The sequence below is a fragment of the Brevibacillus sp. MCWH genome (genome assembly GCF_013096935.1).
GTDB classification, from domain to species: Bacteria; Bacillota; Bacilli; order Brevibacillales; family Brevibacillaceae; genus Brevibacillus; species Brevibacillus aydinogluensis.
Map to the genome: position 1 here is coordinate 56404 of NZ_SDLF01000002.1, position 55652 is coordinate 112055.

The following is a 55652-nucleotide window of genomic DNA, read 5'->3' on the forward strand; positions in this document are numbered from 1 at the left end:
GATCCAGAGTTTTCCGCCACTTTCAACAAACAGTTTGCCGTCCTTTGCCGGGATGAGCTCGGGAACTCTGCCCCCCTGTTGGCGAATGTACGCTTGCGCCCCGACACTAAACAAGCTCCTCGCCGGAGCACGGTGCAGCAGCTTCAGGCTGCGCGGTCCCTTGTTGGTCTGGATTCGCCAAATCGCACCACCCTTGTCAGGTTTCGATGTGATCAACGTGCGCTCGCTGACAGACATGTCGTAGTGAGTCATCACTTGTTCCGCCAGCGCGTCGATCTCCGGTGGCACTTGCAAATCCCAATTAACAGGTTTGTTTCCTGTTGCCTCTGGGTTATCCCACGGCTTGATAACGTATTGGTCCATTGTCTCCCTCCGATGTACGTTTTGTAAATCGGTGTAAATCTTTCGTAAACCTTTTATAAGGTATTCGCAGCGAAAGGATCACGTAACGGACAAATATCTATCCGCACTTGAGAAATCGTGCCAACGGCCCCCTCATCCGCACCGGAACAAGAAAAATCGATGCGCCTGCCCGGCGCATCGTCTCGACGCGTTGCATGTTGATGCTGTTTTTAGTCGTCCTCGTCTTCTTCCTCGTCTTCTTCTTCGTCTTCTTCCTCGTCTTCATCGGACTCATCTGCGTCTACTTCCGCGTCTTCTTCCTCGTCTTCTTCGTCTTCTGTTTCGTCTTCTTCTTCCGTCTCGTCGTCTTCTTCTGTCTCGTCTTCGTCTTCATCTTCATCTTCGTCTTCATCGGACTCGTCTGCGTCTACTTCCGCGTCTTCTTCTTCGTCTTCTTCTTCGTCTTCTTCCTCGTCGTCATCGCCTTTTTCGGATTCTGCCTCGTCTTCGTCGTCCTCTTCATCTGCATCTGCTTGCGCGACGACGCTATCCGTTTCTTCGTCGTCTTCCTCGTTCAGTTCTTCTTCCAGGATCGGGTCTTGGCCGGACGAGTAGATCAGTTTCTTTTTGTTGCCGTCCGCGTATTCGATTTCAACCTCCAATTCCTCGATCCCGTTTTCGTCCCGCAGCGTTTCGCTCAGATGCTCCAACCAGGTTTCTTGTGACATCTGCCTTTGACCTCCCACCATCAAGTGTCATTTTTGCGTATAGTCATCGGATTCCCCTTTGACTTGTATCACTATATGAACCTGTCTGCTGGTCGGTTTGAGCAGATATCCACTTTGCAAAGCGGAATTTTTCTTCCTGTCCGATGGGGGGGACAATCCACTGATTCGGCCAGGGCTGATTGCTGCAATCAATCAGAGAGCGTGGAACGGATGGCGGCGATTTGCCGGGCCAGTCCCTCTTCCAAGGGAACAACAGGCCGGTACCCCAGCAGTCGCTCCGCTTTCGAGATGTCTGCCCACGTGTGTCTCGGCTCCCCGTGGAGATTTCCCGTGAAACGGAGTATCGCTTTCTCTCCTGTCAACCGCTCCAGCATGGCGATGACGTCCAGCACGGAGGCACGTTCCAAACCGCCGATGTTGATCGTCTCGCCGATCACTCCGTTTGCCGTCAGCGCTGCAGCCGTGGCCTCCACACAGTCGGCAACGTACGTAAAATCGCGGGTCTGCCGACCGTCTCCAAACACCGTAATCGGCTCGTGTTTCATCAGGCTGTGGATAAACAAATGGAACGCCATGTCAGAACGCTGGCGCGGGCCATACACGGTAAAATACCGCAATATCACAATCGGCACCCCGTAGCAGAGCCGATAGACATGGCATAAATGCTCGCCGGCCAGCTTGCTGACACCGTATGGGGAAAGCGGTACAGGCGGAGCGTCTTCCGGGACCCGTCCGGTCTTTTCACCGTAGACGGACGAGGTGGAAACATAGATGAACCGATCCAGCTTACTGACGCGGGCCGCCTCCAACAGCCGCTGGGTAGCCAGAATATTGTGCGTAACATACAACTGAAAATCGCTGCCCCAACTGGAGCGAACACCAGGCATGCCAGCCAGATGATACACCACGTCTACTCCTTGCAGCAGAGCGGGGAGATCAGCCTGGAGCAGGTCTTCCTGGATAAACCGAAAGCGCGGATTTTTGACGAGCGCGGCGATATTTCTCTGTTTGACAGGAGCGAGCGACGGATTGACAAACACATCGAGGCCCACCACTTCCGTTCCCTCCATCTGCAGCAGCCGTTCGCACAGATGGGAACCGACGAAGCCGGCGGCGCCTGTCACCAGTATGTTCATGGTCGCGGTACCCCCTTTCTATACATGCACAATCACTTCATGGCTGAAGCCTCTGCCCGTCATGGCTGACAAACAGCATGCTGCTGCAAAACGCTTGCTAAATAGTATGCTGACGGCAGACGGACACTTGGACGCATACCGCTTGCCGCGCAAATTTGGCTCTTGTCTACCCGGCCCCGGACTGTCAGAACAGGCATGACACGGTCAATGTCGAGACGCGGGCAAACGCCTGGGGTCCGCCCACACGCAAAAAAGAGCCGGCGGTTTTTCCGTCGGCTCGCTGAAGGATTGCCTCCCATCCAGAATTCACATTGTGGTATAATTTGGAAAGGATTTTTGTGGCCATAAGAGGTGTAACCGATGAAGATGACACGAATCGCAGTCGCATCGTTAACGGTTCTTGTCTTAAGTGCAGGCACCCTTTCTCATACATGGGCAAAAAAGGATCCCGATGAATTTGAGAGAGGGCAAAAATTTGCGCAGATATACACCGAAACAGTAAAGATGGACAGAGCCTCCCTCCCCTTTAATGCTTTTCTTCAGAAGAATGCGGACATGACCATCACCCAGGAGGAATTAAACGATAAAATCGCCAGATATACCGCCTATTCCCAGGCTTTTGGCGTTACCCTAACACCTGAGCAGGCGATGGATAAGGTAATTGAGAAACATTTGCTCAGGAAATATGCGCTGGAACACCACTTGTATCCTTCTGAAAAAGAGATCATCCAGCACATTGAGGACATCAAAAACAGCTACCTGCAAGACCGATCGCCGCTGATCGAAGGAATGATGGACGAACTGGGATTATCCGTTGATGAATTTTTCTTTGATTTTTTACGCGATGGGTATGAGGAAGAACTCGTGAGACTGAACATCATCAACAAGCTGAAAGCCGAACACAAGAAATGGAACAACGAATCCGACAATGATTATCACAACAGAATGATTGAAGAGCTGCAGCGCTTGATCGAGAACCTGAAAAACAATTCACATCTCTTGGTCAAGTAGCCGCTTACGCGCGTATCACAGTCCTTCAATCGTCCCCGCAAATGCAAAAAGCCATCCGCTTCCTAAACGTGGATGGCTCTTCATTATGCCCAAACGCTATCCTACTTCCGGTACGGATTCTCATACGAATCATACAGCCACCGAAACAGCGTGCCCGCTGCCAGCGCTTCCGGCAGCGAAAACTGGTCCATGTACGGATCGGGCGGATACGGTTTGACCGGAGGCAAATTTACGGGCGGATAGCTGCCCGTCACCTGCGGGAAAAAGCCGACCCGCGGAGGAAAGTGGCCTGCCCGGGTGAGCGGATGCGGCCTGCCTTTGGCGGCGGCTTGGCGGACTTGTTCCTTCTTCATGCGCGCATCCCTCCTTCGTCAAAAATACTTTTTCGTCTTGTACTCTTCTTCCACGATGCACAGCACTTCGCGAAAGCGTTGGGAGTGGACCACTTCCCGCTCGCGCAGGTATTTTAAGACCTGGATCACATCCGGGTCGTCCGTTAAGTTAATCAGCCACTGGTAGGTAGCGCGGGCCTTTTCCTCGGCGGCGATGTCCTCCGCCAGATCGGCGATCGGGTCGCCCTTGGCCTGGATGTACGCCGCCGTCCAGGGATTACCGTTGGCATCCGTATAGAACAGCGCCTTTTCGTGTTCGGCGTACATCGATCCCAACCCGGCTGCCCTCATCTGCTCCGGCGTGGCATCTTTGACCAGCTTGTGGATCAGCGTGGCGATCACTTCCATGTGCCCCAGTTCTTCCGTGCCGATGTCCGTCAGCAGCGCCTTGGCCCGCTCGTTCGGCATCGTGTAGCGCTGGTTCAGGTAGCGGAGCGCCGCAGACAGTTCTCCGTCCGGTCCGCCGTACTGGGTGATCAGAAATTTGGCCATTTGCAGGTCCGGCCTGCTGACGCGGACGGGGATTTCCAGCTTCTTTTCATAAATCCACATCGCTGTTCACCTCAATACTCGATTTCCCACGGCCACGGCGTGGCGTTCCACACCCAGCGGCTGGGGGAAGACGAAAAACCGTACTGCATCAGCGGGCCGCACTTCGTTTCATACTCCGCTTTCAAGGCGATCAGCTCTTTGGACAAGCAGTTGTATTGATGAACGGCGCGCTGGTCTCCGGGGTTCACGTCCAGATACAATTGCAGCTCGACGAGCGCAAACTGCACTTCCTGCATTTTGCGAAGCGCATTGCTGGGCTCCATGAGACTCCTCCTTTTGCTTCCCGCTGCCTCTGCCGGTGACAGGGCGAGCTTGTTTGCTCCGCACGTGCCCGGCGGGCGCTTTTTTTCTCTTACCACCGTATGCATCCGGGCGTTTGTCGGTCCCTCCCACCGCGGCGCAAACAAAAAACCTTTCGTCGTCCCGCTCCCGGGATGAGAAAGGTTTGCGTGTGCGTATTCGTCTCTGTGCAGCGGCGTGCGATCTGTCCGCTAGGTGGTGACGTGCTTGGCCTTGGGTTTGGTGATAATGTGATGGCCGCGCGGCAGGCCCCGCTGCTGCAGTTCTTCTTCCGTCAGGATATGGAGCGTCTCGTCCTTGCACGGCATCGGCATCAATCCGCCAAACGGGCTCATGACCCGCCCGTTCGTGTCCGTTTCGATGACCACGTACAGTCCCTTGTTTTCCAGCTGCTGAATGAACTCCGTCCAGCGTTTGGCGGTCATCTGCTCCGCGTGCCTGGTAAAAATGACACCCATTTCTTTTGCCAACATGTACAATCTCCTTTAACGTACCTCAGGTCTTGATCGGAAAGATATCCTTACGATACTCTGAAACATCCCGTTCTGGCAAAAAGCATTTCGCGCAAAAAACAGCGAAAAAATGCTGATTTTCCCCGCCTGCTGTCGCAGGAACAGCACGTCACCACCGCGCACGGCATTTCACCGTGCCACGCTGTTTTTTGCCGCTTGCCTTTTTCTGGATGTCCGTGCCAACTCGCGCCAAAACGGCCCGTCTGCTTGCCGACCCTGCCCCTTCTGCTCAGGAGATTGCTGTCAGTTCGGCGTCCAGCAGGCGGGCAAACGGAATCCGCAGCGTCTTCTCCCCGCTCTTCAGCTTCAACTGCCGGCTGGCCGGATCGATGTGAACCACCCGGCCGCTCAGGCGGCGGGCCGCTTCGCCGTCGTAGTAGCTCAGGCTCACGACGTCCCCCGTCTGGAACGCTTTCCAGATCTGCTCGCTGACGGCCGCCAGCTGTTCTTCGTCCAATTCCGGGGGGATGTAGCGCCGCTCTTCGGCCTTGATCCGCAGGTACATCTCCCGATGCTCGGGCAGCACAAAGCGGCTGGCCGCAAACAAATTGTCCTTCTTCGACACGCGTTTTTCCTTCATGTTGCCTTCTCTCCTTCTTCTTCGCGGCCGATCTGCCGCGCATGACGCTCCGGCCCCATCGCGCCCGGGTCCTGGCGGAGGACGTGCTGCTGCATGATCCACAGCCGGACCAATTCCTGGCATTCGGCGCGCAGCACCTCAATGAAGTAGACCGCTTCCCGCACGTACCCGCGCAGCCGGTACTGCACCACGTAGACGCCTTGCTCCCGGCGGGCGCTCAGCAGGACGCATCCCCGCTGCCGCAAATGGCGGCGCAGTCTGTGATGCTGCCGCTCCGCCCAGCGGGACAGTTCCTCGAAAAGCCAGTGGTACGACAGCTTCAAGGGAACCTGCCGCATCCGCTCCCAATCCGCCATGACCGCGCGAAACAGCAGCCCGAACAGGATGTACAGGCGCAACAGCTCCTGCTCTCCCTTTGCCGCCTGCCCGTCCCGCTCCATCACTTGTAGTGTCCCCCGATCTTGCGGGCACGCTCCCGCGCCTGCCCCGCTCCCAGCAGGGAAACCGCCCGCAAAATGGCATCCTGTCCGTAGCGGGCGCGGATGTCGTCCATGGCCCGGGCGAGCGAACGCTGCCTGTGTGTGTCGGTAAACAGGTTGAGCTGCACTACATTGTCAGGCACCAATTGATCCAGGCTGACACCGACGCTGCGCACCGGCGTCTGCGTCCAGTGCCGGTCGAACAGGCGGCAGGCCGCTTCGTACAGCGTCATCGCGTCATGGGTCGGCTCCGGCAGCTTCAACTGCCGCCCAAAGCCGGCAGAAGCATCAAAATCGGCCCCGCGGCATCCGACCGAGACGACCGATCCCATCAGCCGCTTGCTCCGCGCCCGGCGGCATACCTCCTCGCACAACTCCAGAAGCACCACCTTGATCTCGGCTGCGGTGTGATAGTCGCGCGGCAGCGTCATGTGATGGCCGATGCCCTTTTGCGTCTCGTGGGTCTGAGGCGACACCGGCGAATTGTCCAGACCGTGAGCCGTGCGCCAGAGCACCTCGCCGTTTACGCCCCAGCGGCGGGCGAGCACTGCCGGAGACATGCGGGCGAGCTGCCCGATCTGGTAGATGCCCATGCGGTGAAAGTGACGCTTCATCCGCGAGCCCACCCCGAACAGCTTTTCGATCGGCAGCTTCCAAAGCGTGTCGGCCAGCTCTTCCCGCTTCAGCCAAAAGATCCCCTCTTCCCGTTTTTTGGCGAAGTTGTCACAGGCCATCTTGGCCAGCACCTTGTTCTCCCCGATGCCGATCCGGGCGTTAATCCCGGTCTCCAGCCGGACGCGGCGGCGGATTTCCTCGGCGATCCGCCAGGGGTCACCGAACAGCCGGACGCTTCCTGTCACGTCCAGAAACTGCTCGTCGATGGAATACGGCTCCACCAGATCGGTAAACGACTCAAAGATGCGGGTAATCTGCACGGAGACGCGCAGGTACGTCTCCATCCGCGGACGAACGACCACCAGATGCCGGCACTTTTGCTGTGCCTGCCACAGCGCCTCTGCCGTGGTGACGCCGTATGACTTGGCAATGGGACAGGCGGCCAAAACCACACCGCTGCGCCGTTCGGGATCGCCGGCCACGACGATCGGTTTGTCCCGCAGCTGTGGCTGGGCCGCCTTTTCAATACTGGCGTAAAAGCTCTGCATGTCAGCCAGGAAGATGATCCGGTCCTTGGTCATGATGTTCATCCCCCAACAAGAACATTTGTTCCTATCTTCTGTTCTTAGTATAACAAACACACGTTCGCTTTTATACTCCCTGCATGCAAAAAAGGCGCTGGTAATTTTTCCCCCACTAACTGCCGAACGGCAGGGAGGACGGCGACGGGCAGAGAATCCCGATAAGCAGGAAGCCAAGAGGACAGCTTCGGTCCACTCGGCTGTAAAAGGGGCGCCAGGAGCAGGCGGCGGGCGGCGCGGGACGGAACCCTTCGCCCCAGGCGACACGATCCGGCATGCGGGTCCGATCTCGAATGCCCCCACGCTGCGGCAAGCCGGTGGAAACCCGACCGATCAGAAAGGAGCATCGCCCATGAGCATTCAGCTTCGGCCAACCCGTCCGGCCGACATACCGTTTGTGTACGAGACCGAACACGCGGCGGAAAATCGCCCGTTTCTCCTCCCATGGACGGAGGAACGGCATCGGCAGGCCCTCGCCCATCCAGACATCCGCCACCTGATCGTGGAGGAAACGGAGACCGGCAGAGCGGTCGGCTACGTTATCATCGCCGGGCTGACCAACCCGCACGGCAGCATCGAGCTGATGCGCATTACGATCTCCGCGAAAGGGAAAGGATACGGCCGCCAGGTCCTGCGGCAGGTCAAGCGCTGGGCGTTTGAGGAACAGCAGGCTCACCGCCTTTGGCTGGACGTGAAAGAGGCAAACCAACGGGCCCTGAACCTGTACCTGTCCGAAGGATTTGTCATCGAAGGCAAACTGCGGGAATGCCTGAAAACCGGCGAACGGTACGAGTCACTGCTCGTCCTGTCGATGCTTTCATCCGAGTACAGGGACTGACGCCGGGAAGCAGCCGTCCGTCATTTCCCCTGCTGACCACGCATTCTAAGCGGCCGTGACCTGTAGACCATCATCCGCCCTTCGCTCCTTGCCGGACAAACGAGACAAACGGGAATTTCACTCGCAAAAGAGACGTGAAAAGCCGTACTGAAAATCGTTTGGAAACATTACAATGTTGTAAACGATCAAGGCTTTGGCCCGTCCTTGGTCGCGCAGTACATCCAGAAAGGAGTTGACATGACGATGCGACACATCAGGTTGACCGCAGGCTTGCCTCCTTTCGCCCGTTTTTTTCTCGTTTCGCTGTTGGCCTTGTTTCCCGTTTTTAGCGCTCCTCCTCCCGCTCATGCCGAAGCCTCAATCACGATCGACTCGCACGAGAACAAAGAACAAATCATGGGAGGAACGATCCGGGTGTCCGGCACATACGTGGACGGTGCGCGACGTTCCTGAACAATCCACTTAGAAATAGGTGGCAAAACCAGGGGGCTCCCCGATTTAGGGAGTCTAACTCTGTACCCGATTCGGCGGGGGAAGTGCCCGCCCGGAATGAAAGTCGGCATTCCTGCCTAATCCTCCGACATGCGCGGCCGATTTGCCGCGGACGCGTATGAAGCTCGGTGAAGTGCGGCGTCTTTGCTTAGGTAAAAGATGCCGGGGGGCCATAAAGCTGCTATGCCCAGGAGAACGCTTCGGCGTTGGCACGAATCCTCGGAAGAACGACCCGTCCGGCGGGGATATCGCGGTCCCCTCCTCCCCGCATTACCGCGGGGCAGTCGCGGAAGGAATTTCGTCCTCGTTCCTTCTGTTCCACTCCGGTAAGGGAATGGAGTTCCCCCGTCCTCCGACTGCGGGCGGGCGAACGGCTGACGGGTCAGAGAGGAGGGCTACGGCAGCAGATGCAAGGCTAGGGTACAGGGAACGTCGGAACTTCGGACGAAGATGCCAAGCGGGGCAAACCGCGATGCTTCGAAACGGCAGGAAATGGCCGTTGAATCCGAAGGACAGCAGCCCGTAGTAGCGAGGAAGCAGGGTAATGCCTGTGGAGCGAAGGGGCATAGCCATGCACTCCGCTGGGGAGAACATGGCGGAACGCCGTGTGCGGTGAAAGCCGCACGCACGGTGTGACGTGGGGGAAAAGGGGTTCCACACGATGCGCCACCCGCGCAGGCGAGGACGCACCCTTACCTATCACGATCGTACGAGCTAAAGCTCGTGATCAATGCCGAGACACTGGAAGACGTTTACATGAACGATCCTGACGGAGACGGTTCCGGCACGTGGTACTACGACCTCGACACCAGCCCGTACGACGGCCCGATCGAGATCGCCGTGAGAGGCTGGGACGCGAGGACCCGCTACGGGGTCTGGTCGCCATTTGTCACATTGTACGTGAATAACCCCGAGGCCAACAAACCGGTCGTCACCATCAACAGCCCTGCAGATGGCACACATGTGAACGGGCCAGTGATGATCCAAATCTCCGTGAAGGCAAAAAACCCGATCTCATCCGTGGAAGTGAGAATCAACGGAGGAAAATGGCTGAAGGCCAAGGCAGACGGCTCAAAAGGCCGTTACAAGTACCTTTGGAATCCGCCGGCCGGGGCTTCCAACACCAGCTGGATCGAAGCACGGGCGCGTGACAGCCGGGGAAATGTCGGCACCAGCCTGACCACATACGTCCGCCTTGGCTGCGCCCAACCCGAACCCGTTACGTTAGAACCGCAGGATAGGGCCATGTGGATCTGGGAAAAGGCGTCGTACAACCTGTTTTACAACGACGGCTCCAAGGAGGTGCTGGACGCCCTGGCACAGGACACGGCCACCTTCGACTCGGACCCCGTCACGACGTTTTACCTCGGCATCGACCAACTGCACGGAAAGCATGTGATGCAGGAAGATCCGGACAAGGTGCGGGCGTTCATCTCCTGGGCCCACTCCAAAGGATACAAGGTGCACGCGACCATCGCAGGCGGAACGATCCCGCCCTACCTGGGCGCTTACAGCCGCTACCACGAGTTCGCCGTCCGCGCGATGGAAGGCGTGATCAACTACAACCTCTCCTCTGCTCCCGACGAACGATTTGACGGTGTCAACGTGGACATTGAGCCATACCTTCTGCCCGATTTCAAAACCGACCAGCCTTCCGTCCAAATCCAGTACCTGGATGGTCTCGCCAAAATGATTCAGCGAAGAGACGCTGCCGGGATCAACCTGCCGTTTGGCACCGTAATCCCCAGATGGTTTGATACGGCCGACCAAGCGCGGGACATCCCCTGGAGGGGAACGACGACATGGCTGTCCGAGCACGTCCAGGACATCAGCGACTACATTGCCATCATGGACTACCGGGACACAGCCGAAGGATCGGCCGGCATCATTCAGTCAGCGCTGGGAGAACTGTCCTACGCCAATGCCATCGGCAAGCCCGGGTCCGTCGTGATCGGTGTAGAGACACTGGACATTGCCGACGGCGGCGATCCCGAGACGATCACTTTCCGTGAAGAAGGCCGCACGTATATGGAAAGGGAACTGGACAAAGTGTACGAGGCTGTCGGGAGCGATCCGGCTTTTGCCGGCATCGCCATGCACCACTACGATTCGCTGCGCCAGCTCCCCTCCGACTGGGGGCCGGACCGGATTACGTGGGAGCCGCCGGACGACGACACCCCTCCTTCTGCCGTAAGCGTCGAACCGACCGCCACCGCGGTAGACCATCAACGGATCGACATCACCTTTGGCCGCGCCTTTGACAATACGGAAGTGGAGGAATACTACGTATACCGCAGCACCGAGAGCGGTTTTGAACCTGACGAGTCCAACCTGGCAGGCAGTACGCGAGGCCTCCTCTTCTCCGATACAGGGCTCCTGCCCAACACCACCTATTTCTACAGGGTGGCCGCTGTCGACGTGAGGGGCAATCGCGGCCCCGTCTCGGACGAAACGTCGGCCGTCACCGGTGACACGCCGCTCGCGCCGATGATCGTGCGCGGCTTGGAGATCACCCATACCGGCACCAGCGCCAAGGTCAGTCTGCGAGTCGTCGACATGGAGACCAACGAGCCGATCCCGTCCGCTAATGTCCACGGCCGGTTCGCATACGGAGCCGGAAGGTTTGTGGACATCGTGACGGATGAGAACGGCATCGGATCGGCCACCTCCGAAGCGGTCCCGGCTGATTGGCTGGTAGACTTTTTCGTGCGGCGGATCATCGCACCCGGATACTACTGGGCAAAAGCGTACGACGTGCAGGAACCGCTGTCTGCATACGACCCGCCGGAGGAGACACCGGCGGTACCGCCGCAAGAGCCTGGAGCTGACACGCCGAGTCAGGGTGACATCCCCGACAACGGGGCACCTCAGGATGACAGCCCTGACAACGGGGCACCTCAGGATGACAGCCCTGACGACGGCGCACCCCAGGATGACATTCCCGATGACGGGGCTCCACAGGATGACATTCCCGATGACGGGGCACCTCAGGATGACAGCCCTGACGACGGGGCACCCCAGGATGACATTCCCGATGACGGGGCACCTCAGGATGACATTCCCGATAACGGGGCACCCCAGGATGACAGCCCTGACGACGGCGCACCTCAGGATGACAGCCCCGGCGACGAGCAGCCTGTGCATGCCGGACTCCTCGGGCTGACGTTCAATGAGGGTAAGTTACGTCCCGGTTTCTCTCCCGACATCACCCACTACACACTAAGCGTTGAACATGATGTAAGCGCTATCAATTTGACGGCTGCCATTTCTCCAGAGACGACCGTTATCGTAAATGACGTGTCGCTTTCCGACGAACAACCGTCCGTGGAAATTCCGCTGGATACCGCCGACACCACGTTCGTAATTGCAGTCACCCCGCCGGGCGGCCAGGCCGTCAGCTACACAGTCACCGTCATGCGCCAAGAGGCAGAGGCAGCTTCCACGGGTCCGTAAATCTGCCGATCAAAAGAGAGAAAAGCCTGCCGAGGGCAGGCTGATGCGAGCGGCGCACTTCCCCAGTGAACGCCGCAGAAACTGGACAGCCACGGGCCAATTGCACAACCCACCTGTCCGTTTGCAGGTGGGTTGTTGCTGCAAGGCTCTGATTTAATCGAACACGATTCCATCCAGCACGCCCTCGCGCTTCAAGTAGCCGCGCAGCCACGCGTACCGGTCGTCCTGCCAGAACTGCTCGTCCTCCACCAGGCGAGCCGTTTCCTGACGGGCCACTTCCAGCGCCTTGTAGTCGCTCAACAGATCGGCCACCTTGAATTCCGGCAAGCCGCTCTGTTTGGTACCGAAAAAGTCGCCGGGGCCGCGCAGTTCCAAGTCGCGCCGGGACAGCTCAAAGCCGTCCGTGGTTTCGCACATGACGCGCATCCGCTCTTTGCCGATCTCCGACTTGGGATCGGCGATCAGGACGCAGTAGGACTGCTCGGAGCCGCGGCCGACACGTCCGCGAAGCTGGTGCAGTTGAGCGAGGCCAAAGCGCTCCGCGTCGTAGACGACCATAAAGGTGGCGTTGGGTACGTTTACCCCTACCTCCACCACTGTCGTGGAGACAAGCACAGCGTACTCACCGGCGAGAAACGCCTGCATCACGGCGTCTTTTTCCTTTGCCGGCAGGCGGCCGTGCATCAGGCCGATGCGGTATTCGGGAAAATACTGCGTGAGTTGGGCGTGAACGTCAATCGCGTTTTGCACGTCCAGCTTTTCCGATTCTTCGATCAGCGGGCAGATCACGTACGCCTGCCGTCCCTTGCGCAGCTCGCCGCGCATCTGTTCCAGCACGAGGTGAAACTGCTCGTGCTTGCGCCAGGTGGTTTCGATCGGCTTGCGGCCGGCCGGCATCTGGTCGATCGTGGAGACGTCCATATCGCCAAAGGCCGTGATCGCCAGGGTCCGCGGGATGGGCGTGGCGGTCATGAAGAGCACATCCGGGGACAAGCCCTTGCTGCGCAGGATACGCCGCTGCTCCACGCCGAAGCGGTGCTGCTCGTCGGTGATGACCAGCCCCAGGTTGCGGAAAAAGACGTCTTCCTGAATCAACGCGTGCGTGCCCACGATTACGTCGATCAAGCCCATCTGCAAGGCGGAAATCACATCACGCCGCCGCCTGGTCCCAAGCGAACCGGACAATAGCGCCACCTGGATGCCGTGCGGAGAAAGCAGGCTCGTGAGCGACTGCAGATGCTGCTCGGCGAGAATCTCCGTCGGCACCATCAGCGCTCCCTGATACCCCGCCTTGACAGCGGCAAACAAGGCGATGGCGGCCACCACCGTTTTCCCCGAGCCGACATCTCCCTGCAACAGCCGATTCATCGCGTAGGGGGAGCGCATGTCAGCAAGAATCTCCCGGACGACCCGCTTCTGTGCATCGGTCAGCGAAAACGGCAGTGAGGCGACAAACTGGCGCACGTCGTCAATCGGCACGTCCAGCGCCCTGCCCTCCGTCTGCTGTCGGGTGATGCGCCGCAGCGCCTGCATTTTCAACTGAAATAAAAAAAGTTCTTCAAACATGATCCGACGACGCGCTTGCCGTCCGTCCTCCGCACTCCTCGGAAAGTGGATCGCGTGAAACGCCTCTGCGCGCGGCATGAGACGGTAGCGGGCGACGATGTCGGCGGGCAGAATCTCGGGAATCTCGGTCCCGTACTGCTTCAGCGCCTGCTGGATCGCCCTGCGCAGGAGCGAATGCGTGACGTCGCCGCCAAGCGGGTAGATCGGTGCCAGCTCGCCCCGCTTTTGCGCCCGGTCGGAATCCGCCTCTGTCATTTCGCTCACCGTGATCTGCAGCTTGTGCCTGTCCCATTTGCCGGTAACAAGAATCTCCTTTCCGGGAGACAGTCGTTTTTTGACAAACGTCTGGTTGAACCAGACCGCAGTCACCACCACTTTGTCGATGACCAGTTTGACAGCGATGCGAGACTTTCGCTTGCCGTAAAAACGAACAGAGGGTTCGCCGTACACCGTCCCCTGCAGCGTCACCCTCTCCCCGTCCTTTGCTTCTGTCACGTCGCGCACGCGGTAATCTTCATAGCGGGAAGGGAAATACTCCAGCAGGTCACCCACGCTGTGTATGCCCAATCCGGCCAGTGCTTTTGCCCGTTCCTCGCCTACCCCGTGCAGAAGCGAGACGGGCGTTTGATACACATCCGTCATTTTGCATCCAACCGCACACCGAAAATCTTGGCTTCGATTTGCCGGCCCGTTTGAGTGGCAGCCAGACCGCCCTGCGCCGTCTCCTTCAGCGCAGTCGGCATGGAACAGCCGATACGGTACATCGCTTCGATCACCTCATCCGTGGGTACGACGCTCTTGATCCCGGCCAATGCCATGTCCGCCGCCACAGTCGCGATGGCTGCTCCCATCGCATTGCGCTTGACACAGGGAACCTCCACCAGTCCGGCCACGGGGTCACACACCAGACCGAGCATGTTTTTGAGCGCGATCGCGACAGCCTGAGCCGACTGCTCCGGTGTGCCGCCCGCCATTTCCACGATTGCTGCCGCCGCCATCGCCGTTGCCGATCCTACCTCCGCCTGGCAGCCGCCGGCGGCGCCGGAAATGAAGGCGTTGTTGGCGATGCAGTAGCCGATCGCGCCTGCCGTAAACAGGAAATTGACCATTTCTTCGCGGCTCGGCTTCAGTCGGTCAGAGACGGCAAACAGCGTTCCCGGCACAATCCCGCACGCCCCAGCGGTCGGCGTCGCCACGATCGTGCCCATCGCCGCGTTTACTTCGTTTACGGCCACCGACATCGACACCGCATTCAAAAGCGTCGGGCCGGAAAGAAACGGCTTGGTTTTCATGTATTCCTGCAGCTTCTTGGCGTCGCCGCCGGTCAACCCGCTGTGGGAGCGGATATCTTCTGTCAAGCCGCGCCGCACTGCCTTTTCCATCACGTCCAGATTGGTGTACATGTCGTGCATGATCTCTTCCCGGCTGCGCTGGGAGACTTCCATTTCCGCCTCGATCATCACCTGGGAGATCTTTTTCCCTTGGGTTTCCGTCAATTCCACTAGTTCGGCCACGTTGCGAAACATGTTGTTGGGTTCACTCCTCTTCATCCTGCTTCAGCCAAGCGAAAGCAGGGAAACGTCTAAGATGTGGGGAATCTGCCTGATCTCGTCCAGCACCTGTGGCGATACCACCGCGTCGGTTTCGATCGCCATCAGGGCGCGCGAGCCGCGGTCGTGCCGGGAGACTTCCATATGGCCCACGTTGATGCGGTGCTGCGTCAGCACCCTGGCCACACCGGCAATCATGCCGAAACGATCCTCATGGAGCACCATCAAGGTCGGGGTGTCAAAGCCAAGCTGAAAAGAAAAGCCATTAATCTCCGAGACTTCGATTTTACCGCCGCCGATGGAAACGCCGACTACTTCGATTTCCTGATCGTCGTCGGCCAACCGGATGCGGGAGGTGTTGGGATGGCCGGTCAGCTCGTCGGACGTCTTCAGCTGTACGTCGACGCCCATGTCTTTGGCGATGCGAAGCGAGTCCTTCAGACGCAGGTCGGACGTCTCGAAGTCGAGAATGCCGGCTACCGTAGCCACGTCTGAGCCGTGTCCCTTGTACGTCTTGGCAAACGAGCCGTAAAAGGTGATCTCTGCCCGCTTCGGCTGCCGGCCGAACAGCCTCCGGGCCACTCGGCCGATGCGCGCCGCGCCGGCTGTATGGGAACTTGATGGCCCGACCATGATCGGACCGATGATGTCAAACACGCTTTTGTATTTCACCCGGTTCTCCTCCTGAATGGCAAGGGGTCACATATGCAAGCTACACTCTCATTGTATCGTACCACTTTTGAAAGCGCTACATAAATGAAAAGTGAAAAACCTCCCTGTATCGTTCAGGGAGGCTGTCACCTTTACGCTTTTATCATCATGACGCCTAACAGACCCGGTCCCGCGTGCGTGCCGACGATCGGGCCGATTTGCTGCAGGTAGGCTTCGGCCACGTTAAACTCCTGCTTGACCCGCGCCAACAGGTCCGCCGCATCGTCGGGAATCGCACTGTGCAGTACGGCCATCTTGACCGGATCGTCGCCGGCGTACTCCTTCAGCGCCTCCAAGACGCGTGCCAGCGCCTTTTTCGTTCCCCTCACCTTGTCAAACGGAGCGACGTATCCCGCCTCGTCCAGCGTGAGGATTGGCTTGATGTTTAACAGCGAGCCGATCAGCGCCGACGCCTTGCCGATCCGGCCGCCTTTTTGCAGGTACTCCAACGTGTCAACGATGAAGTAGACCCGGACTTCATGTAAAAAGTGATCGATCATGTCCAGGATCTGCTGCTTGGTCTTCCCTTCCCGGGCCGCCCGAGCCGCTTCCACACAGATCATGCCGTAGACAAACGACGCCTTGCGGGAATCGATCACCGTGATGTCCACCTGTTCCTCCAGCATCGACCGGGCAATCAGCGCGGACTGGTACGTGCCGGACATTGCGCCGGACAGCATGATGGCGATAATCTGGACGTCTTTGCCGTGCTGGTCGATGATCGCCCTGTACGCCTCCGCGAAATCGAGCGGCGACGGCTGCGATGTGGTCGGCAGCGTCTCGGACTGTTTCAGCTTATCGTAAAAAGCGGAAGCGGTAATGGTGACCCCGTCCGTGTAGGTCTCCTCGCCAAACATCACCTTGAGCGGCACGGACACGATCCCGAGAGACTCGCGCAGCGATTGATCGATGTCCGATGCACTGTCGGTCAAAATCACAATAGACATGTTGCGCAAAACTCCTCTCACAGCACACGGCTGCGCTTATTCCACGGAAAAGATGAACGGATAGAGCGGCTGGCCGCCAGCGAGGATTTCCACTTCCACGTCCGGATGTGCTTCAGCCAGCACCTCCTGAAGTGCTTCAGCCTGCTCCTCCTCAACTCCTTCGCCCAGAAAAATGGTGACGATGCCCGTCTCTTCGTCAACGAGACAGTTCAAAAGCGCCTTGGCGCTCTCCAGCAGATCGGTGCCGGCGGTGACGATTTCCTTTTCGGCGATGCCGATAAAATCGCCTTCCTTGATCTCCACATCGCCCATCCGGGTGTCGCGCACGGCGCGCGTGACCAGCCCGGTCTTGACCTGGCCGATGGCGGCCGTCATCGCCTGGGTGTTGGTTTCCAGGTCTGCTCCCGCGTTGAACGCCACCAGTGCGGCCATCCCTTGGGGAATGCTCTTGCTCGGAATCACGGTCACCGGCTTATCCGCCAGCGCGGCAGCCTGCTGGGCGGCCATGACGATATTGCTGTTGTTTGGCAGGATGATCACCTGCTTGGCGTCCAATCCTTCCACTGCCTTGACGAAGTCTTCCGTGCTGGGGTTCATCGTCTGACCGCCTTCGACCACGACATGAACGCCCATGCTGCGGTATATCTCGGCAATACCGCCTCCGGCGGCGACGGCAATCAGACCGTAAGGAAGCGGTTCCATTGGCTGGGCTTTCCCCTCACTCCCCTTTTTCTCCTCTTCACGGAGGATGTTGGCGTGCTGTTCCCGCATGTTTTCGATCTTGATCCGATGCAGGCTGCCAAACTGCTGGGCGTACTCCAGCACGCTGCCCGGGTGTTCGGCGTGTATATGTACCTTGACCAGTTCGTCGTCAGAGATGACCAGCAAGGAATCGCCCATCTGGTCCAGATGATGGCGAAAAACCGTTTCCGAAAACGGCTTTTTGTTTGGTTCCGTGCTGTTGACCAGCCGGATCATGAACTCCGTGCAATAGCCGTAGGTGATGTCCTCTGTTTTCAGGTGCACCTGCGCGCTGTGCTGCTCGTGCACCAGTTCGTCCAGATCGACCTTGGCTGCGGATTGCTTCGCCTCTGCCGCACGCTCGTCCGACGTCTCGCCGCGCAGGGCGCGAAGGAATCCCTCGTAAACAAACAGCAGCCCTTGTCCCCCCGAGTCGACAACTCCTACTTCCTTTAGTACCGGCAGCATGTCCGGTGTGCGCAGCAGTGCAGCCTGCGCCTGTTCGTAGGTTTTTTCCATGACCACCAATACGTCGTCTGTGGCGCGCGCCGTGTAAACGGCTTTCTCCGCTGCCTCGCGGGCAACGGTCAAAATGGTCCCTTCCACCGGCTTCATGACTGCCTGATAGGCGGAATCAACCCCGGCTTTCAACGCCTCGGCGAATTGTCGGGCGCTGATCACGTCCTTACCGCTGACCGCTTTGCTGAATCCGCGGAACAGCTGGGACAGAATGACCCCGGAGTTCCCCCGAGCGCCCATCAAAAGCCCTCTCGCCAGAGCGGCGGCCGCCTCTCCGATCGACACCGATTCCCGGCGCGACAGTTCCTCCACTCCTGACATGAGTGTCAAATTCATGTTAGTCCCCGTATCGCCGTCCGGCACCGGAAAGACGTTTAATCCATCCACCACTTTGGCGTTGCTTGACAGCAGCCTGGCCCCGAAATGAACCATCCGGCTAAACAGCACGCCATCGAGACGCGTATGTACCAACTGATGTTCCTCCTTACGTATCCCTGTCTGTACGTACTCCCTGTACATAGATATTTATCGCAGCCAAATCGACGCCAACCAACTGTTCCAGCGTGTACCGTACGCGCCGCTGCACGTTCCCGGCCACTTCGGAAATCTTCACGCCGTAGCTGACGATGATATGCATGTCCAATACCACTTCACCGTTCTGGTTGTGGACAACGACGCCCTTGCTCAGATTGTCCCGCCCCAACAGTTCGGCAATACCATCTTTCAGCGCCTTCCGGGAAGCCATGCCGACGAGGCCGAACACTTCCATGGCGGCGCCCCCGGCAATCCGCGCAATCACTTCTTCTGCAACGTTCACTTTCCCCAGAGGTGTGCTCAATTCCACTGTCATGCAAGGACTCCTCCTTTTAACGGCGTCACCGTTCTAGTCAGGCACGTATTACCATGCTCTTCCCAATTCTACACCATGAAAAGCGAGAAATGAAGCGTTTTGACGGACACTCCGGGGAAAAGCGGAAAACGGGCATTTCCATGTCAAGTATTGCAATTGACAGGGGGGTGTGCTACTATAAGCAAGTGTTTGTATTTCTCACACCGGGTATCCCGTTTATATGCAGCTAAGGGAGGTGGATCGCAATGGCACGTCGTTGCTTTGTAACTGGCAAGTCTGGCAAAGCTGGAAACGCTCGCTCCCACTCCATGCGTGCTACTCGCCGCAAATGGGGTGTTAACGTTCAAAAAGTGCGCATTCTCGTAGATGGTAAACCGAAGCGCGTTTACGTCAGCACCCGAGCGCTGAAATCCGGTCTCGTTACCCGCGTGTAACGCGATTCGAGACAACGCGAAAAAAAGCACCCGCGAGGTGCTTTTTTGCATTTTCCCTGCTGTTTTTCCTTCCCCTGAACACGGGGCGCTGCCTGCTCGCGCCTCGATCGCTTTGCGAAACATCCCGGAAACGGCTGACGTACCGCCACGCGCGCCCGCTTCCGGTCTCCCCTGCATGAGAACAGCTTCCCCGGGAAGACCGGCTTCTTCCGAGGGCGGGATCAGATGTTGTGCACAGCGATGCCGCCGTCACTTTTTCCGGTTGAACGCCTCAATGACGGCGCGAATCATGCCACCCAAGAACTTCGGCAACTTGATGGTGTAAAACCGCATGCGTACCCCTCCTTACCGAAATTACTTCACGTGATACAGATACCAGCCAGCTCCCACGAGGCCCAATCCCAACAGGGTATACCAAACCCACGGAGGTGCCGTGTACAGAAAAATGGTGATCCCTCCGACAGCCAACGCAACCCCGAGAACACGTCGCAAGGCGCCCCCCTGTCGCAGGCGAAAGGAGCGCAATCCCATTTACTGCCGCACCTCCTTCAGGTGTATTGTTCAAACGTGCATATTACATTATATTCCACCGCGGGGCAAACATGCGTCTCCCGGTGTCGACTAATAAAAAATTCAGGCAACGTGCTGCTGCCTGAATACCATATGCGGATGGCTCCGCTGATATGACCCCATTTTCCCCGTAGACGAGAAAATGGGTGCGGCACGCCGCCTGCCGAGACGGCAGCCGCCCCCTGTCTGAATCTTTTGCGTCCCGCTACGCGATGCGCTTCCGTCCCCCAGCCGAGAACAGCAGGTGCGGCGCGCTGGTCAGCACCACCGTCAGCACGATGCCGGCAATGATCATTTCCGGCAGCAAGTAGGTGATGTTGTAGACGAACGAGTAGAGCGCGACCGGCATCCCCTCCGGCGCGTATTGACCGAACCAGACGACGCCGGAGATAAAGTGGCAGACAAACCGTCCGATCACGCCGACGAACAGGGCGCTCCACAGCACCGCAATCCGTCGCGACGTCCCCTGCAGACCGGACAGCGGGATCATGCCGGACAGTCCCAGGGCGGCAAACGCCAGCGGGTAGTCGAGCAGCACCTGAATGGGCGCAACAATCGTGCCCCCCAGCAGCAGCTGCAGCAGCCCGACGATCAAACCGGTGACCACGCCCGGCAGAATTCCGCGCCGCACCGCGATGAGGGCGATCGGCACCATCACCAGGGAGACGGACCCTCCCTGCGGCATTTCAAACACCTTGATTTCGCTGAACACAACCGCAAGCGCTGCCATCATTGCCATTTCCAGCATGACGAGCAGTCGTTGTCGAGCCATGCGCATTCACTCCTTTACCCGAAATACCAATGATAAGAACGACAGCCAAAGAGCGGCTGTGCTCATTCTAACGGAAGCTGTCCTGTCTGTCAAAATGAAGAGAAAAAAAGCCGCGGAACTATCCGCGGCTTCATTCCTTGCCTCATGGTGTGCCCTGCTGCGTTGCCCGCAAGCGATGGCAATGTCGTATACACGATTTTGCTCAGGACTGCGTCCTCACAGCATTTTTTCCAAAAACTGTTTGGCCCGCTCGCTGCGCGGACTGGTGAAAAACTCCTCCGGTGGCGCCTCCTCCACCAGCCGTCCCCCGTCGAGGAAACAGATACGGTCGGCTACTTCCCGGGCGAAGTTCATCTCGTGCGTGACGATCGCCATCGTCATGCCGGACTCTGCCAACCCTTTCATAACCTCCAGCACCTCCTTGACCATCTCCGGGTCGAGTGCCGAGGTAGGTTCGTCAAACAGCATGATCTCCGGCTCCATTGCCAGTGACCGGGCGATGGCCACGCGCTGCTTCTGCCCGCCGGACAGCCGCGCCGGAAAGACGTCAGCCTTGTCGGAGAGGCCGACGCGGGCCAGCAGTTCCCGGGCCTTGGCTTCGGCTGCCTCCTTGGTCACGCCCTTCACCTTGACCGGCGCGTACGTCAGGTTGTCCAGCACGGTCATGTGCGGGAAGAGGTAAAAGTGCTGAAACACCATGCCGATTTTTTGCCGAATCTTCATCACGTCCGCTTTGGGGGCGGTAATCTCGTCCCCGTCGATGAAGATGCTGCCCTTTGTCGGGGTCTCCAGCAGATTGATGCAGCGCAGCAGCGTCGATTTCCCCGACCCTGACGGACCGATGATCGCCACCACGTCGCCGCGGCCGATCTCGGTGGAGATGTCGTGCAGGACGTCAAGCGATCCGAACGACTTGCTTACGTTTTGAATCTTAATCACTGCGTCTGAGCCTCCTCTCCAGACCGTGCGCAAGCCAGGTGAGCAGCATGACCATTACGTAGTACAGCGCACCGGCAATCAGGTACGGCTCGAAGTAGCGGAAGATTGTTCCCTTCACAATGTTGGCGTTCTGCATGATATCGGCCAGCCCGATCGTGGAGACCAGCGCCGATTCCTTCAACAACGCGATCGTTTCGTTCACCAGGGCAGGCAGGATGTTTTTCAGCGCCTGCGGCAGAATGATGTCGATCATCATCTGCCGGTACGGCACGCCAAGCGCCTTGGCAGCCTCCCACTGCCCCTTGTCGACAGCCATAATCCCTGCGCGGATCGTCTCTGAAATGTACGCGCCGGAGTTGAGCGTAAAGGTGAGCACGGCTGCCTCGAACTTCGAAATGTTATAGCCGAATATCTGCGGTGTCGCAAAATAGACGAACGTCAACTGCAAAATCAGCGGCGTGCCGCGAAACACCGAGGTGTAGGCGACCGCCAGCCATTTTAGTATGCGAACGTTGGAAATCTTGATCAGCGCCAGAATCGAGCCCCAAATAAACCCCAGCACCACCGCGAGGAGCGTTACCTGTAAGGTGACCTTTACCCCGTTCAAGATAAACGGGATATAGGGCACAATCTGTTGAAAATCAAACATGCCCGTTTTCTACTCCTTGTCAGGGCCCGGTTATTGGCCGAACCACTTCTTGATCAGCTTGTCCATCTCACCGTTTTCCTGCATTTGTTTAAGCACCTTGTTGAAATCCTCCACGTACGGAGAACCTTTCGGGAAGGCCACCGCAGAACCGTTGTTTTCGGCTTCATTTATCGTGGTGAACTGGAGTCCCGGATTGGCGTCGATGTAGCCTTTGGCCACGGTGTCCTCCAGGATCGCAGCATCGACGCGGCCCGTTTTCACCTCTTCGACGATTTCGCCGGTCTTGTTCAGCGAGACAATTTCCATTCCCTGAATTGTCTTGGCCAGTTCCTTTGCCGCTTCTTCCTGGATGGAACCGGTCTGCACGGCCACTTTTTTGCCTGCCAGCTGCTCCGGCTTGGTCAGTTTGCTCTCCTGCTTGGCGACAATCGTGTTCTTGGCGTCGTAGTAGATGATGGAAAAGTCCACGTTTTTCTGCCGTTCCGGCGTCGGCGTCATGCCCGCCATGACGAAGTCGGCGCGGTTGCTTTGCAGTGCGGGAATCAACCCGTCAAAGTTCATGTCGACGATTTGCACCTCGTAGCCCAGCTCTTTGGCGATGTGCTTGGCGATGTCAATGTCAAAGCCGACGATCTCATCCTGGCCGCTGGACAGGTCGTGGAATTCATACGGCTTGTAGTCGGCCGAGGTAGCCATGATCAGCGTTTTTCCTTCACCGGAGGAAGCTTGTCCGGCCGGCTGTTCCCCTGCAGGCTGTGCGCCGGTGCCACATCCAGCCAGTACCGTTACCGCCAGCAGCGTGGAGACGGCGAGCGAAAACAAGGACGTCTTTTTCATTGATATACCCCCTAGATATGATGTGAGTAAAGTACCTTCGCTTGCCATAAATCGTTGGCTGCGGAAGTGCAAGCTGCCGGCTGCTTCTCCGACAACTTATATTTATTCATCATAATGCTTATTTTAATCATTACCGAAACAATTTCAACTAAATTTTATTTATCAGACAACAACAGGCGGCGTGATACCGCATTGCGCCGCGGTCGGACGTCCCGCCGCTTTTCTTGAAAAAGCCGCCCGCTCTGGCACAATTCTCCCCTGCGATGTATCATGCAGGTGGAAACTGTTGCGAGGAGGGCGTGTATGAACAGGAATTGGACTGAATATTTTCGACGGCTGCTGCCGGATGTGCTGGAAGAACTGCGCACCTACGTGGAAATGGAGTCGCCCACGCACGACAAGGCGGCGGTCGACAAGCTCGGGGCATACATCTCGGACCGTTTTCGCAAGCTGGGCTGCCGGGTTGAGGCGATTCCGCAGCGCGAATACGGCAGCCAACTGCGTGTGGAATACGGAAGCGGCCGCGAGCAGGTGCTCGTGCTCGGCCATTATGACACGGTCAAGGAGATCGGCACACTCAGCCGGGAGCCGTGGCGCATCGAGGATGGCAAAGCGTGGGGCCCTGGTACGTACGACATGAAGGCGGGCATCGTGTTCGGCTATTTTGCCCTGCGCGCGATCATTGAAGAACACCTGCCGCTGGAAAGCAAACTGGTCTTTTTCTGGAACACGGATGAAGAGGTCGGCAGCCCGTCATCGGAGGCGCTGATCAAAGAGGAAGCGAAGCGGAGCAAATGCGTGCTGGTGCTGGAGCCTGCGGCGGGAGACGGGTCGTTGAAAACCAGCCGCAAAGGCGGCGGCAATTTCGTATTGAGGGCAAAAGGACGGGCGGCCCACGCCGGCAACGACCACGCCTCAGGCGTCAACGCCATCGCCGAGTTGGCTCATCACGTCCTTACCGTCCAGTCCTGGACCGATTACACCGCGGGCACGACGCTGTCTGTAGGCACGATCAAGGGCGGGATTGCCTCCAATGTCGTACCGGACTGTGCGGAAGCGGTCGTGGACGTACGCGTCAGCACGTCGATGGAAGCGGAACGAATCAGCCGACTGATGCGTTCGCTTTCCCCCGTCTTGCCCGGCGCCGAATTGGACGTAGAGGGGAGCATCAGCAAACTGCCGATGGAACGGACCAGCGAGACGGAACGCCTCTTTCTTCACGCCCGTTCGTTGGCTGCCCTGGAGGGTCTGGACCTGACCGAGACCGGCGTCGGCGGCACCAGCGACGGCAATGTGGCGGCAGCGGTCGGCACGCCCGTGCTGGACGGACTGGGACCTGTCGGCGACGGCGCCCACGCCCCTCACGAACACATCGTAATTGATGCGATTCCGCAGCGGATCGCGCTGCTGCTGCGTTTGTTCACCACCTTGTAATGACCGCCTGACTTACGGGATCTCAGCCAGTCATTGGCAATTTTTCTGCTCGTCAGCGACAGAAGGGGTGTGATCCGGCACGGCAGGGGCGGGACGAAATCATCGCTGCCCCCGCCCTCTTTTGGGCATTGCGATCCGCCATTCCATTCGCTATGATAGTCCGTATGATGTTTTACGGGAGGCAGTTGCTTTGGCTGTGACCGACAAACGACGTCGCTTTAGTTCCGTACAAATTATCGTATCCTTTTACCTGAGTGCCGTGCTGATTTCCACCCTGCTGTTGATGCTGCCGATCTTTCACCAGCCGGGTGCCCGGCTTACGTTTCTCGACTCGCTGTTTACTGCGTCAAGTGCCATCAGCGTGACGGGCCTGACGGTGATCGCGATTCACGAGGTGTTTAATCAGTGGGGGCTTCTCCTGCTCACGCTGCTTTTTCAGATCGGCGGCATTGGCATCATGACGCTGGGAACGTTTTTCTGGCTGGTTCTGCGGCAGCGAATCGGGCTGGAACAGCGCAAATGGATCGCGACCGACCACAACCGCCCTACGCTTGCCGGACTCGTTTCCCTGATGCGCAGCATCCTCCTGCTCGCCATCTTCATCGAGCTGGCTGGAACCATCATGCTGGGCAGCTACTTCCTGGCGGCAGGGTACCACGCCGATTGGTATACGGCCTATTTTCACGGTTTTTTTGTGTCGGTCAGCGCCTTCACCAACGCCGGGTTTGACATCTACGGAAACTCGCTGATCGGCTTTTCCCACGACTACGTATTCCAGCTGATCCACATGGTCTTGATGGTGCTGGGGGCGATCGGCTTTCCCGTGCTGGTCGAGGTAAAGGACTACATCGCGCATCGGCGGCTCAACCGGCGGTTTGCCTTTTCGCTGTTTACCAAGATCACCACGCTGACGTACCTGATCCTGAGCGTGGCGGGCGCCCTGTTTTTCCTGCTGTTTGAATGGGACGGATTCCTGGCGCACAAAAGCTGGGACGAATCGCTCTTTTTTGCGCTGTTTCAATCGCTGTCCACACGCAGCGCCGGTCTGACGACGATGGATGTCAGCGTGCTGTCCACACCCACACTGGTCATGCTGTCTGCCCTGATGTTCATCGGGGCCTCTCCCAACAGTGTGGGGGGCGGGATTCGGACGACCACGTTTTTTGTCATGATCGCCACGGTCATCGCCTACATGCGCGGTCGGAAAGACGTCAAGGTGTTTGGCCGGGAGCTGGAGGAAGACGACATCATGCGCTCCTTCCTCGTCTTCTTTGTGGCCGTCAGCCTGGTCTTTGCCGCAATCGTCCTGCTCGTCTGGATCGAGGGGCAGCCCATCCAGCAGGTCTTCTTTGAAGTGTGCTCGGCGTTCGGAACGACGGGGATGTCCATGGGGATTACATCCGAACTGAGCACGTCCGGCAGGGTGATTCTGATCATCACGATGCTAATCGGCCGGATCGGAATCATCAGCCTGCTGCTCCTGCTGAAAAAGGACGAGCGGCAGATTCGCTACCATTATCCAAAAGAACGGGTAATCATTGGCCAGTAGCCAACAACGTCAAAAGCCATCCTCACAAAGAGGATGGCTTTTTTGCTGTTATGGGTCAGCCGCGAATCGCCGCGATGGCTTGTGCGCGGTCCGCCTGATTGAAGACGGCGCTTCCGGCGACAAGCACCGTGGCCCCCGCTTCCTCGCAGAGGCGGGCAGTCTGCGCGTTGACACCGCCGTCTACTTCAATTTCAACATGATTCAGTCCGCGCTCGTCGAGCATCCGGCGCAGTTCTTTGATTTTCGGCACGACGCTGTGAATGAACTTCTGGCCGCCAAAACCGGGGTTGACGGTCATCAGCAGCACCATATCCAGATCTTCCAGCACCGATTCGATGGTCACCAGCGGGGTGGCCGGGTTGAGCACAACCCCTGCCTTTACCCCCTGTTCCTTGATCAGGTACAGCGTGCGGTGCAGATGGCGACATGCCTCCTGGTGAACAGTGATCCAGTCCGCGCCGCTCTTGGCAAACTGCGGAATATAGCGGTCCGGCTCTTCAATCATCAGATGCACGTCCAGCGGCAGCTTGGTCACGGGGCGAATCGCCTCCACGATCAGCGGTCCGATCGTGATGTTGGGAACAAAGCGGCCGTCCATCACGTCGACGTGAATCCAGTCGGCGCCGCCCCGTTCGACGTCCCGAATCTCTTCGCCCAGGCGGGCAAAGTCAGCGGACAGAATAGAGGGTGCAATTTTTACCATGGCTTGTTCCTCCGTTGGTATTCTTTCAGTTCCTCGCGAAATTGCTTGTAGTGCTGGTAGCGCTCGGTGTCCAGTTCACCCGCATCTAGTGCCGCGAGGACGGCGCAGCCGGGTTCGCTTACGTGCAGACAGCCGCGAAACTTGCACGAGGCACTGAGTTCGCCGAAGTCGCGGAAAGCCTCCGCCAGGTCGAGCTCGTCGATGCCGATAAACTCCAGGGAACTGAAACCTGGGGTGTCCGCCACATACCCCCCGCCAGGCAGCGAGATCAGCTCCACGTGGCGGGTCGTATGCCGGCCGCGCCCCAGTTTCTGGCTGACGTCGCCAGTCTGCAGGCTGATGCCGGGAAACAAGGCGTTGATCAGCGAGGATTTGCCCACGCCCGACTGGCCGGCAAAGACGGAGATGGAGTCGCGCAGCGCTTCGCGGAGCGCCTCGACACCGCGCATGTCCACGGTGGACGTGGGGATGACGCGGTAGCCGATCTTCTCGTATTTGCGCACGACCGCTTCCACGTCGTCGTCCGCCGCGATGTCCGATTTGGACAGCACGATCACCGCATCGATCCCGGCGTGCTCCGTATGCACGAGAAACTTATCCAGCAAAAACGGGCTAAACGCCGGCTCTGCCATGGAAAAGACGAGCACAGCCTGATCGACGTTGGCAATGGGCGGGCGAACCAGCTCGCTCGTCCGTTCGCCCACTTCCATCACGTACCCCTCGCTGTCGCTGATGACGTCGTACACGACCCAGTCGCCGACGAGCGGATGTACTTTCGCCCCTTTTTTCTTGAACAGTCCCCGGGCCCGGCACTGGTAGACGCGATCCCCGTCGGCCACGTAGTAGAATCCGCTTAATGCTTTCACGATCCGTCCTTCTGGCATCCATGTCCCCCCAACTGCTTATGGCACACTGTCGTAGGTGATGGTGATTTTCTGATAATCCGGTATTCCGTTGCGGTACACTCGGATTACGGCGTTTTTCTGCGGCGACAGCACTACCGGCACGTCATAACCCTTGCTCTCGGTGATCTTCTCATCGATGACAATCTGATTGTCGCCGCGCGCGTCGTTCACCGTAATCCTGACCGACACTTCGCCCTCGCCGTCCAGCACTTCCATGTAGATCGGCTGGGAGGCGAACCGGGCTTCCGCCGGATATTGACCGTTGCTGACGATCAGCGGAATCGCCGTACCCTTTGTCACCCGGGTATTCGGCTCGTACGGCGAAGGCATGCCGATGACAATGCCCTGTTTGTCCGTATAGGCCGGTTCATACCTGATGTTTTGCTGGTCGACCAGAAGTCCCTTCTTGAACAGCTCGATCTGGGCCTGTTCCAGGTTATAGCCGCGCACGTCCGGAATGGTTACCTGCGGCGGTCCCGAGCTGATCTCCACCCGCACGTCCGTCTTGTTGGGAACGACCTTCTCGCCCGCCGCCGGGGACTGGTCGATCACATGGCCGGCCGGCACCTTGTCGTCCTCTTTTTCCACAAAGGTATTGTCCGTAATGGCAAACCCTTTATCCCTCAAAGCCTTTTCCGCATCCTCCCGGCTAAGGTTGGCGAGATTGGGCATCTCTACGGCTTCCTGTCCTTTGCTGACGTAAATCGTCACAATGCCGTTTTCCTTTAACCGCATCGGCGGCGCCGGGTCCTGCCGGATCACGATGTCCTTCTCGACGCTGTCGTTCTCCTCGTAGACCACCTTGGGAACCAGTTTGAACTCGCGGATGCGCTCCTCTGCCAGTGTGCGGTGCGTCCCCTCCACGTGCGGCACCTGCACTTCGGGCACAGACGGGAAGAGGTTTACCACCAGGTTGAACCCGAGAAAGGCCAGAACCATGAACAAGCCGATTGCCCCGACCCACATCGCTGGTTTGACCCACCATCGGCGCGGCTGCGGGCTTTCCTCCTCCTGCTGCCCGGCCTGCCCCTGACGTCCCTGGGCTTCCAGCATCTCCGGTGTAATGGCCGGATACACCTTCGTCTGCTCGTCGTCTACCGGGAACTGAATCTTCTCCTCGTTAAGCCGCTCCGGCAGAAGGCAGGTCTTCAGGTCCTCCATCATTTCCCGTGCGGAAGCGTAGCGCATTTGCGGGTCCTTGACCAGCGCTTTGAGAATTACGTTTTCCACGCTTTGCGGAATGTTCGGATTGACCTGACGCGGTTCGGGCAGGGGTTCCTGCAAATGCTTCAAAGCGACGGAAATCGGTGAATCGCCGGAAAACGGCAGTTGGCCGGTAACCATTTCGTAGAGCACAATGCCCAGTGAGTAAATGTCCGACTTTTCCGCCGTCACGCCACCGCGCGCCTGCTCCGGCGAAAAGTAGTGGACCGAACCGAGCACGGCGTTGGTGTGCGTGATGGTGGTGGACGTCACCGCACGGGCGATGCCAAAGTCGGTCACCTTCACCCGTCCGTTTTTCCCGATCAGAATGTTGTGCGGCTTGATATCGCGGTGGATGATCTGGTTTTGGTGGGCGTGGTCCAGCGCGTCGCAAATTTCCGCAGCAATCCGCACGGCCTCTTCCACCGGAAGCGCTCCGTGGCGGTTGATCAGATCTTTCAGCGTCGAGCCTTCCACGTACTCCATCACCATGTAGTGGGTGTCCCCGTCCTGTCCCACGTCGTACACGCCGACCACATTGGGGTGAGACAAGCTGGCTACGGCCTGCGCTTCCCGCCGGAAACGGGTGACGAAATCTTCGTCCGTTCCGAACTGTGACCGCAGCACTTTCACCGCTACCTGACGGTTCAGGACCAGATCCTTCGCCTTGTATACAATAGCCATTCCACCCCCGCCGATGCGGGCTTCCAGTTGGTATCGTCCCCCCAGTCGTTGACCTTCCATCTCGCTCACCCCTCTCTATTGCCGGTGACGGGCTTGGGTTTGTTGCGAACGGCTACCAATGTGATGTTGTCCTCGCCGCCAGCGTCCAGCGCGTGTTCGACCAGACCGTCCACCTGTGCCTGCAGCGATACGGGACGCTTCAACCACTCCACCATCACCGAATGATCTACTTTGTTGCTCAACCCGTCAGAGCACAGCAACACCACGTCGCCCTCCGACCAGTTGAACTGCCCCAGATCGATGCGCACATCCGGCTCGGTGCCGAGGGCGCGCATCAACACGTTGCGCTGAGGATGAACCGAGGCTTCCTCGGCGGTGATTTGGCCGCTTTTCATCAGTTCGTGCACGAGCGAGTGGTCTTCCGTCTTCAACTGCAGACCATCCGCGTTGAAATGATACAGGCGGCTGTCGCCGATGTGCGCCGTCACGCCTCCGGTCTCTCCCAACAGCGCGGCCACGATCGTCGTCCCCATGCCGCTGCACTCCGGATGCTCCTGGGCGTATTGGTACACTTCCTCGTTGGCCATGAGGAGCGCGTCCATCAAGCGCTCGCGAGCGTCTTCATCGCTCAGTTCGCCTTCCAGATGACGCAGTTCTTTTACAATTCGCTCAACGGCGAGACGGCTGGCAATATCTCCAGCCTGGTGGCCGCCCATGCCGTCGGCGACCACGGCCAGCACGCGCCCGTTCAGGTCGGCGATGCAGGCAAAGTAGTCCTCGTTGACCTGACGGACGCGGCCGACATGTGATTTCATCGCAATTTCCATGAGATCACCCCGCGGTTTCCTTTGCGTATTGAGCCCGGAGCTGGCCGCATGCAGCTGCAATGTCGCTGCCGTGCTCGCGGCGGATCGTCACATTGATCCCTCGCTCCTCCAAAATGCGTTTGAAGCGGAAGATTTCGTTGCGCGGGGTACGCACGTAATCGCGTTCCGGCACGTAGTTGACCGGGATCAGGTTGACGTGGCAGAGCATGTCGCCGATCAGGTCGGCCAGTTCTTCCGCGTGCTCGGGCTGGTCGTTTTTCCCTCCGAACAAACCGTACTCAAAACTGATGCGGCGGCCTGTCTTGGCAATGTAGTAGCGGCAGGCCTCCAGCAGTTTCTCCAGCGGAAAGCCCCGGTTGATCGGCATGAGCTTGGAGCGCAGTTCCGTATTCGGGGCATGCAGGGAGATGGCCAGATTCACCTGACCTCCCTTGTCCGCAAATTCGTAGATCTTGGGCACGATGCCGCTGGTTGATACGGTGATGTGACGGGCCCCGATGTTCAGTCCGCGGTTGTCGTTGATAATCCGCAGGAAGGCGATCAGGTTGTCAAAATTCTCGAACGGCTCGCCAATGCCCATGACGACGACGTGGCTGGCGCGCTCTCCTTCTTCGTCCAGCTTCCGCTGGGCCATCAGCACCTGGGCGACGATCTCGCCGGCGTCCAGATTGCGCTTCAGACCGCCCAGAGTGGAGGCGCAAAACGTACAGCCGATGCGGCAGCCCACCTGAGTGGTGACGCAGACGCTGTTGCCGTAGTTGTGCCGCATGATCACCGTCTCGATCGCATGGCCGTCCACCAGTTGGAACAGGAACTTGACGGTACCGTCCTGTGACACCTGGCGCGTAATTTCTTGCAGCGGATCGATGCGGAAGGTTTCGCTCAGCTTTTGCCGCAGATCTTTGGACAGGTTGGTCATCTCGTCAAACGAGCGGACACGCTTGACGTACAGCCAGTCAAAAATCTGCTGGGCGCGAAACGCCTTGTCTCCCGCCTCGACGAGCCACGTTTTCAACTCGTCCTGGGTCAGGCTGTAAATGAACGGTTTTTCGCCCGTATACGATGAAAATGGCATTTTATGTTCACATCCTCAAGTAGTCGCATAGCGAGAAATCATCATTGTATCATTGTACCTTGCATTGCGCGCCGCATCAAACAGGAAATGAGGCCAACCGCGCAAGATGCGTCGCTTTTCCTAGTGTAAACCAAACGGCAAGGACGCAAACAACAGCAAAGGAGCGACATCCGCTGACGGAGTGCCACCCCTTTTCCGCTACTTTTTTCGTTTCAGACGGGCGATAAAAAATCCGTCGCTGTCAAAGTGATGCGGCAACACCTGCACGTATCCCGCATGGCCATCCAGCTTTTCCCGCGCCGCCTCCGGCAGGTCCTGTGCCAGCGCTTCGTCGAGCGCGAATTCCGGATGCTCGGCCACAAACCGGCGCACCACCGACTGGTTTTCCTCCGGTTCGATCGTGCAGGTGCTGTACACCAAAAGACCGCCTGGCGCCAGCATTCCTGCCACCCGTTCCAGCAGCCGGTACTGCAGGTCGGCGATCGCCGCCACGTCGTCCGGGGTTTTGTTCCACTTCAGGTCGGGCTTGCGCCGGATTACGCCAAATCCGGAACACGGCGCGTCCAGGAGTATCCGGTCGAACGCGCCCAGCCCCCTGTCCGGCAAATCAAGCGCGTCGCTCGTGATCGGCGTAATAATCGAGATGCCCAGCCTGTCGGCGTTTTCCGCAATCAACTCCCGCTTGTGCGGATGGACGTCGCTCGCCACGATCTCGCCTTTGTTTTGCATCAGCTCTGCCAGATGCGTCGTCTTTCCGCCCGGAGCGGCGCAGGCATCCAGCACCCGCATGCCCGGCTGGACGGCCAGCGCCGGTGCGACGAGCATGGAGCTTTCATCCTGCACGGTGAAATAGCCTTCGCGGAACCAGCGGGTCCCCGCCGCATGCCCGCCGGGAAACAGGATACCGTGCGGGCTGAGCGGAGACGGGGCAGCGTCCGGATACTCCTCACGCAGCCGCTCCAACAGTTCGTCCCGCGTCAGTTTCAGCGTATTGACGCGAACGGATGCATGTGGGGGGCGGTTGTTGCTCGCACAGATGGCGCGCGTCGCTGCTTCACCGTACGCCGCGATCCAGCGGCGCACCAGCCATTCCGGGTGAGACTCTTCGACCGCCAGCCGGCGCGCTGCGTCTCCCTCCGGCAGGCGCTCCCACACGTCAGGCTGCCGCAGCACGTTGCGCAGCACGCCGTTTACCATTGACGCGATCCCCTGGTGCCCTCTCCGCTTGGCGATCTCCACTGCTTCGTGCACTGCAGCCCGCGCCGGTATCCGGTCCAGGTAGCGAATCTGGTACAGGCTGAGCCGCAGCAGGTTGCGCACCCAAAGCTGCAGCTTTTTGCCGCGGACAAAGTTGGCGAGCACCTCGTCCAGCGTCAGCCGCCGCTGAATCGTGCCGTAAACCAGCTCCGTCACCAATCCGGCATCGGGGGCGCGCAGCTCCCCGCGCTCCAGGACGTGCTTCAACTCCAGATTGCTGTACGACTTGTGTTGCTCCACCCTGTTCAAGACGTCCAGGGCGATTTCGCGCGCTCCCTTGTGTGCCACGTGCTATTCTCCTACCTTTGTGCCGATTTCAATGCCGCTGCCGGCGCCGCGCAAAAAGTCGCGCGCGCTCATCCGTTTCTTTCCTTCCGGCTGCAGTTCCGTAATCTTTACCGCGCCGCTGCCGCAGGCCACGATCAGCCCGTCCTCTTCCCGGGCGACAATCGTGCCGGGCTTAGCCAACTGACCGTCCTCCGCCTGCATCTCCACCCACCAGAGCTTCCACACCTTTCCGCCATAGGTGGTAAAGGCGACAGGCCAGGGGTTGAGGCCGCGCACCTGGTTGTACACCTGCCGCGCATCCCGGCTCCAGTCGACCCGCTCATCCTCCCGTTTGAGCGTAGGCGCATACGTCGCAGCCTCGTGATCCTGCGGCTCAGGCACAATTTCTCCAGCCAACAGCTTCGGCACGGTTTCCACCAACAATTTGGCGCCGGACGCCGCCAGCTTGTCAAACAGCATGCCGGCCGTATCCCGTTCGTCAATTGGCACGACCACGCGGGAGAGCATGTCACCCGCGTCCAGTGCTTCCACCATGTACATGATCGTCACGCCCGACTCGGTTTCTCCTTCCATGATCGCTTTGTGGATCGGCGCGCCGCCCCGGTACTTGGGCAAAAGCGAGGCGTGTACGTTAATGCAACCGTAGCGGGGCGCATCCAGCAAACGTTTCGGCAAAATCTGGCCGTACGCCGCTGTGACGATCAGATCGGGCTCCAGCGCAAGCACCTCTGCCAGCGCCTCTTCAGCCTTGATCTTCTCCGGCTGCAGCACCGGAATACCGATGCGCAGCGCCGCTTCCTTTACCGGCGGCGGGGTCAGCACCCGCTTGCGCCCCACAGGCCGGTCAGGCTGCGTCACGGCAGCGACCACCTGGTACCCTTTCGCCGCCAGCGCCTCCAGGCTGGGGACGGCAAAGTCGGGCGTTCCCATAAACAGTATGCGCACGTCTTTCAAAACGGTCTATTCCCCTTCCTCTTCCTGGCTGATCGGATAGACCCGGTCGGCGATATCGATGAACAGGATGCCGTTGAGATGGTCGATTTCGTGCTGGGCGCAGCGGGACAAGAGGTCGTCTGCTTCCATTTCAAACACGTTGCCGTACCGGTCCTGTCCTCTCAGCTTGATCCATTTGTGACGGCGCACATCGCCGCGCAGACCGGGGATGCTGAGACAACCTTCCGGGTAGTCAAACTGCTCCCCTTCATAGGCGATAATCTCCGGATTGACCACCTCGATCAGGCCTTCCCCGCAGTCCATGACGATGACGCGCTTCGAGACGCCCACCTGGGGCGCTGCCAGGCCGACACCGTCTGCGTCGTACATGGTCTCCGCCATGTCGTCCAGCAGCTTGTGCAGGTTGGCGTTGAATTTGGTGACCACTGCCGCTTTTTCCCGCAGGATCGGATCTGGGTGTTTGACGATTGTGCGAATAGCCATTGGTTGTTATCCTCCCTAAAGCAGTACGTGCGGATCGACGTCGATCGTCATCAGCACCTTCTGCTGTTTGTTCCCTTCTTCAAAAACGTCCACGGCCTGGGCCAACAGGTCAGACAGCCGAGGTTCATCCCGATATTTTAACATGATCTGGAACCGAAATCTATCCTTGATGCGCGGAATTGGCGACGCCACCGGCCCCAGCAGAATCGTCGTCTCCGCCAGCCGCGGCCGGAGAAAATCAGCCACGCTGTGAGCCGCCCGGATGACCACAGGCACCTCTTCATGCGAAAAGGTAATCAGCACCAGCCGGTAGTACGGCGGATAGCCGGTCCGTCTGCGCTGCATCATCTCCTCGCGGTAAAACGACGGGTAGTCGTGCCGGGTGGCATGAACGATGCTGTAGTGCTCCGGCGTGTAGGTCTGGATGATGACATCACCTTCCAGTTCGTGCCGACCGGCCCGTCCGCCCACCTGGGTCAGCAGTTGGAAGGTCTTTTCCGCTGCACGGAAATCGGGCAGATGCAGCGACGTGTCCGCTGCGATGACGCCGACCAGCGTCACGCGGGGAAAATCAAGCCCCTTGGCAATCATTTGCGTGCCCAGCAGCACGTCCCCCTGCCCGGTGCGAAACTTGTGCAGAAGCTCCTCGTGCGCCCCTTTGCGGGAGGTGGTGTCCACGTCCATGCGGATGACGCGGATGCCCGGGAACAGCCGGGCCAGCTCCGCCTCCACTTTTTGTGTGCCCGTCCCGAAAAAGCGGATGTGCTCGCTTTGGCACTCCGGGCAGCGGGCGGGCTGAACGATCGTGTAGCCGCAGTAGTGGCAGCGGGCGGTATGGTTGGTCTTGTGGTACGTCAGCGAAATGTCGCAGTGCACGCAGCGGAGCGTATAGCCGCAGGTGCGGCACATGACAAAGGTGGAAAAGCCGCGTCGGTTCAAAAACAGCACCATCTGCTCCTGTTTGGCCAATCTGTCGCCGATCATTTCGTACAGCAGACGGCTGAACATCGAACGGTTCATCGCGCGCAGTTCTTCCCGCATGTCGACGACGTGAACGCGCGGCAGCGGCCGGCTGCCGACCCGCTCCGGCATCTCCAGGAGCGTGTACCGGCCGCGCGCAGCCAACGCGTACGTCTCCAGGGAAGGTGTGGCACTGCCCATCACCACTACGGCGTTGTTTTCCCGCGCTCGCCACAGCGCCACCTCCCGCGCATGGTAGCGCGGCGTCTCCTCCTGTTTGTAGGAACTTTCGTGCTCTTCGTCGATCACGATCAATCCGACGTTTTGAAACGGGGCAAAGACGGCCGATCGCGCCCCCACCACTACCTTCACCTCTCGGCGGAGAATCTTGCGCCACTCGTCGTACCGCTCCCCTTGGGAAAGCGCGCTGTGCAGAACGGCCACGTCGGCGCCGAACCGCGCCTTGAACCGTTCCACCATCTGCGGCGTCAAGCTGATCTCGGGAACGAGAAAAATCGCCTCCCGCCCCGCGGCCAGCGTCCGTTCGATCGCTTCCAGGTATACTTCGGTCTTGCCGCTGCCGGTCACCCCGTGCAGCAAAAACGCCCCGTACTCGCCCGCAGCAATCTGATCGCCGATCGGCTTTAGTGCCGCCTCCTGCTGCGGAGTAAAGGACGGCTTTTCACCGCCGGCAAAGCGGCGCTGCGCATACGGGTCGCGGTAAACCTCCACCTGCTCGATCGCGACCCAGCCCCGCTGCTCCAGACTTTTCAACGGAGAGCGGGTAATGCCCAGCTCTTCTCGCAGCGTCTGCACGGAAAACGACTGCCCCTCGTGCGCGGCAAACAGCTCCAGCACCCGCCGCATCTGCTCCGCCCGCTTCGGCAGGGAATCAATCGCGGAAGTCAGTTCCGCTCCCTCCAGCAGGCAGCGGACAAACGACTGCTGTTTGCGGGTGATCCGGTCCCTCACCTGGTAGTCCGTCTCCAAAAGACCGCTTGCAATCCACCCGGGTACCAGCATCGCCTCGTCGGGAAAGCGCTTTTCCGCCTCGGCAAGCGGCAGCTGCCGTTTTCGGTACACGTCCCACAGCAGGGCGGACTGTCCGCAAGCCGTCTCATCTAAAAGATCGGTGGCCTTTAGCCACTTTTCCGATCGGCCCTTCAGCACGGCGGGAATCATCGCCTGCATCGCCGTCACCCACGGACACAAATACTGGCGGGACATCCACTCGCCCAGACGGATCAATTCAGGGGTCAACGGCGGCGTATCGTCCAGCACCTGTTCCACATCCCGAAGCCGTCCGGTCCCTTCCTCCGGCTGGTCGGTGACGTCCACTACATACCCCTGCAGCTTCCGGGGGCCAAACGGCACGACAACGCGGCTGCCGACCTGCACCAGCGGTCTCAGCCAGGGCGGTATCCGGTAGTCAAACGGACGATTGGTCCGGTTGACCGGCACGTCCACCACGACGCGGGCAATCATAGCGCGTCAGACAGCGGCCGGTGCGCCATTTTGGCCAGGATCGCGTCGAACAGTTTGTCCGCCACGTCCCGCTTGCTCATCTTTTCCAGCGCTGCCTGCTCCCCTTCCCGCGTCAGCAGCGTGACGATGTTGGTGTCACTGCCCATACCCGCGCCTTCCATCAACACGTCATTGGCCACGATCATGTCCAGGTTTTTTCGCTCCAGCTTGGACTTCGCGTGGACCAGCACGTCCTGCGTCTCAGCTGCAAAGCCAACCACGTATTGGTCCGTCTTCCTCCGGCCCACTTCCTGCAGGATGTCCGGCGCCTTTTCCAGCTCCAGCACCAGCGGACCGTCTCCTTTTTTCATCTTATGCGCATGGACCGTCTTCGGCCGGTAGTCGGACACCGCCGCCGACTTGATCACGATGTCGGATTCCGGCAGATGCCGCATGACCGCGTCGTACATCTCCTGCACCGATTCCACCGGGACAAACTCGACACCAGCCGGCTTGGGCAGCGACGTCGGGCCGCTGATCAGCACCACGTCTGCCCCTCTGTCCCGCGCCGCTTCCGCGATGGCATATCCCATTTTGCCGGAGGCGTGGTTGGTGATGTAGCGGACCGGGTCGATTTTTTCCCGCGTCGGCCCGGCCGTCACCAACACGCGTTTGCCGGCGAGGTCGCGGTGAGTCTCCTGCTGTTCGGAAAAAAAGCGGATGACCGCTTCGACGATCTCTTCCGGTTCGGCCAGCCGCCCTTTGCCGATCCAGCCGCACGCCAGCAGGCCTTCACCCGGCTCGACGAATCGACAGCCGTACTCCGCCAGCCGCTGCATGTTGGCCGTCACCGCAGGATGGCCGTACATGTTGACGTTCATCGCCGGCGCCAGCATCACCGGCGCTTTGGTCGCAAGAACGGTCGTCGTCAGCATGTCGTCGGCGATGCCGTTGGCCAGTTTGCCGATGACGTTGGCCGTCGCGGGGGCGATCAGCACCAGATCGGCCCGATCGGCCAATTGGATGTGGCTGATCACCGCGGGGTCCGGCTCCTGGAACATGTCGGTGTACACCTGCTGGTGGGAAAGCGCCTGAAAGGTGAGCGGCTGCACAAACTGCATGGCGCTCGCTGTCAGGATGACGTGTACCTGCGCACCCGCCTGGGTCAGCTTGCTGGTCAGCGCCGCCGCCTTGTACGCGGCGATACCTCCCGATACGCCCAGCACGATTTGTTTTCCTTGCAGAGGAAGCATGTTTGGGTGTCCTCCCTTTTTAGTCAGTCTGCCCAACGGCAAGACCGGCGTGGTTGTGTCCATCACGACGAAAGACCGGTCCTTGCTGCGAAAAAAAACAACCTGCGTGAGGTTGTTTGAAAGCAATAACGCGGTGACAAAGCCGCTTTTATTTGCGGACGTCGGTGTATTCGTAAATGACCTGGTCGGCGATCAGCTCTTCCAGCGCCAGGCCGACGAACTTTTTGGACTGCGGTTTTTCCACCTGTACGGGGCTGTTTTCGCGAAGCTGGCGAGCCCGTTTGGACGCGATGGTGACCAGGGTGTATTTGCTTTCCACTTTTTCGGTCAGTTTGTCAATCGATGGATACAGCATGGATTATGTAACCTCCTCAAGCCATTTGCGATACTTGTGAATTTGGCGTTCCTTTTTCAAGTGCTCGGCGGTGATGATCGACTGGATGCGTTCGCAAGCGCATTCGATCATGTCGTTGACCACCACGTAGTCGTACTGATCCATCAGTTCGATCTCCTGACGAGCCATCTCCATGCGGTGACGGATTGTCTCTTCCGTCTCCGTTCCCCGTCCGACGATCCGGTTTTCCAGTTCGGCCAGATCAGGTGGCGCGAGAAACAGGAAAACCCCCTGAGGAAATTTTTTCTTCACCTGCAGGGCACCCTGCACCTCGATTTCCAGAATCACGTCGCGCCCTTGTTCCAGCATATCCACCACAAACTGGCGCGGTGTACCGTAGTAATTGCCAACGTATTCCGCCCATTCCAGGAGTTCATCCTGCTCGATCATCCGGCGGAACTCTTCCTTTGATTTGAAAAAGTAGTTAACCCCTTCCACTTCTCCGGCCCGCGGCGCCCGCGTGGTTGCGGAAACGGAATAGACCAGATCCGGCATGCGCTCGCGAAGCGCTTTGCAGACCGTTCCCTTGCCGACGCCAGACGGCCCCGAAAGAACCAAAAGGAGACCGCGATCGTCCATCGTATGTCTTCACTCCTGCCTATTCGTCCGATTCGTCATCTTTTGTCGTCAGTCGCTGCGCCACGGTTTCCGGCTGGACCGCAGACAGAATGACATGATCGCTGTCCGTGATGATGACCGCCCGCGTGCGCCTTCCGTACGTCGCGTCCACCAGCATGTTGCGATCGCGCGCTTCCTGGATGATCCGCTTGATCGGCGCTGATTCGGGACTGACGATGGATATGATGCGGTTGGCGTTGACGATGTTGCCAAACCCGATATTGATCAGTTTGATTGCCATGACGGCCCCGTCCATCCTTTCATCGCTACTCGATGTTCTGAACCTGCTCTCTCATTTTTTCCAGTTCCGTCTTGATCTCGACGGCCAATCGCTGGATGGGCAGATGATTGGCCTTGGAAGCAATCGTGTTTGCTTCCCGGTTCATCTCCTGCAGCAGAAAGTCCAGCTTGCGCCCGACCGCTTCTTCCCTGCCCAACAGTTCCGCAAACTGAGAGCAGTGGCTCGTCAGACGGGTCACCTCTTCACTGATGTCGGAACGCTCGGCCAAAAAGGCCGCTTCCTGTGCAAGGCGCTGCGCGTCCAGTTCAAACGGAGCAGTTTCGGCCCATTCGGCCATGCGTTGATGCAGACGGCTGCGGTATTCGTCGACGACCAGCGGCGCCATTTGTCCGATTTCCTCTGTCCAGACGGAAATCCGGGCAAGTCGCTGTTCCAGATCCGCCTGAAGCTTCAGCCCTTCCTTTCGCTTCATGGACAGCAGGTCTTCCGCCGCTTCCCGACACGCCGCAAGCAGCCACTCGGACGCCTGCTCGGCGTCTGCTTCCGCCGCGTCCCGGGTTTGCACCACACCGGGCAGGAGCAGCAAGTCTTTGGCGGTTAACGGTGTATGTAGCGAAAAGCGTTCGTTCATCTCCTGCGCCGCCGACACATAGTGCTCTGCAACGGCCCAGTCAATGGCAATTCCCTGCCCCGTCAGGCCGCCTGCGTCCACGGTGACGGCCACATCGACGCGGCCGCGCCGGACGAATTGGCCCACAAGCTTGCGCACCGGCTCCTCAAGCATGCCCCAGGTCTTGGGCAAGCGAACAAGGATTTCGCAGAAACGATGGTTCACCGCGCGAATCTCCACAGTGAGCTGCAGCGAACCGTACATCCCTACACTTCGGCCGTACCCGGTCATGCTTCGGACCATGGTTCTCACTTCCATAGACGTAAAATCGTTAATTTATTATAGGAGACAACTCTCTGCAGTGTCAACCAACGCCGCAGGGACAAGTCGATTCCGCCGTGGTGCGCTTTGTGATACACTGTCACTGACACTTTTTAGACAGACGAATCGTGGATACGTGCAGGATTGCTGCACACGTGAGGTGAGCACTTGTGGCATTTGACGGAATCGTGACCCGTGCGGTCGTGCGGGAATTGCAAAAACTGGCGGGCGGACGGATCGCCAAAATCCATCAGCCCCATCACAGCGATATTGTCATGCAGATTCGGGCACAGGGGGAGACGGTGAAGCTGCTGCTTTCCGCCAACCCCACCTATCCCCGGCTGCATGTGACGACTGAGGAGTTTACCAATCCGCAGGAAGCCCCGATGTTTTGCATGCTGCTGCGCAAGCACTGCGAAGGCGGCCTGATCGAGGCAATCGAACAGGTGGACATGGAGCGGATCGTGCACATTGATATCCGCACCCGCGACGAACTGGGCGACACGGCGCGGCGGCGGATTGTCATGGAAATCATGGGCAAGCACAGCAACATCATCCTGCTCGACCCATCCAGCAACACCATCCTGGACAGCGCCGTGCACGTGACCCCGGCGATCAGCCAATACCGGCAGGTTCTGCCCGGCCGTCCCTACGTCTCCCCGCCCAGCCAGGAGAAGCGGGACCCGCTAGCCGTGACAGAACAGGCGTTCATCACGGCGATCAACTGGAATGGCGGTCGCTTGGACCGGCAGTTGGTGGACGCTTTCACCGGGATCAGTCCCTTGTTGGCCAAAGAGATTGTCCACCGAGCGGGCCTGCCGACGCGGGAAGCGATGTGGCACGCCTTTGCATCCGTGATGGAAGCGGTCAGACAGCACCGGTATGCGCCGATGATCGCGGAAAGCCGGGAGAAAACACAGTTTCACGTGGTGGAACTGACCCATCTGACGGACGCCGCCACAACTTCCTTTTCCACTGCAAGCGAATGCCTGCAGGCGTATTACGCCGTCAAGGCACAGCGGGACACGGTCAAGCAAAAAGTGCACGACCTGATCCGCTTCGTCACCAGCGAACGGAACAAAAACGAGAAGAAAATCGAAAAGCTGGAGCAGACCTTGGCCGAAGCGAAAGACGCGGAGATTTTCCGGCTGTACGGTGAACTGATCACCGCCCACATGCACCAGCTCAAACGGGGCGATACCGTCCTGGAGGCGGTCAACTGGTACGACGAAGCGGGCAGCACCGTGACCATTCCGCTCGACCCGTTGAAGACGCCGTCCGAAAATTTGCAGGCCTACTACAAGCGCTACAACAAGGCGAAAAACAGCCTGCAGATCGTGGAAGAACAAATCCGGCAGGCGCGCGAAGAGATCGTCTATCTGGACGGCCTGCTCGTCCAGTTGGAGCACGCCTCCCTGCAGGAAGCGGAAGAAATCCGTGAAGAACTGGCGGAACAAGGGTATGTGCGCAGCCGGCAGAAACGGACAAACAAAAAGAAAAAGGACGTCCGTCCCGAACTGGACGCCTACACGTCGAGCGACGGCACGGAGATTCTCGTGGGCAAGAACAACAAGCAAAACGACTACCTGACCAACAAGCTGGCCGCGCCTTACGACACGTGGCTGCACACCAAGGATATCCCCGGTTCCCACGTCGTCATCCGCTCCCGCCAGGTCTCGGAACAAACCCTGCGGGAAGCGGCCGTCCTCGCCGCGTATTACAGCAAGGCGCAACACGGCAACCAGGTGCCGGTCGACTACACGCTGGTCAAATACGTAAAAAAACCGAGCGGAGCCAAGCCCGGTTTCGTCATCTACGAACAGCAGCGGACGCTGTACGTCACTCCCGATGAAGCGCTGGTTCGCCGGCTGAAGGCGAACAACCGCGCGGCGCATAGCGAGACTAGGTAGGTTCATACTAAGAGCATGAAAGGAGGGTTCGTGCTTGAACATCCTGCTCAAGCTCTTGGTAAACGGCATCATCGCAGTGCCTGGGCTGCTGTGGTCGGGAACGTCGCTTTCGTTTGCGCTGGTTACCAGCGCAGTCGTCAGCCTGGTGGCCTACGGGCTGGGCGATGCCTTCATTCTGCCACGGACCAACAATACGTTTGCCAGCACGGCAGATTTCGGGATGGTATTTGCCCTGTTCTGGCTGGCCGCGTCTGTGTTTGCGCAGCCTTTTCGCCTGTCCGGCCTGTTTTTGACGGCCTTTGCCATTTCCATTGCCGAATACTTTTATCATGACTATTTGCAGCGACATGGGGTCCATCACACCAAGCACCCCGGCTGACACCCTACCATTACATGCAAAGGAGGATCGGGATGGACGTCATCGGCATCATCCAGACAGATTTGAACGAGTTTAACGTTCTGTTTGTACCGGATCAAAACAGCGGCGAAAACAAGGAACAACAGGATCAGCGTAATCAGCGTGGCCAGGAGAGCCAATCCAGTCAGGACAACGATAACGACTCCCTGTTTCTCGATTTCCTGGGTGACCAGACTGCTGAACAGGATCAGCAGGGGCAATCCGGAAATCAGCAGAGCGGTCCGCAGGAAATGACCGTCCGGATCAAGGGCATTCCGGAGGGGCAAAAAGCAAACTTTTTGCAGATGTATCAGATTCTTCACGACGCCAAGCACACCCGTGATCTGGAACAGTCACTGACCATCGTCAGCCGGGGAGACCAACAGCAGAATCAGAAGGAGACAGGCATCTCCGGCGTACGGCACTGAGTTCGATCGCCACAGGACCGGCAGATCGCGCAAAAAACCTGGAACGATAACGTCCCAGGTTTTTTCGTGGTTGAATCTTCTATGTCCAGCTTGTCTTTTTATTTTTAAAAAACCCCCGCTCTGCCGTCCGGCCTCATGTTTCTGTAACCTGCTCTCACACAGGTGGGTGACCCGTCCGCGTTTCTGCCTTCCCATGCGTCCCAGGCCGGGAGGTGGGCCTGACATACGGCGCGAAGTTCTGTCTCCCTAGAAACACTCATAAGGTTAGAAACATTTATGGCCTCACGTACATCGCAGGATCTTTACACTTCTTACTCTACCACAGATGGCTTCCGTTCTCAATGGATATTCTCTCACCTGCAGCATATTTTCCGCTAGACTTGGTTGCGCTGTTCACACGTTCTTGCGGTTGTGTAGCCGGGACCAAAAGATTTCTTGACAAGCTCCGGCTTCAACCGGATAGGAACGGGACAAACAGGCCATGCTACAAAAAAATTTACCCGTTTGGAGGCAACCCGCAATGAAAAAGAACGTGTTTTGTGCGTGGGTGATCGTCTGCTGGCTGGTATGCGTCTCAGCGCTGCCCCCGGCTGCCGGTGCCGCCGGCATTCCGCCAGCGTCAAAGAGCCAACAGGGGTACGGCAACGAAGCGTTCCGCAATGTCACGGTCAGCAAGACCGACATCAGCCAATACGTCGTCAAGGGACAAGCCCGCGTCCTGGAAGGCAATGTCCGCTACGTGGTCACGGACGGGGCTACCACCCTGATCAACAGTTTCGTCTCCGCCAGCCGCGGCGGCCTGTCATGGGGCTCGTATGAACTCAACCTGAACCTGCCCGGCAGCAAGCAGCCGCTTACCTTGATATTGTTTGAAGAAATTGCGCACACGGGTGCCCGTCGGCACGAACTGAAAATTCCGCTTCCCTGACGAAAAAAACGCCGTGGCTTCGGCGTTTCAGTGTGTAGACAAAGTCTGTGGCGCATGGGTGATCGGGCCCGCTCACTCTCTTGACGACCAGCAAAGAAGTAGATCACGTCCGCTCCAAAACGCGACGCGGGCAGGGGGCAAACATCTGGGTATTTCAATGAAGGGAGACTTGTGCCCCCTGTTTTTCCCCGCGTCTGCGCTTTTCCGCTGAGCAGGTCGTCAAAGGAGCTCGCCTGGCCCATCACTCCATGCCCGACTTTATCTCCACCTTCGGTTGATCAATATGCAGGCCTTCCGGCCTGACAATTATGGAAACGTTTCCTTGCGGAATCTCATTGATAACAGAGTACATTTTGTCTTCAGTCTGAAACACCGTGGCTTCGGCGTTATTTCACATGCGCTTCCGTTTGGCCTGTACCAGCGATTCAAAGGCGGGATGCATGATCAACTTAGGCTGCTGCTCCTTCTCCCAGGCCAGCGACTGCTCCAGATTCTTCTCCAGGCAAGCGGTCAAACCCGCTTTGGTGACGGCCAGCGCATGACGGGGCAGCCGGCGAAGGGCACTGATCAACTGCTGCGCCTCCTGCTCGATCTCGGCTGCATCCACGGCCTTGTAGATCAAGCCGATCCGCTCCGCTTCGCTGCCGGAGATTTTTTCACCGAGCAGAGCCAAACGCTTGGCCTGGGCCATGCCAACCAGGCGCGGCAGCAGATAGGTGCCGCCGAAATCCGTGGTCAGGCCGATCTGAACAAACGGCTCCTGCAGCACCGCGTCCCGGGCTGCGATGACAAAGTCAGCATGAAGCGCCAGATTGAGGCCCGCCCCTACTGCCGCCCCTTCGACCAGGGCGATTACCGGTTTGGGCATGTGATGCAGCTGCGTCAAAAACGCGTTGATCACCGTCAGTGACTCGTCCGCCTGGGCGGGGTCACGCAGCGCTCCCAGTATGCTTAAATCGGCCCCCGAGCAGAAGTTGCCACCGGCGCCGCGCAGAAGCACCACTTCGACAGCCGGTTCAGCGGCAGCCCGTGCGATCGCCTCCTGTAGCAGTGAAAACATCTCCAGCGTCAGCGCATTCAGTACCCGCGGCCGATTGAGCGTAATTGTCCAGATGCCCTCCCGCAGGTCGGTTAGGATCGGCATGTCTTGTCCGTGTTCCATCAGTGTCTGCTCCTTTCTTTACAGCATACGCTGCGGGATGACGCCTTCCTGTTCCAAGCGGGTCAATTCGTCATCCGTCAGGTTCAGCTTGGTTTTCAACACGTCACGGGTGTCTTCCCCGCAGCGCGGAGGAGGCGTCATGCCGTCCAGCGGGCGGGATCGTTCCACGCGCACCTGCAGCGTCTCTCCATCGGTTCCGTACGGCAGGGTAAAGGCGACTTCCCGGCTGGCGACATACGCACTGCCGCTCCAGGTGTCCATCTCTTCCACCGCGGTCAGGCAGCAGTCCACTTCACTCCCCAGTTCGCTCCACTCTGCCTGCGTCCGTGATAAAAACAGGGCTTTCATTTCCTCGTAAACGTCCGGGTGGTCAGCGATCAACGCGCCGTGCAGGGTCTCCCAGTCTTCCCGTCCAACCGCCCGGCAGAAGTTGTGCCAGAACTTCTCCTCCAGCGCCGCCAGCGTGACGTACTTGCCATCCGCGCTCTCGTACACCTGGTATGCCAGCATGCCCTTCAGAAATTGGCCCATCGCTCTCGCCTGCCCGTCATGGGCGAGCAGGGCATGCAGTCCCATCCAGGAGGAGAGCACGTCCACTGCAGCGACGTCGAGGTAAGCGCCCTGTCCGTGTCGACATTGCCGAACCAGCGCTGCACAAATTTGCTCGGCTGCGTACAGGCCCACAGCGTAATCGGCGATTGGCACTTCCGGGGGGACCGGCCTGCCTTCGCTGTCGCGAATCGCTGACAGCAGCCCGCTGATCGCCTGGTAGTTGAGGTCGTGGCCGCCCAACTGGTGCATGTCCCCCGTCTGGCCGTATCCGGTAACCGAGCAATACACCAGCGAAGGATGGACAGCAGACAGGCTGTCGTAGTCCAGACCGAGGTGGCGCATCACGCCCGGACGGAAGCTCTCCACCACCACGTCAGCACGGCTGGCCAGGTCAAACGCCAAGGCTCTGCCCGCTTCGGTATGCAGGTTCAGCGCGACGCTCCGCTTGTTGCGATTGGAGCTTAAAAACAACGCCCCCGTCTCTTTGACCCGCGGCCCCAGCGAACGGCCGGGATCTCCCCCGGGATGGGCTTCCACCTTGATCACTTCTGCCCCCAGGTCGGCCAGCCTCATTGTGCAATACGGCCCGGGGAGATGACGTGAAAAATCGACGACCGTGATCCCTGTCAACATGCGGTTTCCACCCCTTTCCACCCTTGTCCATGTTTTGGTATTTCGTGATGGGCGGGCCGCATTCCTTCATTGTCAGAAAAATGCCAACACAAATACAGCCGTTCAAATATCGAACGGCTGTTGTCAGGTGATAAAGCGCAGTGTGAGCGGATAGCGATAGGGTATGCCGTCATTGGCTCTGATCGCCGCCATGATGACGACCACCACCCAAAAGACGAACAGGGCGAACAAGAGCAGGACGCCAACAAACAGAAAAATCAGCAGCGTACTGATCGCCCCGTATATCGTGACACTGATGCCAAAGTTGAGTGCCTCTTTCCCTTGGCTGTCGACAAACGCTCCCTCTTCCCGCTTGAGCAGCCAGACAATCAGCGGCCCCAGCACGTTCCCCAGCGGAATGACAAATCCGGCAAAGGCAGAGAGATGCGCAGCGACCGCCCACATCCGCTCCTGTTTGCCGGGCCGTTCCTGATTCATGCATAGCACCCCCTTGTTTGTTCCTTCACTTTCAAATGTACGGCAGACCTTCCGAAAACTTGCGGAGAGAAAAAAGCGCCTCCCCAAGAGGCGCTTTTTTCCGTAGCTTTTTTCCGTATTAGTAGTAGCTGTCATGGCTGTCATACCAGGACGAGGAACCGTACGAGTCGCATCCTTTTCCGTAGCGCTCTTTCCGATAGTGATAGCAATCGTACTTGTAGACCGGTTTGTAGTAGCATTTTTTCTTGTAGTACTTCTTCTTACAGCATTTTTTGTAGTGGCATTTGTGCCCGTGAGACTTATGGCATCCGCAGCTCATGAGCTCACCCCCTCAGAGTTGGTACAGTTACATGCTATGTCATAGGGGTGGCATTGGCATGGTACACTTGTCTAAACTGTACAGAAATAAACGGATAACCATGCGGGCATTACTGCGTGACAATCTTCCGCAGTTCGTTGATTCCGTGATGATCGGGGATTTCCTGAAACTCCTTTACCTTGGGCAAGGTTAACAGATGGGGCCGAGTCATGTAACCCGGTTTGGAGATGTAGACCACGTCGCAGTTGGCAATCAGCTCAAACACGTCAGGGTGGTTGGCCTCGATTGTCCGCAGGTCCAGATGCGTGATTCCGGCGTTGTACAAGTCGTCGATCATGCCTTCCGCTCCCCGGATGGTGGCGCAGATCAGGCCCACCTTGGTGTGGCGGGGGTACGCTTCCAGGGCGGGAATGACGATGGTCGGGTCGGGGATGAAATCCAGGCTGACCACCGGAGGCGCTTCCCGCGGGAGCGCCTGCTTTATTTTGAGGGTAACGCTGGGATGGGTGACAATTGCCTTGTACTGCTGCAAAAAGCCGGCGTCCTCTTCCAGCCGCTCCCAAAACTCGTCAAACGTGCGACCTTCCACCATCGCGCTCGGCAGGTGATACTGCACCAGCCGCAGATACTCGGCCAGCTCCAGTTCCGTAAAGCGGAGAAACAGCACGGGGGACTGATTGATCTCCTGCATGACAGCGGACAAGACGCGCGTAAACTCGTCCATCGAATATCCCATTGCCTTTACCTTGTGCAGCGTTTCCTTGGCCAATAGCGCCAGGTGGGCGGGGTTGCGGGTCAACAGGGGGTCGTTTACCACGCTGCTGACGATCGTTCCCCGTCCCTGCCGGGAGTCGACCAATCCCTCCTGCTGCAAGCGCAGGTAGACACTGCGCACCGTGTTGTAGTTCACCTTGAGATGGGCAGCCAATTGCCGTACAGTCGGAAGCTGTGATTGCGGCGGAAGTTCCCCGCTGCGGATGAAGGCGGCAATTTGCTGATACAGTTGTTCGTGGTACGAGATGTTGGAATCTTTTTGCAGAGACAGACGATGCACGATACAACCCCCCGGATCTGTGGTGCTCCTATCGTAAATCAATTCTGAATCTATCGTCAATAGCGGCACAAGGGTTGAGCCAGTCCCTTGGGGAGATACTAAACGGGACACAACATGAGAAGAAAGCGGGGTGACCCAGATGGGCGAGCGCAGCCGTTTTCGTGAAGGCGACAAGTCTCCGAAAAACGCGGTCTACATGGAAATCGGGGAAACCGGCGCCAGCGTGCAGAACCCGATGATCATCGAGCTGGGCAAAGGGGACAAGTTTCCCCCGACCCGCAACAAGAACCGCGTCTGGACGCAAAAGTAACCGCTATCCACGGACAAAGGGAACATGCGGCTCCGCAATGGGCGGAGCCAGTCATTCCCTTTTGCCCGGGCAAAAACCACCCCCGCGAGCAGGGGCGGTCGCGTGTTACTCGTCTTCGTCCTCGGCGTCCTCTTCATCGCCTTTCAGGTAGATGATCGTAACCCCCAGGCTTTCCAGGAGCTGCAGCACTTCCCGGTTCAGCTCCTCGTCCCGCAGCAGGCCCAGGCTCTCCACCAGTTCCAGCTCTTCCAGATCGCCCGATTCGGCATCCTCAATCAATTCGATTACTTCCGTCATATCTCTTTCCTGCAGAATGGAGAGAATTTCCTCTTTGGTCATCTTCTAACCTGCACCTCGTTTTCTGCTTGCGTTTTCCTTTATAATAGTACATGGTTGAATCGGAAAACAAAAGAGCGAGGAGCTTGTCATGTACCCGCACCCCTATCTGGAATACCTGGTCCAGTTCCACGCCGAACGGGACTACTTCGAATGTCACGAAATTTTGGAAGAGTACTGGAAAAGTGAGGCCGGACAGCGCAGCCCCGTCTGGGTCGGGCTGATTCAGATCGCCGTCGGGCTGTACCACCACCGCAGGGGGAATCAGGCCGGCGCCGTCAAAATGATGAACAGCGCCCTGCGCATCCTGGAGCAGCAGCAGGAAGCAATCGGCCGTCTCGGTCTGGAACCCGCCACCCTGCTTCACCTTCTCCACGACGTCGTCACCGAGATGGAGGCGGGCGCTCCGTACCGCAGCATCTCACTGCCGATTGCTGATCCAAACTTGCGCCTGCGCGTGCAACAGATGTGTGCGGAACGGGGATTGCCATGTGATCGGCCAAGCGACATGGCCAACAGGTATCTGCTGCACAAGCACACCTTGCGCGACCGCAGCGCCGTCATCGCCGAGCGGGCCCGCCAGCTCTCGCTTCGGGACCGGCACAAACAAAACGGGCAATCGCGCTAAATCCCGCCGTCACATTCAGCCCATGTACACCCAGAAGACCAATGCGAGAATGATGCCCAAATCGGCCAGCATGTGGCTGAACCACGTGGCGTACACGGCGGGAAACACACCCTTGAGCCACCCCCAGAATACGCCGATGGCCAGCGCCATGAGTGTAATCCACACACCCCACCGCCAGCCGAACAGAACGGTAGCCATGAGCAGATGATACAGGCAAAAAAAGAAGCTGCTGAGCAGTACAGCAGCGAAGCGGGACATGGCAGCCAGCAGCCGCTCCAGGACGAACCCGCGCCAAAACAGCTCTTCCAACAGCGAATTGACGGCTGTCATGTACAGCGAAAACCACCAGAGCGCCTGCCAGGTGAGTCCCCATCGTTCCAGCACGGCGCGGATCTCTTCCGGCTGCACCCCGGAGGCGAAAAGCAGCCGAATCCCGGCGAGAATTCCCGTCAACATGAACGCTCCCGCAGCTAGCCCCCAGACCGTCCCCTGCTTGTCAAAGGGGAGCCACGCACGCCGCCAACTGTCGGGCAATCCCCCTTCCCACCATCCGTGCAGCAGGGGAATGCCGAGGCAGACCAGCAGGTGAAATGAGACGAACGTGACAGCCAGACTCTCCCTTTCCACCAATCCGTAATAAACAGCCAACGTTGCGATAAAGCCGTAGGCGATCAACAGCAATAGCGAGCGTTTCCGCTTCATAAAAATTCTCCTTGCTCCCCAATCCAATCTGATGCCCTTAGCTTCCCCCCAGTGCCGGCAAGCCATACCCAACTGAAACCAACAGAGTCATATACAAACCAGTGGGCAGGTGGTATACTGTTTGAATCGGATTGATAAAATGATTTTGATTAAAACGGAGAGTGGCTGCCATGTTGTGGCGAAATCGTACGTTTCTCCTGTTAATGATCGGGGAAGTGATCACCGGATCGGGGCTGTGGATTTCCATAATCGCCAATCTGCAGTTCATGCAGCATCTGATCCCGTCTGACGCGCTCAAAGGGCTGATCCTGATGAGCGGCCTGGTGGTAAGCATCCTGCTGGCACCCAAGGCAGGCGTCGTCATCGACCGCTCCGACAAGCGTCGGATCATGCTGGTGTCCAGCCTGGTTCGCTGTCTGAGTCCCATCTGCATGTTTCCTGCCATCGCCCACGACTCGCTCGGGTGGATGGTCGTTTCCCTGATCATCATGCAGGCGTCCGCCGCCTTTTACTTCCCTACCCTGCAGGCATCGCTGCCCGCGATCCTGCCGTCGTCGGAACTGCTCAAGGCGAACAGCGTCTATCTGAACATTTCCACGCTGTCCCGCATCGGCGGAACCGCGATCGGCGGTGTCCTCGTCGCCTCGATGGATCTTCGGATGCTCTACGCGCTGTCCGTTGTTGCCTACATCATCGTGACGCTGTTGACCTTGCTGCTGCGAATTCCGCCAATCGCCTCCCACAAACAGCAGGAGAAGGTGGAGTTTCGTGAAGTGCTGACGATCACCAAAAAGGATCCGGTCCTGCTCGTCGGGCTGGTGAACATGGGGTTGATCACGCTGTTCCTCGGCGGCATCAACTTGCTGGTGCTTAACTTCAGCGAAATCCAGCAGGCGCCCGAAATGATGGGCTGGATCTACGGGGTGGAGGGGACCGGCATTCTGGTGGGCGGACTGCTGGCCAAGCGCTGGATCGGCGGACGCAACCTGATCGTCGTATCCGCTGCCCTCTTGTTTTCGTTTGCCCTGGCCCAATACGGAATGTCATTCGCGGAAAACCGGATCATGGTGCTGGCCTCGTTTGCACTGTTCGGCATGACCGTCGCCTTTTTCTTCCCGGTCACCACGACTGTGTTTCAGCGACGGCTGGAGGAGCATCAGCAGGGGCGTTTCTTCTCTTTCCGCAACATGCTGGATCGCGGCGTTTTCCTGATCGCCCTGGGTACGACCGGCGTCTGCCTCGACCTTATGGGAATCTCCGGCTACATGCTGGTGATCGCCACCGCCACCCTGCTGACGGGCGTGGTCACGCTGTCCTACAGCATCAAAAACAAGCTGGACGTTCGAGAGACAGATAAACCGGCGGCGGCGTAGGGCTTCTTTAAGAAAAGACAGCGAATCGCTTTCCCCTTTTTCTGCAAAAAGGTGTACACTAGAGATATCATGGGCCAAGGAGGGACTACTTTCATGCAGATTTTATCGTCCACAGCCCTGGGCATGCTGCTGCCACTGCTTATGGCGACAGTGGTGATCGTCCTGCGCATGCGCGGGTCCAGAAAGCCGGTGTCCGTGCGGCGCATCATCCTGCCGCCCCTGTTCATGTCTACCGGTTTTGCGATGTTTCACTTTCCGGAAACGGCCACGCCGCTCATCTATGACGTGATCGCCTTTTTCATCGGGATGATTTTTTCCATCCCGTTGATCCTCACATCCCGCTTCGAAATCGTCGGCCAGGACGTCTATCTGAAACGGTCCCGAGCCTTTTTCGGCATCCTCGTCGTCCTGGTGATAATCCGCTTTGCCATGAAACTGTGGGTAAACGATTCGCTGACGATCATGCAAACAGCGGGACTGTTCTTCGTCCTCGCCTACGGCATGATCGTTCCGTGGCGACTGGCGATGCTGTACATGTACCGCCAATTGGTCAAAAAGACAGTGAGAACCTGACAACGATGAGCAGAACCTCTGACGCCGAGGTCACTGCTCTTTTTTTGCCCTCGTTTTCCCAAAAAAAAACCCTCCAATCGGTCGATTCCAACCGTTTGGAGGGAAGGAGCGCTTTCGGTTTGTCAGGCTAATGGTTGGCTCATCGGCTCGCATCGGCGGACTTCATTTTTCGCTGCCCGCGCCAGAAAAACGGAAGACCCAAGAGCGTAATGGCAATGGCCGCCAGCGTATTCACCGGATTGGTGAGCAGCGTGCTCGCAAGGATATAGAGCGAACCGGCGATGGCGAACAGCGGCACGAACGGATAGAGCGGCACGCTGTAAGCGCGTGTCTGTCCCCCTTGACGTCTGCGCAGGATGAACAGGGCGACGAAGGCCAAAATGTAAAACAGGTAGACGGAGAAAATGGCCAGCTCGGACAAGTGGTCGGGATTGCTCACCACCATCATGATCACAGCGATCAGTGCTTGTGAGAAAATGGCGGCTACCGGTGTGCCGTAGGCGGTATGGATGCGGGAGAGCCAGCGGGAGCCAGGAAGCTGGCCGCGCTCTGCCATGGCGAACGGCACACGGGGAAACGCCAGGATTTTGCCGTTGAGGCAGCCAAAGATGGAGACGAGAATCCCGACGCTGATCAGCCTGCCGCCCCATTCGCCAAACAAGTGCGACGCTGCTGCACCTGCGGCGTTTTCCCCCAAGCGCACAATCTCGGATGCGGGCATCAGATGGAGCAGAGCCGCATTGACCGACAGATACGCCAGTGTCACCACGAGCAGACCGCCGATGATGGCACGCGGCAGCACTTTGGCGGGGTTCTTCATCTCTCCGGCCATGAAGCCGACCAACATCCAGCCGTCGTAGGCCCACAGCGTAGCCAACACGGCCGCCCCAAAGCTGATCTCGGCGGCCACGCCGCTGTCGGCCCCCCAAATCTGTCCGTTTCCTTTCCACATACCAAACACGGCGATCAGCGCGATTGGCACCAGCTTGCCGAAGGTGGCTGCCGTTTGGACGAAGCCCCCGTACCGGGTTCCCAGGCTGTTGACCACGGCCAGCAGGAGCACCGTACCGACCGCGATCGGCAGTTTCCATGCACCGTCCCAGCCAAACAGGTGGACGAGCAGCGAACCAAAATACAAGCCAAGTGCGCCGATTACCGCCGGGCCGTAGATGACTGACTGCACCCATCCAGCGAGAAAGCCCCACACCTTTCCGTACACTTCTTCCAGATAGACGTACAGCCCCCCTGTCTTGGGGATTTGCGTGCCCACCTCGGCGATGGTCAACCCGCTCGCCAGCGTGATCAGTCCTCCCACGATCCACGCCCACAGTGCCAGCGTGGAGTCACCGGCGTATTCAATCACCTTGCCCGGCTTCATGAATATGCCCGAGCCGATGACAGTCCCGATCACCAACGATGTAGCCAACGTCAACCCCACTTCTTTTTGCAGCGTACGTTGCTGTACCTCCACGTTGTTCCCCCTATCTGACCGACAAATTACTTAACAATCTACACACATAATAACATGAACGTACGTGATTTCTTGTTTTTTCAATTTTACTAAAAAAGAAAAAGAGCCGCTTGGGCTCTTTCACCACTCATACCATCCGCCGTACAGTTCGTGGTGCATCGCTTGGCCTCGACCGGCAAAGCGGACCACAAACGGCATCTCTCCGCGGGTCAGCAGCGCGTCACGGGCCAATCCCTCCCCCAACGGCTGGCACAGCACGACACCCCCGCCGAAAAACGGCAAAGTCCGGCAGCGGGCGTTCAGCGCTTCATCGACAAATGCGTCCGCGGCCTGCAGGCCAAACCACCGCTGCCAGCGTTCCGCCGCTTCGTCCGCGTCGTGCGCCGCCACGCAGACGCTCGTGAGGGCATGCGCTCCATTGGGATGCGAAGCTATCACACCACGGCGGGTGAGATCGTCCCGCCGCTCGTCGTCGCTCTGTTCCCACTGGATCAGAAACGGCATACGCCCCCTCTCCTCCGGCGGCTCCGCAAACAACATCTGCCAGCGGATCACCGTGCCGTCGTCCCGCATCCTGCTGCCCGGCAGCGGACCGATTACGTTCATCCCGCGCTCGTGAAAATGCTCCGCCCAACGTGTAATTTCGCGCGTCCGCAGGGCAATTTGCCCCATGCCCTCGCCCACTGCCGCGTCCTTCACCAACTGCCGGACCAGGGGATTGTCAGACCGCTCAGCCACCTGCGGGTACTCCACAGCGAGAAATTCCACATAGGCAAGATCGAAGTAGATGAGGCTGTTGCAAGTCCCCCAGGCCTCGTGCCGGCCGCCCGCCAGCGCGTGAAATCCTTTGGTTTGCATGTGCTCCGCCGCCTCGATGGGTGGGCGGCGAAGAAAGTGTACCAGATGATCAAACGCAAGTTCCATGTACTCCCGCCTTTCCGATATCGTTTCCGCACATCCAGCAGCGTGAATATGCGCGCGCAGCGTGCTGCCCGGACGCACACCTCCGTGCCGGCGGATTGCTCCTACAGCGTCACGGTCGTACCTGCTCCCAGACGCTTTGCCTTTTCGTAGACGGCGCAAGCCACCATCGTATCCAGGAAGGCAATCCCCACCGATTTGTACAGGGTGATTTCCTCGTCTGTCTCCCGCCCCGGTTTTTGGCCGGTGATCAGTTCACCGATTTCGCCATACAGCCGGTCGATCGACCACTCCCCCTGCTGAATCGGCTTGATCAGATCGCCCGCTTCGTGCAGGGCCCCTTCCTTGGTGTCCACCACCACTTTCCTGCAGCGGTTCAACGTAACCGCGTCAAATTCCTGCATGTGCGGCTGATAGGCGCCGATCGCGTTGATGTGGGTACCGGGGCGCAGGATGCTGCCGTCAAACAGCAGCTCGGTCGCCTTGGTGCTCAACACCACGATGTCGGCGGCAGACACGGCTGCGTCAGCGTCGTCGACACTTGTGATGCTTCCCTTCCACTCCGGGTAGAGCGCGTATATCCGGTCGGCGAGCTGCTCCGCGCGTGCCCGCGTCCGGTTGTACAGCCAAAACCGCTCGATCGGGCGCACCGCCATGATCGCCTGCACCTGCCCCAGCGCCTGGGCACCGCACCCCAACACAGCGCAGCTTCGGGCATCCGGGCGCGCCAGCAGCCTGGTCGCCACACCGCTGCTCGCGCCGGTACGCAGAACAGTCAGCCAGGTGGCATCCATCAGCGCCACATGCCGTCCGCTTTTTGCTTCCGTCAGCAGCGTGACCCCCTGCAGGGACGGCAGCCCTTTTTCCACATTTTGCGGAAAGATGCTGACCACTTTCACCGCCGTGTATTCGATCGCCTCCACGAACGACGGCATGTACAGCGTCACCGCTCCCCGCTTTTCGTGGGCGATCGCGGTACGAACCGGTGTGACCGTGCCGCCCGCCGCCTCGTGCCGAAACGCCATTTCCACGTCCCGCAGGCATTCTTCCATCGTGTACAGCTCGCGTATCTCTTCCTGGGACAGTACCAGCATGACCATTCCTCCATTTTCTTACTTGTCCGCTCCCAAGTCTGCTGCTTTCGTCTCCTTCGCTGCTC

62 protein-coding genes and 1 other RNA gene (2 of these 63 only partly in view) are annotated in these 55652 nt (G+C 58.6%); 15 read left to right on the plus strand and 48 right to left on the minus strand.

From position 1 onward, the window contains the following. The 3 genes from ETC00_RS01820 to ETC00_RS01830 all read right to left on the minus strand — a co-directional run. Nucleotides 1-363 carry the start of a CotS family spore coat protein gene (locus tag ETC00_RS01820; protein WP_171564259.1) on the minus strand. The gene continues 1617 nt to the left of window position 1, outside the view, so only the first 363 of its 1980 coding nucleotides appear in the window; the start codon lies at nt 361-363; the stop codon falls past the left edge of the window. 209 nt (nt 364-572) lie between these two features. Then, nucleotides 573-1070, minus strand: coding sequence for an AAA family ATPase (locus tag ETC00_RS01825; protein ID WP_171564260.1), 498 nt, complete (start codon nt 1068-1070; stop codon nt 573-575). Nucleotides 1071-1258: 188 nt separating this feature from the next. After that, nucleotides 1259-2206: an NAD-dependent epimerase/dehydratase family protein gene (locus ETC00_RS01830; protein ID WP_171564261.1), complete on the minus strand. Its 948-nt coding sequence runs from the start codon at nt 2204-2206 to the stop codon at nt 1259-1261. Between the two features lie 360 nt (nt 2207-2566). On the opposite strand from ETC00_RS01830, the gene ETC00_RS01835 reads away from it, so the two are divergent. Continuing rightward, nucleotides 2567-3217 carry a hypothetical protein gene (locus ETC00_RS01835; protein ID WP_171564262.1) on the plus strand — a complete coding sequence of 217 codons (651 nt, stop codon included), beginning with the start codon at nt 2567-2569 and terminating at the stop codon, nt 3215-3217. Nucleotides 3218-3318: 101 nt separating this feature from the next. Here the strand turns inward: ETC00_RS01835 and ETC00_RS01840 are convergent, their stop codons facing one another. From ETC00_RS01840 to ETC00_RS01870, 7 genes are all read right to left on the minus strand, one after another. Next, the gene (locus ETC00_RS01840) at nt 3319-3570 is read right to left on the minus strand and encodes a hypothetical protein (protein ID WP_171564263.1); all 252 of its coding nucleotides are present in this window, start codon (nt 3568-3570) and stop codon (nt 3319-3321) included. 18 nt (nt 3571-3588) lie between these two features. Continuing rightward, entirely contained in the window at nt 3589-4161 is a 573-nt protein-coding gene (locus ETC00_RS01845; RefSeq protein ID WP_171564264.1) for a manganese catalase family protein, read from the minus strand. Between the two features lie 11 nt (nt 4162-4172). Next, on the minus strand, nt 4173-4424 hold the full coding sequence (locus tag ETC00_RS01850) for a spore coat protein CotJB (RefSeq protein WP_171564265.1): 252 nt from the start codon (nt 4422-4424) through the stop codon (nt 4173-4175). A gap of 228 nt (nt 4425-4652) precedes the next feature. Continuing rightward, nucleotides 4653-4934, minus strand: coding sequence for a hypothetical protein (locus ETC00_RS01855; RefSeq protein WP_171564266.1), 282 nt, complete (start codon nt 4932-4934; stop codon nt 4653-4655). Nucleotides 4935-5202: 268 nt separating this feature from the next. Beyond that, complete coding sequence (locus ETC00_RS01860; protein WP_171564267.1) at nt 5203-5553, minus strand: YolD-like family protein; 351 nt, start codon at nt 5551-5553, stop codon at nt 5203-5205. Beyond that, nucleotides 5550-5993, minus strand: coding sequence for a YhjD family protein (locus ETC00_RS01865; protein ID WP_230077901.1), 444 nt, complete (start codon nt 5991-5993; stop codon nt 5550-5552). Before ETC00_RS01865 ends, ETC00_RS01860 begins: the two co-directional genes overlap by 4 nt. After that, on the minus strand, nt 5993-7228 hold the full coding sequence (locus ETC00_RS01870; protein ID WP_171564268.1) for a DNA polymerase IV: 1236 nt from the start codon (nt 7226-7228) through the stop codon (nt 5993-5995). The genes ETC00_RS01865 and ETC00_RS01870 overlap by 1 nt, the downstream gene beginning before the upstream one ends. 352 nt (nt 7229-7580) lie before the next feature. Here ETC00_RS01870 and ETC00_RS01875 point away from each other — a divergent pair, with 352 nt between their 5' ends. The 3 genes from ETC00_RS01875 to ETC00_RS01885 all read left to right on the plus strand — a co-directional run bounded on the left by ETC00_RS01875 (nt 7581) and on the right by ETC00_RS01885 (nt 12011). After that, entirely contained in the window at nt 7581-8066 is a 486-nt protein-coding gene (locus tag ETC00_RS01875; protein ID WP_171564269.1) for a GNAT family N-acetyltransferase, read from the plus strand. Between the two features lie 243 nt (nt 8067-8309). After that, nucleotides 8310-8519 carry a hypothetical protein gene (locus tag ETC00_RS01880; protein WP_171564270.1) on the plus strand — a complete coding sequence of 70 codons (210 nt, stop codon included), beginning with the start codon at nt 8310-8312 and terminating at the stop codon, nt 8517-8519. Nucleotides 8520-9314: 795 nt separating this feature from the next. Further along, nucleotides 9315-12011 carry a cadherin-like beta sandwich domain-containing protein gene (locus ETC00_RS01885; RefSeq protein WP_171564271.1) on the plus strand — a complete coding sequence of 899 codons (2697 nt, stop codon included), beginning with the start codon at nt 9315-9317 and terminating at the stop codon, nt 12009-12011. Nucleotides 12012-12164: 153 nt separating this feature from the next. Here the strand turns inward: ETC00_RS01885 and recG are convergent, their stop codons facing one another. The 6 genes from recG to ETC00_RS01915 form a co-directional block, all read right to left on the minus strand. Continuing rightward, nucleotides 12165-14219: an ATP-dependent DNA helicase RecG gene (gene recG / locus ETC00_RS01890; RefSeq protein ID WP_171564272.1), complete on the minus strand. Its 2055-nt coding sequence runs from the start codon at nt 14217-14219 to the stop codon at nt 12165-12167. Further along, the gene (gene sdaAA, locus ETC00_RS01895) at nt 14216-15103 is read right to left on the minus strand and encodes an L-serine ammonia-lyase, iron-sulfur-dependent, subunit alpha (RefSeq protein WP_171564273.1); all 888 of its coding nucleotides are present in this window, start codon (nt 15101-15103) and stop codon (nt 14216-14218) included. Before sdaAA ends, recG begins: the two co-directional genes overlap by 4 nt. Before the next feature lie 30 nt (nt 15104-15133). Continuing rightward, a complete protein-coding gene (gene sdaAB, locus ETC00_RS01900; protein WP_171564274.1) occupies nt 15134-15799 on the minus strand; it encodes an L-serine ammonia-lyase, iron-sulfur-dependent subunit beta in 666 nt (221 codons plus the stop codon). Between the two features lie 131 nt (nt 15800-15930). After that, complete coding sequence (locus ETC00_RS01905; protein ID WP_171564275.1) at nt 15931-16785, minus strand: DegV family protein; 855 nt, start codon at nt 16783-16785, stop codon at nt 15931-15933. A 36-nt stretch (nt 16786-16821) separates the two neighbouring features. Continuing rightward, nucleotides 16822-18516, minus strand: coding sequence for a DAK2 domain-containing protein (locus tag ETC00_RS01910; protein WP_171564276.1), 1695 nt, complete (start codon nt 18514-18516; stop codon nt 16822-16824). A gap of 13 nt (nt 18517-18529) precedes the next feature. Then, nucleotides 18530-18895, minus strand: coding sequence for an Asp23/Gls24 family envelope stress response protein (locus ETC00_RS01915; protein WP_171564277.1), 366 nt, complete (start codon nt 18893-18895; stop codon nt 18530-18532). A gap of 245 nt (nt 18896-19140) precedes the next feature. Here ETC00_RS01915 and rpmB point away from each other — a divergent pair, with 245 nt between their 5' ends. Then, a complete protein-coding gene (gene rpmB / locus ETC00_RS01920) occupies nt 19141-19329 on the plus strand; it encodes a 50S ribosomal protein L28 (RefSeq protein ID WP_081656570.1) in 189 nt (62 codons plus the stop codon). A gap of 249 nt (nt 19330-19578) precedes the next feature. Here the strand turns inward: rpmB and spoVM are convergent, their stop codons facing one another. The 6 genes from spoVM to ETC00_RS20460 all read right to left on the minus strand — a co-directional run bounded on the left by spoVM (nt 19579) and on the right by ETC00_RS20460 (nt 23096). Next, nucleotides 19579-19662 carry a stage V sporulation protein SpoVM gene (gene spoVM, locus ETC00_RS01925; RefSeq protein WP_035286689.1) on the minus strand — a complete coding sequence of 28 codons (84 nt, stop codon included), beginning with the start codon at nt 19660-19662 and terminating at the stop codon, nt 19579-19581. A gap of 21 nt (nt 19663-19683) precedes the next feature. Further along, nucleotides 19684-19860 carry a hypothetical protein gene (locus tag ETC00_RS01930; protein WP_171564278.1) on the minus strand — a complete coding sequence of 59 codons (177 nt, stop codon included), beginning with the start codon at nt 19858-19860 and terminating at the stop codon, nt 19684-19686. A 244-nt stretch (nt 19861-20104) separates the two neighbouring features. Continuing rightward, nucleotides 20105-20671, minus strand: a complete 567-nt coding sequence (thiT, locus tag ETC00_RS01935) for an energy-coupled thiamine transporter ThiT (RefSeq protein WP_171564279.1) — start codon at nt 20669-20671, stop codon at nt 20105-20107. A 216-nt stretch (nt 20672-20887) separates the two neighbouring features. Further along, nucleotides 20888-21610: an amino acid ABC transporter ATP-binding protein gene (locus ETC00_RS01940; protein ID WP_171564280.1), complete on the minus strand. Its 723-nt coding sequence runs from the start codon at nt 21608-21610 to the stop codon at nt 20888-20890. After that, the gene (locus tag ETC00_RS20455; protein WP_212131884.1) at nt 21603-22259 is read right to left on the minus strand and encodes an amino acid ABC transporter permease; all 657 of its coding nucleotides are present in this window, start codon (nt 22257-22259) and stop codon (nt 21603-21605) included. Before ETC00_RS20455 ends, ETC00_RS01940 begins: the two co-directional genes overlap by 8 nt. Nucleotides 22260-22289: 30 nt before the next feature. Then, nucleotides 22290-23096, minus strand: coding sequence for a transporter substrate-binding domain-containing protein (locus tag ETC00_RS20460; RefSeq protein ID WP_216369219.1), 807 nt, complete (start codon nt 23094-23096; stop codon nt 22290-22292). A 303-nt stretch (nt 23097-23399) separates the two neighbouring features. On the opposite strand from ETC00_RS20460, the gene ETC00_RS01950 reads away from it, so the two are divergent. Then, complete coding sequence (locus ETC00_RS01950) at nt 23400-24530, plus strand: M20 family metallopeptidase (RefSeq protein ID WP_171564281.1); 1131 nt, start codon at nt 23400-23402, stop codon at nt 24528-24530. A 190-nt stretch (nt 24531-24720) separates the two neighbouring features. Beyond that, entirely contained in the window at nt 24721-26079 is a 1359-nt protein-coding gene (locus ETC00_RS01955; protein ID WP_171564282.1) for a TrkH family potassium uptake protein, read from the plus strand. A 55-nt stretch (nt 26080-26134) separates the two neighbouring features. Here the strand turns inward: ETC00_RS01955 and rpe are convergent, their stop codons facing one another. The 14 genes from rpe to ETC00_RS02025 all read right to left on the minus strand — a co-directional run bounded on the left by rpe (nt 26135) and on the right by ETC00_RS02025 (nt 40301). Beyond that, complete coding sequence (gene rpe, locus ETC00_RS01960; RefSeq protein ID WP_171564283.1) at nt 26135-26782, minus strand: ribulose-phosphate 3-epimerase; 648 nt, start codon at nt 26780-26782, stop codon at nt 26135-26137. Then, nucleotides 26776-27666, minus strand: a complete 891-nt coding sequence (gene rsgA, locus ETC00_RS01965; RefSeq protein ID WP_171564284.1) for a ribosome small subunit-dependent GTPase A — start codon at nt 27664-27666, stop codon at nt 26776-26778. Before rsgA ends, rpe begins: the two co-directional genes overlap by 7 nt. A gap of 18 nt (nt 27667-27684) precedes the next feature. Then, complete coding sequence (gene pknB, locus ETC00_RS01970; RefSeq protein WP_171564285.1) at nt 27685-29634, minus strand: Stk1 family PASTA domain-containing Ser/Thr kinase; 1950 nt, start codon at nt 29632-29634, stop codon at nt 27685-27687. Nucleotides 29635-29639: 5 nt separating this feature from the next. Then, nucleotides 29640-30401 (minus strand): Stp1/IreP family PP2C-type Ser/Thr phosphatase, encoded by a 762-nt coding sequence (locus ETC00_RS01975; protein ID WP_171564286.1) that lies wholly within the window; start codon nt 30399-30401, stop codon nt 29640-29642. Nucleotides 30402-30405: 4 nt separating this feature from the next. After that, nucleotides 30406-31476: a dual-specificity RNA methyltransferase RlmN gene (gene rlmN / locus ETC00_RS01980; RefSeq protein WP_171564287.1), complete on the minus strand. Its 1071-nt coding sequence runs from the start codon at nt 31474-31476 to the stop codon at nt 30406-30408. A 198-nt stretch (nt 31477-31674) separates the two neighbouring features. After that, nucleotides 31675-33021, minus strand: coding sequence for a 16S rRNA (cytosine(967)-C(5))-methyltransferase RsmB (rsmB, locus tag ETC00_RS01985; protein WP_171564288.1), 1347 nt, complete (start codon nt 33019-33021; stop codon nt 31675-31677). Between the two features lie 3 nt (nt 33022-33024). Beyond that, nucleotides 33025-33975: a methionyl-tRNA formyltransferase gene (gene fmt, locus ETC00_RS01990; RefSeq protein WP_171564289.1), complete on the minus strand. Its 951-nt coding sequence runs from the start codon at nt 33973-33975 to the stop codon at nt 33025-33027. A 6-nt stretch (nt 33976-33981) separates the two neighbouring features. Continuing rightward, nucleotides 33982-34458, minus strand: a complete 477-nt coding sequence (def, locus tag ETC00_RS01995; RefSeq protein WP_171564290.1) for a peptide deformylase — start codon at nt 34456-34458, stop codon at nt 33982-33984. A 15-nt stretch (nt 34459-34473) separates the two neighbouring features. Next, a complete protein-coding gene (gene priA, locus ETC00_RS02000) occupies nt 34474-36903 on the minus strand; it encodes a primosomal protein N' (protein ID WP_171564291.1) in 2430 nt (809 codons plus the stop codon). After that, nucleotides 36900-38135 (minus strand): bifunctional phosphopantothenoylcysteine decarboxylase/phosphopantothenate--cysteine ligase CoaBC, encoded by a 1236-nt coding sequence (gene coaBC, locus ETC00_RS02005; protein WP_171564292.1) that lies wholly within the window; start codon nt 38133-38135, stop codon nt 36900-36902. Before coaBC ends, priA begins: the two co-directional genes overlap by 4 nt. 148 nt (nt 38136-38283) lie before the next feature. Next, nucleotides 38284-38490: a DNA-directed RNA polymerase subunit omega gene (gene rpoZ / locus ETC00_RS02010; protein WP_171564293.1), complete on the minus strand. Its 207-nt coding sequence runs from the start codon at nt 38488-38490 to the stop codon at nt 38284-38286. A gap of 3 nt (nt 38491-38493) precedes the next feature. Beyond that, nucleotides 38494-39108, minus strand: coding sequence for a guanylate kinase (gmk, locus tag ETC00_RS02015; protein WP_171564294.1), 615 nt, complete (start codon nt 39106-39108; stop codon nt 38494-38496). A 19-nt stretch (nt 39109-39127) separates the two neighbouring features. Continuing rightward, nucleotides 39128-39388 carry an extracellular matrix/biofilm regulator RemA gene (gene remA, locus ETC00_RS02020; RefSeq protein WP_015891999.1) on the minus strand — a complete coding sequence of 87 codons (261 nt, stop codon included), beginning with the start codon at nt 39386-39388 and terminating at the stop codon, nt 39128-39130. A gap of 25 nt (nt 39389-39413) precedes the next feature. Continuing rightward, nucleotides 39414-40301 carry a YicC/YloC family endoribonuclease gene (locus tag ETC00_RS02025; protein WP_171564295.1) on the minus strand — a complete coding sequence of 296 codons (888 nt, stop codon included), beginning with the start codon at nt 40299-40301 and terminating at the stop codon, nt 39414-39416. 188 nt (nt 40302-40489) lie between these two features. On the opposite strand from ETC00_RS02025, the gene ETC00_RS02030 reads away from it, so the two are divergent. From ETC00_RS02030 to ETC00_RS02040, 3 genes are read left to right on the plus strand one after another with little or no spacing between them, the layout of a single operon-like run. Beyond that, the gene (locus tag ETC00_RS02030; RefSeq protein WP_171564296.1) at nt 40490-42229 is read left to right on the plus strand and encodes an Rqc2 family fibronectin-binding protein; all 1740 of its coding nucleotides are present in this window, start codon (nt 40490-40492) and stop codon (nt 42227-42229) included. A gap of 34 nt (nt 42230-42263) precedes the next feature. After that, entirely contained in the window at nt 42264-42608 is a 345-nt protein-coding gene (locus ETC00_RS02035) for a DUF2512 family protein (protein ID WP_171564297.1), read from the plus strand. A gap of 32 nt (nt 42609-42640) precedes the next feature. Next, entirely contained in the window at nt 42641-43054 is a 414-nt protein-coding gene (locus ETC00_RS02040; RefSeq protein ID WP_171564298.1) for a hypothetical protein, read from the plus strand. Nucleotides 43055-43162: 108 nt separating this feature from the next. Here ETC00_RS02040 and ssrS read toward each other — a convergent pair. Beyond that, nucleotides 43163-43357, minus strand: a non-coding RNA gene (gene ssrS / locus ETC00_RS02045) — 6S RNA. A 217-nt stretch (nt 43358-43574) separates the two neighbouring features. Here ssrS and ETC00_RS02050 point away from each other — a divergent pair. Then, nucleotides 43575-43982: a Gmad2 immunoglobulin-like domain-containing protein gene (locus tag ETC00_RS02050; protein WP_171564299.1), complete on the plus strand. Its 408-nt coding sequence runs from the start codon at nt 43575-43577 to the stop codon at nt 43980-43982. Nucleotides 43983-44373: 391 nt separating this feature from the next. Here ETC00_RS02050 and ETC00_RS02055 read toward each other — a convergent pair whose 3' ends face one another. From ETC00_RS02055 to ETC00_RS02075, 5 genes are all read right to left on the minus strand, one after another. Beyond that, complete coding sequence (locus ETC00_RS02055; RefSeq protein WP_171564300.1) at nt 44374-45144, minus strand: enoyl-CoA hydratase/isomerase family protein; 771 nt, start codon at nt 45142-45144, stop codon at nt 44374-44376. Nucleotides 45145-45162: 18 nt separating this feature from the next. Further along, entirely contained in the window at nt 45163-46329 is a 1167-nt protein-coding gene (locus ETC00_RS02060; protein ID WP_171564301.1) for a CaiB/BaiF CoA transferase family protein, read from the minus strand. Nucleotides 46330-46452: 123 nt separating this feature from the next. Continuing rightward, the gene (locus ETC00_RS02065; protein ID WP_171564302.1) at nt 46453-46806 is read right to left on the minus strand and encodes a DUF4870 domain-containing protein; all 354 of its coding nucleotides are present in this window, start codon (nt 46804-46806) and stop codon (nt 46453-46455) included. A 118-nt stretch (nt 46807-46924) separates the two neighbouring features. Beyond that, entirely contained in the window at nt 46925-47125 is a 201-nt protein-coding gene (locus tag ETC00_RS02070; protein WP_171564303.1) for a hypothetical protein, read from the minus strand. Nucleotides 47126-47234: 109 nt separating this feature from the next. After that, nucleotides 47235-48179 carry a GntR family transcriptional regulator gene (locus tag ETC00_RS02075; RefSeq protein WP_171564304.1) on the minus strand — a complete coding sequence of 315 codons (945 nt, stop codon included), beginning with the start codon at nt 48177-48179 and terminating at the stop codon, nt 47235-47237. 139 nt (nt 48180-48318) lie between these two features. Here ETC00_RS02075 and ETC00_RS02080 point away from each other — a divergent pair, with 139 nt between their 5' ends. After that, complete coding sequence (locus tag ETC00_RS02080; RefSeq protein ID WP_171564507.1) at nt 48319-48489, plus strand: YjzC family protein; 171 nt, start codon at nt 48319-48321, stop codon at nt 48487-48489. Between the two features lie 105 nt (nt 48490-48594). On the opposite strand, the gene ETC00_RS02085 is transcribed toward ETC00_RS02080, so the two are convergent. Then, nucleotides 48595-48828, minus strand: a complete 234-nt coding sequence (locus tag ETC00_RS02085; RefSeq protein WP_171564305.1) for a hypothetical protein — start codon at nt 48826-48828, stop codon at nt 48595-48597. An 88-nt stretch (nt 48829-48916) separates the two neighbouring features. On the opposite strand from ETC00_RS02085, the gene ETC00_RS02090 reads away from it, so the two are divergent. Continuing rightward, the gene (locus ETC00_RS02090) at nt 48917-49453 is read left to right on the plus strand and encodes a DUF309 domain-containing protein (protein ID WP_171564306.1); all 537 of its coding nucleotides are present in this window, start codon (nt 48917-48919) and stop codon (nt 49451-49453) included. 15 nt (nt 49454-49468) lie between these two features. Here the strand turns inward: ETC00_RS02090 and ETC00_RS02095 are convergent, their stop codons facing one another. Further along, nucleotides 49469-50155 carry a CPBP family intramembrane glutamic endopeptidase gene (locus ETC00_RS02095; RefSeq protein WP_171564307.1) on the minus strand — a complete coding sequence of 229 codons (687 nt, stop codon included), beginning with the start codon at nt 50153-50155 and terminating at the stop codon, nt 49469-49471. 170 nt (nt 50156-50325) lie between these two features. Between ETC00_RS02095 and ETC00_RS02100 the strand changes: the two genes are divergently transcribed. Together ETC00_RS02100 and ETC00_RS02105 are read left to right on the plus strand one after the other, a co-directional pair. Further along, nucleotides 50326-51528, plus strand: coding sequence for an MFS transporter (locus ETC00_RS02100; RefSeq protein ID WP_171564308.1), 1203 nt, complete (start codon nt 50326-50328; stop codon nt 51526-51528). Between the two features lie 93 nt (nt 51529-51621). Further along, nucleotides 51622-52101, plus strand: a complete 480-nt coding sequence (locus ETC00_RS02105) for a CcdC family protein (RefSeq protein ID WP_171564309.1) — start codon at nt 51622-51624, stop codon at nt 52099-52101. Between the two features lie 139 nt (nt 52102-52240). Here ETC00_RS02105 and ETC00_RS02110 read toward each other — a convergent pair whose 3' ends face one another. The 4 genes from ETC00_RS02110 to ETC00_RS02125 form a co-directional block, all read right to left on the minus strand. Beyond that, nucleotides 52241-53572 carry an APC family permease gene (locus ETC00_RS02110; protein WP_171564310.1) on the minus strand — a complete coding sequence of 444 codons (1332 nt, stop codon included), beginning with the start codon at nt 53570-53572 and terminating at the stop codon, nt 52241-52243. Nucleotides 53573-53692: 120 nt separating this feature from the next. Continuing rightward, complete coding sequence (locus ETC00_RS02115) at nt 53693-54496, minus strand: VOC family protein (RefSeq protein ID WP_171564311.1); 804 nt, start codon at nt 54494-54496, stop codon at nt 53693-53695. Between the two features lie 101 nt (nt 54497-54597). Further along, the gene (locus tag ETC00_RS02120) at nt 54598-55587 is read right to left on the minus strand and encodes an ornithine cyclodeaminase family protein (protein WP_171564312.1); all 990 of its coding nucleotides are present in this window, start codon (nt 55585-55587) and stop codon (nt 54598-54600) included. Between the two features lie 18 nt (nt 55588-55605). After that, nucleotides 55606-55652 carry the final stretch of an MFS transporter gene (locus ETC00_RS02125; RefSeq protein WP_171564313.1) on the minus strand. Its footprint extends 1258 nt past the window's final position, so 47 of the gene's 1305 nt are visible here — the last part of the coding sequence; the start codon falls outside the window, past its right edge — the gene reads right to left on this strand; its stop codon occupies nt 55606-55608.

Excerpts from the sequence above, each read along its gene's own strand:
- ETC00_RS01835 (WP_171564262.1), top strand. The coding sequence starts at position 2,567 with ATGAAGATGACACGAATCGCAGTCGCATCGTTAACGGTTCTTGTCTTA.
- ETC00_RS01880 (WP_171564270.1), top strand. The coding sequence starts at position 8,310 with ATGCGACACATCAGGTTGACCGCAGGCTTGCCTCCTTTCGCCCGTTTT.
- ETC00_RS01845 (WP_171564264.1), bottom strand. The coding sequence starts at position 4,161 with ATGTGGATTTATGAAAAGAAGCTGGAAATCCCCGTCCGCGTCAGCAGG.
- ETC00_RS02040 (WP_171564298.1), top strand. The coding sequence starts at position 42,641 with ATGGACGTCATCGGCATCATCCAGACAGATTTGAACGAGTTTAACGTT.
- ETC00_RS02115 (WP_171564311.1), bottom strand. The coding sequence starts at position 54,496 with ATGGAACTTGCGTTTGATCATCTGGTACACTTTCTTCGCCGCCCACCC.
- def (WP_171564290.1), bottom strand. The coding sequence starts at position 34,458 with ATGGCTATTCGCACAATCGTCAAACACCCAGATCCGATCCTGCGGGAA.
- thiT (WP_171564279.1), bottom strand. The coding sequence starts at position 20,671 with ATGGCTCGACAACGACTGCTCGTCATGCTGGAAATGGCAATGATGGCA.
- sdaAA (WP_171564273.1), bottom strand. The coding sequence starts at position 15,103 with ATGTTTCGCAACGTGGCCGAACTAGTGGAATTGACGGAAACCCAAGGG.
- ETC00_RS01865 (WP_230077901.1), bottom strand. The coding sequence starts at position 5,993 with ATGGAGCGGGACGGGCAGGCGGCAAAGGGAGAGCAGGAGCTGTTGCGC.
- ETC00_RS20455 (WP_212131884.1), bottom strand. The coding sequence starts at position 22,259 with ATGTTTGATTTTCAACAGATTGTGCCCTATATCCCGTTTATCTTGAAC.
- gmk (WP_171564294.1), bottom strand. The coding sequence starts at position 39,108 with ATGGACGATCGCGGTCTCCTTTTGGTTCTTTCGGGGCCGTCTGGCGTC.
- remA (WP_015891999.1), bottom strand. The coding sequence starts at position 39,388 with ATGGCAATCAAACTGATCAATATCGGGTTTGGCAACATCGTCAACGCC.
- priA (WP_171564291.1), bottom strand. The coding sequence starts at position 36,903 with ATGATTGCCCGCGTCGTGGTGGACGTGCCGGTCAACCGGACCAATCGT.
- ETC00_RS02100 (WP_171564308.1), top strand. The coding sequence starts at position 50,326 with ATGTTGTGGCGAAATCGTACGTTTCTCCTGTTAATGATCGGGGAAGTG.
- ETC00_RS01840 (WP_171564263.1), bottom strand. The coding sequence starts at position 3,570 with ATGAAGAAGGAACAAGTCCGCCAAGCCGCCGCCAAAGGCAGGCCGCAT.
- ETC00_RS01975 (WP_171564286.1), bottom strand. The coding sequence starts at position 30,401 with ATGGAAATTGCGATGAAATCACATGTCGGCCGCGTCCGTCAGGTCAAC.
- rsgA (WP_171564284.1), bottom strand. The coding sequence starts at position 27,666 with ATGCCAGAAGGACGGATCGTGAAAGCATTAAGCGGATTCTACTACGTG.
- spoVM (WP_035286689.1), bottom strand. The coding sequence starts at position 19,662 with ATGCGGTTTTACACCATCAAGTTGCCGAAGTTCTTGGGTGGCATGATT.
- coaBC (WP_171564292.1), bottom strand. The coding sequence starts at position 38,135 with ATGCTTCCTCTGCAAGGAAAACAAATCGTGCTGGGCGTATCGGGAGGT.
- ETC00_RS01885 (WP_171564271.1), top strand. The coding sequence starts at position 9,315 with ATGAACGATCCTGACGGAGACGGTTCCGGCACGTGGTACTACGACCTC.
- ETC00_RS02025 (WP_171564295.1), bottom strand. The coding sequence starts at position 40,301 with ATGGTCCGAAGCATGACCGGGTACGGCCGAAGTGTAGGGATGTACGGT.
- ETC00_RS02105 (WP_171564309.1), top strand. The coding sequence starts at position 51,622 with ATGCAGATTTTATCGTCCACAGCCCTGGGCATGCTGCTGCCACTGCTT.
- ETC00_RS01930 (WP_171564278.1), bottom strand. The coding sequence starts at position 19,860 with ATGGGATTGCGCTCCTTTCGCCTGCGACAGGGGGGCGCCTTGCGACGT.
- pknB (WP_171564285.1), bottom strand. The coding sequence starts at position 29,634 with ATGGAAGGTCAACGACTGGGGGGACGATACCAACTGGAAGCCCGCATC.
- ETC00_RS20460 (WP_216369219.1), bottom strand. The coding sequence starts at position 23,096 with ATGAAAAAGACGTCCTTGTTTTCGCTCGCCGTCTCCACGCTGCTGGCG.
- ETC00_RS02080 (WP_171564507.1), top strand. The coding sequence starts at position 48,319 with ATGGGCGAGCGCAGCCGTTTTCGTGAAGGCGACAAGTCTCCGAAAAAC.
- ETC00_RS02065 (WP_171564302.1), bottom strand. The coding sequence starts at position 46,806 with ATGAATCAGGAACGGCCCGGCAAACAGGAGCGGATGTGGGCGGTCGCT.
- rpe (WP_171564283.1), bottom strand. The coding sequence starts at position 26,782 with ATGGTAAAAATTGCACCCTCTATTCTGTCCGCTGACTTTGCCCGCCTG.
- ETC00_RS01860 (WP_171564267.1), bottom strand. The coding sequence starts at position 5,553 with ATGAAGGAAAAACGCGTGTCGAAGAAGGACAATTTGTTTGCGGCCAGC.
- ETC00_RS02095 (WP_171564307.1), bottom strand. The coding sequence starts at position 50,155 with ATGAAGCGGAAACGCTCGCTATTGCTGTTGATCGCCTACGGCTTTATC.
- ETC00_RS01830 (WP_171564261.1), bottom strand. The coding sequence starts at position 2,206 with ATGAACATACTGGTGACAGGCGCCGCCGGCTTCGTCGGTTCCCATCTG.
- ETC00_RS01870 (WP_171564268.1), bottom strand. The coding sequence starts at position 7,228 with ATGACCAAGGACCGGATCATCTTCCTGGCTGACATGCAGAGCTTTTAC.
- recG (WP_171564272.1), bottom strand. The coding sequence starts at position 14,219 with ATGACGGATGTGTATCAAACGCCCGTCTCGCTTCTGCACGGGGTAGGC.
- ETC00_RS02050 (WP_171564299.1), top strand. The coding sequence starts at position 43,575 with ATGAAAAAGAACGTGTTTTGTGCGTGGGTGATCGTCTGCTGGCTGGTA.
- ETC00_RS01850 (WP_171564265.1), bottom strand. The coding sequence starts at position 4,424 with ATGGAGCCCAGCAATGCGCTTCGCAAAATGCAGGAAGTGCAGTTTGCG.
- ETC00_RS01950 (WP_171564281.1), top strand. The coding sequence starts at position 23,400 with ATGAACAGGAATTGGACTGAATATTTTCGACGGCTGCTGCCGGATGTG.
- rlmN (WP_171564287.1), bottom strand. The coding sequence starts at position 31,476 with ATGCCATTTTCATCGTATACGGGCGAAAAACCGTTCATTTACAGCCTG.
- ETC00_RS02090 (WP_171564306.1), top strand. The coding sequence starts at position 48,917 with ATGTACCCGCACCCCTATCTGGAATACCTGGTCCAGTTCCACGCCGAA.
- ETC00_RS01855 (WP_171564266.1), bottom strand. The coding sequence starts at position 4,934 with ATGTTGGCAAAAGAAATGGGTGTCATTTTTACCAGGCACGCGGAGCAG.
- rpoZ (WP_171564293.1), bottom strand. The coding sequence starts at position 38,490 with ATGCTGTATCCATCGATTGACAAACTGACCGAAAAAGTGGAAAGCAAA.
- ETC00_RS01915 (WP_171564277.1), bottom strand. The coding sequence starts at position 18,895 with ATGACAGTGGAATTGAGCACACCTCTGGGGAAAGTGAACGTTGCAGAA.
- ETC00_RS01875 (WP_171564269.1), top strand. The coding sequence starts at position 7,581 with ATGAGCATTCAGCTTCGGCCAACCCGTCCGGCCGACATACCGTTTGTG.
- rpmB (WP_081656570.1), top strand. The coding sequence starts at position 19,141 with ATGGCACGTCGTTGCTTTGTAACTGGCAAGTCTGGCAAAGCTGGAAAC.
- ETC00_RS02085 (WP_171564305.1), bottom strand. The coding sequence starts at position 48,828 with ATGACCAAAGAGGAAATTCTCTCCATTCTGCAGGAAAGAGATATGACG.
- ETC00_RS02055 (WP_171564300.1), bottom strand. The coding sequence starts at position 45,144 with ATGGAACACGGACAAGACATGCCGATCCTAACCGACCTGCGGGAGGGC.
- ETC00_RS01825 (WP_171564260.1), bottom strand. The coding sequence starts at position 1,070 with ATGTCACAAGAAACCTGGTTGGAGCATCTGAGCGAAACGCTGCGGGAC.
- ETC00_RS02120 (WP_171564312.1), bottom strand. The coding sequence starts at position 55,587 with ATGCTGGTACTGTCCCAGGAAGAGATACGCGAGCTGTACACGATGGAA.
- ETC00_RS01905 (WP_171564275.1), bottom strand. The coding sequence starts at position 16,785 with ATGTCTATTGTGATTTTGACCGACAGTGCATCGGACATCGATCAATCG.
- ETC00_RS02070 (WP_171564303.1), bottom strand. The coding sequence starts at position 47,125 with ATGAGCTGCGGATGCCATAAGTCTCACGGGCACAAATGCCACTACAAA.
- ETC00_RS02060 (WP_171564301.1), bottom strand. The coding sequence starts at position 46,329 with ATGTTGACAGGGATCACGGTCGTCGATTTTTCACGTCATCTCCCCGGG.